The organism is Streptococcus caballi DSM 19004, assembly GCF_000379985.1.
In the GTDB taxonomy this organism is placed as follows: Bacteria; Bacillota; Bacilli; order Lactobacillales; family Streptococcaceae; genus Streptococcus; species Streptococcus caballi.
In genome coordinates this window covers 1-57,671 of sequence record NZ_KB904085.1, presented here as the reverse complement: position 1 = coordinate 57,671, position 57,671 = coordinate 1, and the positions used below count along the sequence as shown (strand labels likewise).

General features: G+C 39.8%; 52 protein-coding genes, 8 pseudogenes and 1 other annotated feature (1 of these 61 running past the window's edge). Of the genes and pseudogenes, 12 read left to right on the top strand and 48 right to left on the bottom strand.

The window, feature by feature from the left end:
* Nucleotides 1-1,335, bottom strand: the 5' portion of a protein-coding gene (locus tag A3GS_RS0106905) for a formate--tetrahydrofolate ligase (RefSeq protein WP_018364692.1). The gene continues 336 nt to the left of window position 1, outside the view; only the first 1,335 of its 1,671 coding nucleotides appear in the window; its start codon is at nucleotides 1,333-1,335; its stop codon lies off the left edge, out of view.
* A gap of 428 nt (nucleotides 1,336-1,763) precedes the next feature.
* Between A3GS_RS0106905 and A3GS_RS0106900 the strand changes: the two genes are divergently transcribed.
* From A3GS_RS0106900 to A3GS_RS0106885, 4 genes are all read left to right on the top strand, one after another.
* Entirely contained in the window at nucleotides 1,764-2,450 is a 687-nt protein-coding gene (locus tag A3GS_RS0106900) for a phosphopantothenate--cysteine ligase (protein ID WP_018364691.1), read from the top strand.
* Nucleotides 2,443-2,982, top strand: a complete 540-nt coding sequence (gene coaC, locus A3GS_RS0106895; RefSeq protein ID WP_018364690.1) for a phosphopantothenoylcysteine decarboxylase — start codon at nucleotides 2,443-2,445, stop codon at nucleotides 2,980-2,982. Before A3GS_RS0106900 ends, coaC begins: the two co-directional genes overlap by 8 nt.
* Before the next feature lie 121 nt (nucleotides 2,983-3,103).
* Nucleotides 3,104-3,673: an ECF transporter S component gene (locus A3GS_RS0106890; protein ID WP_018364689.1), complete on the top strand. Its 570-nt coding sequence runs from the start codon at nucleotides 3,104-3,106 to the stop codon at nucleotides 3,671-3,673.
* A gap of 138 nt (nucleotides 3,674-3,811) precedes the next feature.
* A complete protein-coding gene (locus A3GS_RS0106885) occupies nucleotides 3,812-5,527 on the top strand; it encodes a phospho-sugar mutase (protein ID WP_018364688.1) in 1,716 nt (571 codons plus the stop codon).
* Nucleotides 5,528-5,829: 302 nt separating this feature from the next.
* Here A3GS_RS0106885 and A3GS_RS12350 read toward each other — a convergent pair.
* From A3GS_RS12350 to A3GS_RS0106855, 6 genes and pseudogenes are all read right to left on the bottom strand, one after another.
* Nucleotides 5,830-6,056, bottom strand: a pseudogene (locus A3GS_RS12350) (IS110 family transposase); the annotation flags it as partial.
* A gap of 124 nt (nucleotides 6,057-6,180) precedes the next feature.
* Nucleotides 6,181-7,098 (bottom strand): annotated as a pseudogene (locus A3GS_RS11660) (ISL3 family transposase); the annotation flags it as partial.
* A 242-nt stretch (nucleotides 7,099-7,340) separates the two neighbouring features.
* Nucleotides 7,341-8,561 (bottom strand): L-lactate MFS transporter, encoded by a 1,221-nt coding sequence (locus A3GS_RS0106870; protein ID WP_018364685.1) that lies wholly within the window; start codon nucleotides 8,559-8,561, stop codon nucleotides 7,341-7,343.
* 175 nt (nucleotides 8,562-8,736) lie between these two features.
* Nucleotides 8,737-9,569, bottom strand: a pseudogene (locus A3GS_RS0106865) (helix-turn-helix domain-containing protein); the annotation flags it as partial.
* A 119-nt stretch (nucleotides 9,570-9,688) separates the two neighbouring features.
* The gene (locus tag A3GS_RS0106860; RefSeq protein ID WP_018364683.1) at nucleotides 9,689-9,922 is read right to left on the bottom strand and encodes a hypothetical protein; all 234 of its coding nucleotides are present in this window, start codon (nucleotides 9,920-9,922) and stop codon (nucleotides 9,689-9,691) included.
* Nucleotides 9,923-10,003: 81 nt separating this feature from the next.
* Nucleotides 10,004-11,263 carry an NRAMP family divalent metal transporter gene (locus tag A3GS_RS0106855; RefSeq protein WP_018364682.1) on the bottom strand — a complete coding sequence of 420 codons (1,260 nt, stop codon included), beginning with the start codon at nucleotides 11,261-11,263 and terminating at the stop codon, nucleotides 10,004-10,006.
* Nucleotides 11,264-11,502: 239 nt separating this feature from the next.
* Between A3GS_RS0106855 and A3GS_RS0106850 the strand changes: the two genes are divergently transcribed.
* The 4 genes and pseudogenes from A3GS_RS0106850 (at nucleotide 11,503) to A3GS_RS11655 (ending at nucleotide 15,269) form a co-directional block, all read left to right on the top strand.
* On the top strand, nucleotides 11,503-12,444 hold the full coding sequence (locus A3GS_RS0106850; RefSeq protein WP_026216312.1) for an FAD:protein FMN transferase: 942 nt from the start codon (nucleotides 11,503-11,505) through the stop codon (nucleotides 12,442-12,444).
* 16 nt (nucleotides 12,445-12,460) lie between these two features.
* Complete coding sequence (locus A3GS_RS0106845) at nucleotides 12,461-13,063, top strand: NADPH-dependent FMN reductase (protein WP_018364680.1); 603 nt, start codon at nucleotides 12,461-12,463, stop codon at nucleotides 13,061-13,063.
* Between the two features lie 21 nt (nucleotides 13,064-13,084).
* Nucleotides 13,085-14,341 carry an NAD(P)H-dependent oxidoreductase gene (locus A3GS_RS0106840; protein WP_018364679.1) on the top strand — a complete coding sequence of 419 codons (1,257 nt, stop codon included), beginning with the start codon at nucleotides 13,085-13,087 and terminating at the stop codon, nucleotides 14,339-14,341.
* 230 nt (nucleotides 14,342-14,571) lie between these two features.
* A pseudogene (locus tag A3GS_RS11655) lies at nucleotides 14,572-15,269 on the top strand (formate/nitrite transporter family protein).
* Between the two features lie 201 nt (nucleotides 15,270-15,470).
* On the opposite strand, the pseudogene A3GS_RS13065 reads toward A3GS_RS11655, so the two are convergent.
* Nucleotides 15,471-15,910: pseudogene (locus A3GS_RS13065) on the bottom strand (type I phosphoribosyltransferase); the annotation flags it as partial.
* A 229-nt stretch (nucleotides 15,911-16,139) separates the two neighbouring features.
* Between A3GS_RS13065 and A3GS_RS0106820 the strand changes: the two are divergent.
* A complete protein-coding gene (locus A3GS_RS0106820; RefSeq protein WP_018364678.1) occupies nucleotides 16,140-17,588 on the top strand; it encodes an alpha-amylase in 1,449 nt (482 codons plus the stop codon).
* A 111-nt stretch (nucleotides 17,589-17,699) separates the two neighbouring features.
* On the opposite strand, the gene A3GS_RS13060 is transcribed toward A3GS_RS0106820, so the two are convergent.
* The 6 genes from A3GS_RS13060 to gyrA form a co-directional block, all read right to left on the bottom strand.
* The gene (locus A3GS_RS13060; protein ID WP_018364677.1) at nucleotides 17,700-17,891 is read right to left on the bottom strand and encodes a hypothetical protein; all 192 of its coding nucleotides are present in this window, start codon (nucleotides 17,889-17,891) and stop codon (nucleotides 17,700-17,702) included.
* A 182-nt stretch (nucleotides 17,892-18,073) separates the two neighbouring features.
* On the bottom strand, nucleotides 18,074-18,208 hold the full coding sequence (locus A3GS_RS13175) for an NUDIX hydrolase (RefSeq protein ID WP_018364675.1): 135 nt from the start codon (nucleotides 18,206-18,208) through the stop codon (nucleotides 18,074-18,076).
* A 64-nt stretch (nucleotides 18,209-18,272) separates the two neighbouring features.
* Nucleotides 18,273-19,241, bottom strand: a complete 969-nt coding sequence (locus A3GS_RS0106800; RefSeq protein WP_018364674.1) for a DUF1002 domain-containing protein — start codon at nucleotides 19,239-19,241, stop codon at nucleotides 18,273-18,275.
* Nucleotides 19,242-19,330: 89 nt separating this feature from the next.
* Nucleotides 19,331-19,744, bottom strand: a complete 414-nt coding sequence (gene gloA2 / locus A3GS_RS0106795) for an SMU1112c/YaeR family gloxylase I-like metalloprotein (RefSeq protein WP_018364673.1) — start codon at nucleotides 19,742-19,744, stop codon at nucleotides 19,331-19,333.
* Nucleotides 19,745-19,814: 70 nt separating this feature from the next.
* Nucleotides 19,815-20,558 carry a class A sortase gene (locus A3GS_RS0106790; protein WP_018364672.1) on the bottom strand — a complete coding sequence of 248 codons (744 nt, stop codon included), beginning with the start codon at nucleotides 20,556-20,558 and terminating at the stop codon, nucleotides 19,815-19,817.
* A gap of 14 nt (nucleotides 20,559-20,572) precedes the next feature.
* Nucleotides 20,573-23,026 (bottom strand): DNA gyrase subunit A, encoded by a 2,454-nt coding sequence (gene gyrA / locus A3GS_RS11640; RefSeq protein WP_018364671.1) that lies wholly within the window; start codon nucleotides 23,024-23,026, stop codon nucleotides 20,573-20,575.
* 193 nt (nucleotides 23,027-23,219) lie between these two features.
* Between gyrA and A3GS_RS0106780 the strand changes: the two genes are divergently transcribed.
* A complete protein-coding gene (locus A3GS_RS0106780) occupies nucleotides 23,220-24,209 on the top strand; it encodes an L-lactate dehydrogenase (protein WP_018364670.1) in 990 nt (329 codons plus the stop codon).
* Between the two features lie 145 nt (nucleotides 24,210-24,354).
* On the opposite strand, the gene nox is transcribed toward A3GS_RS0106780, so the two are convergent.
* Entirely contained in the window at nucleotides 24,355-25,728 is a 1,374-nt protein-coding gene (nox, locus tag A3GS_RS0106775) for a H2O-forming NADH oxidase (protein ID WP_018364669.1), read from the bottom strand.
* Nucleotides 25,729-25,886: 158 nt separating this feature from the next.
* On the opposite strand from nox, the pseudogene A3GS_RS12340 reads away from it, so the two are divergent.
* A pseudogene (locus A3GS_RS12340) lies at nucleotides 25,887-26,154 on the top strand (ISL3 family transposase); the annotation flags it as partial.
* A 92-nt stretch (nucleotides 26,155-26,246) separates the two neighbouring features.
* Here the strand turns inward: A3GS_RS12340 and carB are convergent.
* From carB to A3GS_RS0106610, 32 genes are all read right to left on the bottom strand, one after another.
* Nucleotides 26,247-29,426, bottom strand: a complete 3,180-nt coding sequence (carB, locus tag A3GS_RS0106765; protein WP_018364667.1) for a carbamoyl-phosphate synthase large subunit — start codon at nucleotides 29,424-29,426, stop codon at nucleotides 26,247-26,249.
* Between the two features lie 188 nt (nucleotides 29,427-29,614).
* The gene (locus tag A3GS_RS0106760) at nucleotides 29,615-30,706 is read right to left on the bottom strand and encodes a carbamoyl phosphate synthase small subunit (RefSeq protein WP_018364666.1); all 1,092 of its coding nucleotides are present in this window, start codon (nucleotides 30,704-30,706) and stop codon (nucleotides 29,615-29,617) included.
* Between the two features lie 42 nt (nucleotides 30,707-30,748).
* Entirely contained in the window at nucleotides 30,749-31,675 is a 927-nt protein-coding gene (locus A3GS_RS0106755; protein WP_018364665.1) for an aspartate carbamoyltransferase catalytic subunit, read from the bottom strand.
* 3 nt (nucleotides 31,676-31,678) lie between these two features.
* Entirely contained in the window at nucleotides 31,679-32,941 is a 1,263-nt protein-coding gene (locus A3GS_RS0106750; protein ID WP_018364664.1) for a solute carrier family 23 protein, read from the bottom strand.
* A 19-nt stretch (nucleotides 32,942-32,960) separates the two neighbouring features.
* Nucleotides 32,961-33,482 carry a bifunctional pyr operon transcriptional regulator/uracil phosphoribosyltransferase PyrR gene (gene pyrR / locus A3GS_RS0106745; RefSeq protein ID WP_018364663.1) on the bottom strand — a complete coding sequence of 174 codons (522 nt, stop codon included), beginning with the start codon at nucleotides 33,480-33,482 and terminating at the stop codon, nucleotides 32,961-32,963.
* A 200-nt stretch (nucleotides 33,483-33,682) separates the two neighbouring features.
* Nucleotides 33,683-34,255, bottom strand: coding sequence for a TVP38/TMEM64 family protein (locus A3GS_RS0106740; protein WP_026216310.1), 573 nt, complete (start codon nucleotides 34,253-34,255; stop codon nucleotides 33,683-33,685).
* 346 nt (nucleotides 34,256-34,601) lie between these two features.
* Nucleotides 34,602-35,495 (bottom strand): RluA family pseudouridine synthase, encoded by an 894-nt coding sequence (locus A3GS_RS0106735; protein ID WP_018364661.1) that lies wholly within the window; start codon nucleotides 35,493-35,495, stop codon nucleotides 34,602-34,604.
* Nucleotides 35,479-35,943 carry a signal peptidase II gene (lspA, locus tag A3GS_RS0106730; protein ID WP_018364660.1) on the bottom strand — a complete coding sequence of 155 codons (465 nt, stop codon included), beginning with the start codon at nucleotides 35,941-35,943 and terminating at the stop codon, nucleotides 35,479-35,481. Before lspA ends, A3GS_RS0106735 begins: the two co-directional genes overlap by 17 nt.
* Nucleotides 35,940-36,857, bottom strand: a complete 918-nt coding sequence (locus tag A3GS_RS0106725; protein ID WP_018364659.1) for a LysR family transcriptional regulator — start codon at nucleotides 36,855-36,857, stop codon at nucleotides 35,940-35,942. Before A3GS_RS0106725 ends, lspA begins: the two co-directional genes overlap by 4 nt.
* Before the next feature lie 197 nt (nucleotides 36,858-37,054).
* Nucleotides 37,055-37,759 (bottom strand): GNAT family N-acetyltransferase, encoded by a 705-nt coding sequence (locus A3GS_RS0106720; RefSeq protein WP_018364658.1) that lies wholly within the window; start codon nucleotides 37,757-37,759, stop codon nucleotides 37,055-37,057.
* 65 nt (nucleotides 37,760-37,824) lie between these two features.
* On the bottom strand, nucleotides 37,825-38,118 hold the full coding sequence (rpmA, locus tag A3GS_RS0106715) for a 50S ribosomal protein L27 (protein ID WP_018364657.1): 294 nt from the start codon (nucleotides 38,116-38,118) through the stop codon (nucleotides 37,825-37,827).
* A gap of 21 nt (nucleotides 38,119-38,139) precedes the next feature.
* Nucleotides 38,140-38,478, bottom strand: coding sequence for a ribosomal-processing cysteine protease Prp (locus tag A3GS_RS0106710; protein WP_018364656.1), 339 nt, complete (start codon nucleotides 38,476-38,478; stop codon nucleotides 38,140-38,142).
* A gap of 12 nt (nucleotides 38,479-38,490) precedes the next feature.
* Complete coding sequence (gene rplU / locus A3GS_RS0106705) at nucleotides 38,491-38,805, bottom strand: 50S ribosomal protein L21 (protein WP_018364655.1); 315 nt, start codon at nucleotides 38,803-38,805, stop codon at nucleotides 38,491-38,493.
* Nucleotides 38,806-38,840: 35 nt separating this feature from the next.
* Nucleotides 38,841-38,915: a sequence feature (ribosomal protein L21 leader region), on the bottom strand.
* An 84-nt stretch (nucleotides 38,916-38,999) separates the two neighbouring features.
* Entirely contained in the window at nucleotides 39,000-39,545 is a 546-nt protein-coding gene (locus A3GS_RS0106700) for a GNAT family N-acetyltransferase (RefSeq protein WP_018364654.1), read from the bottom strand.
* Nucleotides 39,536-40,735, bottom strand: coding sequence for a CapA family protein (locus A3GS_RS0106695; protein WP_420805165.1), 1,200 nt, complete (start codon nucleotides 40,733-40,735; stop codon nucleotides 39,536-39,538). Before A3GS_RS0106695 ends, A3GS_RS0106700 begins: the two co-directional genes overlap by 10 nt.
* 181 nt (nucleotides 40,736-40,916) lie before the next feature.
* Entirely contained in the window at nucleotides 40,917-43,463 is a 2,547-nt protein-coding gene (locus tag A3GS_RS0106690; RefSeq protein ID WP_018364652.1) for a M1 family metallopeptidase, read from the bottom strand.
* A 45-nt stretch (nucleotides 43,464-43,508) separates the two neighbouring features.
* A complete protein-coding gene (gene phoU / locus A3GS_RS0106685; RefSeq protein ID WP_018364651.1) occupies nucleotides 43,509-44,162 on the bottom strand; it encodes a phosphate signaling complex protein PhoU in 654 nt (217 codons plus the stop codon).
* Between the two features lie 9 nt (nucleotides 44,163-44,171).
* Nucleotides 44,172-44,930, bottom strand: a complete 759-nt coding sequence (gene pstB, locus A3GS_RS0106680) for a phosphate ABC transporter ATP-binding protein PstB (RefSeq protein ID WP_018364650.1) — start codon at nucleotides 44,928-44,930, stop codon at nucleotides 44,172-44,174.
* A 12-nt stretch (nucleotides 44,931-44,942) separates the two neighbouring features.
* Nucleotides 44,943-45,746: a phosphate ABC transporter ATP-binding protein PstB gene (gene pstB / locus A3GS_RS0106675; protein WP_018364649.1), complete on the bottom strand. Its 804-nt coding sequence runs from the start codon at nucleotides 45,744-45,746 to the stop codon at nucleotides 44,943-44,945.
* A 13-nt stretch (nucleotides 45,747-45,759) separates the two neighbouring features.
* On the bottom strand, nucleotides 45,760-46,647 hold the full coding sequence (pstA, locus tag A3GS_RS0106670) for a phosphate ABC transporter permease PstA (protein WP_018364648.1): 888 nt from the start codon (nucleotides 46,645-46,647) through the stop codon (nucleotides 45,760-45,762).
* Nucleotides 46,637-47,575: a phosphate ABC transporter permease subunit PstC gene (gene pstC / locus A3GS_RS0106665; RefSeq protein WP_018364647.1), complete on the bottom strand. Its 939-nt coding sequence runs from the start codon at nucleotides 47,573-47,575 to the stop codon at nucleotides 46,637-46,639. The genes pstA and pstC overlap by 11 nt, the downstream gene beginning before the upstream one ends.
* Before the next feature lie 10 nt (nucleotides 47,576-47,585).
* Complete coding sequence (locus A3GS_RS0106660; protein ID WP_018364646.1) at nucleotides 47,586-48,452, bottom strand: phosphate ABC transporter substrate-binding protein PstS family protein; 867 nt, start codon at nucleotides 48,450-48,452, stop codon at nucleotides 47,586-47,588.
* A gap of 131 nt (nucleotides 48,453-48,583) precedes the next feature.
* Nucleotides 48,584-49,894, bottom strand: coding sequence for an RsmF rRNA methyltransferase first C-terminal domain-containing protein (locus tag A3GS_RS0106655; RefSeq protein ID WP_018364645.1), 1,311 nt, complete (start codon nucleotides 49,892-49,894; stop codon nucleotides 48,584-48,586).
* An 89-nt stretch (nucleotides 49,895-49,983) separates the two neighbouring features.
* Nucleotides 49,984-50,742, bottom strand: a complete 759-nt coding sequence (locus A3GS_RS0106650) for an inositol monophosphatase family protein (protein WP_018364644.1) — start codon at nucleotides 50,740-50,742, stop codon at nucleotides 49,984-49,986.
* Complete coding sequence (locus A3GS_RS0106645; protein ID WP_018364643.1) at nucleotides 50,732-51,010, bottom strand: UPF0223 family protein; 279 nt, start codon at nucleotides 51,008-51,010, stop codon at nucleotides 50,732-50,734. Before A3GS_RS0106645 ends, A3GS_RS0106650 begins: the two co-directional genes overlap by 11 nt.
* A complete protein-coding gene (locus A3GS_RS0106640) occupies nucleotides 51,003-51,416 on the bottom strand; it encodes a Spx/MgsR family RNA polymerase-binding regulatory protein (protein WP_026216308.1) in 414 nt (137 codons plus the stop codon). Before A3GS_RS0106640 ends, A3GS_RS0106645 begins: the two co-directional genes overlap by 8 nt.
* Before the next feature lie 48 nt (nucleotides 51,417-51,464).
* The gene (locus tag A3GS_RS0106635; protein WP_018364641.1) at nucleotides 51,465-52,394 is read right to left on the bottom strand and encodes a bifunctional riboflavin kinase/FAD synthetase; all 930 of its coding nucleotides are present in this window, start codon (nucleotides 52,392-52,394) and stop codon (nucleotides 51,465-51,467) included.
* 18 nt (nucleotides 52,395-52,412) lie between these two features.
* Nucleotides 52,413-53,297 carry a tRNA pseudouridine(55) synthase TruB gene (gene truB, locus A3GS_RS0106630; protein WP_026216307.1) on the bottom strand — a complete coding sequence of 295 codons (885 nt, stop codon included), beginning with the start codon at nucleotides 53,295-53,297 and terminating at the stop codon, nucleotides 52,413-52,415.
* 65 nt (nucleotides 53,298-53,362) lie between these two features.
* Nucleotides 53,363-54,718 (bottom strand): DUF438 domain-containing protein, encoded by a 1,356-nt coding sequence (locus A3GS_RS0106625; protein ID WP_018364639.1) that lies wholly within the window; start codon nucleotides 54,716-54,718, stop codon nucleotides 53,363-53,365.
* A complete protein-coding gene (locus tag A3GS_RS0106620; RefSeq protein ID WP_018364638.1) occupies nucleotides 54,711-54,950 on the bottom strand; it encodes a DUF1858 domain-containing protein in 240 nt (79 codons plus the stop codon). The genes A3GS_RS0106625 and A3GS_RS0106620 overlap by 8 nt, the downstream gene beginning before the upstream one ends.
* Nucleotides 54,951-55,032: 82 nt before the next feature.
* Nucleotides 55,033-55,464, bottom strand: a complete 432-nt coding sequence (locus tag A3GS_RS0106615; protein WP_018364637.1) for a GNAT family N-acetyltransferase — start codon at nucleotides 55,462-55,464, stop codon at nucleotides 55,033-55,035.
* Nucleotides 55,465-55,515: 51 nt separating this feature from the next.
* Nucleotides 55,516-56,856: a DUF2130 domain-containing protein gene (locus A3GS_RS0106610; RefSeq protein WP_018364636.1), complete on the bottom strand. Its 1,341-nt coding sequence runs from the start codon at nucleotides 56,854-56,856 to the stop codon at nucleotides 55,516-55,518.
* 101 nt (nucleotides 56,857-56,957) lie between these two features.
* On the opposite strand from A3GS_RS0106610, the pseudogene A3GS_RS13050 reads away from it, so the two are divergent.
* Nucleotides 56,958-57,143: pseudogene (locus tag A3GS_RS13050) on the top strand (IS4 family transposase); the annotation flags it as partial.
* On the opposite strand, the pseudogene A3GS_RS0106605 reads toward A3GS_RS13050, so the two are convergent.
* Nucleotides 57,132-57,515: pseudogene (locus A3GS_RS0106605) on the bottom strand (aromatic acid exporter family protein); the annotation flags it as partial. The pseudogenes A3GS_RS13050 and A3GS_RS0106605 overlap by 12 nt on opposite strands.
* Between the last annotated feature and the right edge of the window lie 156 nt (nucleotides 57,516-57,671).

Genomic DNA, 57,671 nt, shown 5'->3' with positions numbered 1-57,671 from the left:
TTCTAAAGTATCGTCATCTGAATAAAGACGTTTGTAGTTAGCTTCGCCATTTTCCACAGCATCAACGACAGCATGAGCGAGGTCAATACCACCGTCAGCACCGTTTGCCCAGACGCTAGCAAGCTCAACTGGAACATCAATCGCTTGGCAAAGCTCTTTGAGGGCAGCAATTTCAGCTTCCGTATCAGCGACAAATTCATTGATTGCGACCACGACTGGAATGTTGAATTTACGCATATTTTCCACGTGACGCTTAAGGTTGGCAAAACCAGCTTTAACTGCTTCAACATTTTCTTGCGCCAGATCAGCCTTAGCTACGCCCCCGTGCATTTTAAGGGCACGCAGCGTCGCCACGATAACCACAGCGTCAGGTGTCGTTGGAAGGTTCGGTGCTTTAATATCAAGGAATTTCTCAGCCCCAAGGTCAGCGCCAAATCCAGCTTCGGTGATGGTGTAGTCGGCCAATCGCAGAGCTGTTGAGGTTGCAAGAACTGAGTTACAGCCGTGGGCGATGTTGGCAAATGGACCGCCATGAACGAGGGCTGGTGTTCCGTAAATGGTTTGAACCAGATTAGGTTTGATGGCATCTTTAAGAATGAGCGTTAAAGCCCCCTCTACCTTCAAGTCACGAACATAAACTGGTGTGCGGTCATAGCGATAAGCTACGACAATGTTAGCCAAGCGCTCTTTCAAATCTTGAATATCTGTTGCCAAACAGAGGATAGCCATGATTTCAGAAGCAACAGTAATATCAAAGCCATCTTCACGAGGAATACCATTGACTGGGCTTCCCAAGCCGACAATCACATGACGAAGGGCGCGGTCATTGAGGTCAACGACACGTTTCCAAATGATGCGACGTTGGTCAATTTGAAGGGCATTTCCTTGGTGAATATGGTTGTCAATAAGAGCTGATAGGGCATTGTTAGCTGTTGTAATGGCATGCATATCACCAGTAAAGTGGAGGTTGATGTCTTCCATAGGCAGAACTTGGGCGTAGCCGCCGCCTGTTGCTCCTCCTTTAATCCCCATGACAGGACCAAGTGATGGCTCACGAAGGGCAATCATGGTTTTTTTACCAATTTTATTGAGTGCATCAGCTAGTCCGATAGACATGGTTGATTTTCCTTCACCAGCTGGCGTTGGGTTGATGGCAGTAACCAGAACAAGTTTCCCTGGTTTGTTTTTTTGGACAGCCTTAATCTTGTCAAATGACAACTTAGCTTTATATTTTCCATAAAGTTCAATATCATCAAAGGTAATGCCGACTTTTTCGACAATTTCAGTGATTGGTTTAAGTTCGACACTTTGAGCGATTTCGATATCAGATTTCATGGGAATCTCCTCTATTATTGAAAAATCTGAGGGGGTTCCCCCTCAAGTAAATGTGATAAAGTAATTATAACACACCTTGACAAAAAACGCACATTATTTGAATACATAAATGAAAATGTTCGTTTTTAGCTCTGCTATTTTTAACAATTAAAGTATTGCAAGTCAAAATTGGAAAAGATGAGATTTCAATATATTTGACGTCTGAAAGTGCAGATACAGTCTTCTAAATTTTAAATACTGCATGAGCCAAGTGAAGATAGAGACTTTAGATACTGAAAATGATCATCTGCAAAAGCAGACGATTGTTTATAAATTAAGACTAATTACTCAATAATAGGGAAAGCTAAAATCGCTTTATCAAAGGCTTGCTTGGTTATTCCCTTCGTCTGTCAGTTGCTTTTGTAAGCCTTTTTTTGTAAAATACAACTATGAAAATTTTGATTACATCCGGTGGGACAACAGAAAAGATTGATTCTGTTCGCGGTATTACCAACCATTCAACGGGAACTTTAGGAAAATACATTGCAGAGGCTTTCTTAGCTGGAGGGTATGAGGTGACCTTGGTGACGACAAAGGCAGCTGTCAAACCAGAAGCACACAAAAAAATGACTATTCACCTGGTGTCGGATGTGGCTAGTCTGATGGGAACTCTTAGACCTCTGGTCAAAACCCATGATGTGCTCATTCACAGCATGGCGGTGTCAGATTATACGCCTGTTTACATGACTGACCTTGATGAGGTGGAAGATAGCAGCAATATAGCTCAGCTATTGACCAAAAAGAATAGCGCAGCAAAGATCTCCTCTAAGTCGGACTACCAAGTGCTTTTTCTTAAGAAAACACCTAAAATCATTAGTCTAGTCAAGGAGTGGAATCCAACTATCCAGCTGATTGGTTTCAAACTGCTAGTGAGTGTGCCAAAAGAAGAACTTTTTGCTGTGGCGCGTGATAGCCTGATCAAAAATCATGCTAAGTTTATTTTAGCCAATGATTTGACAGAGATTACACCAACTCAGCACCACGCCTACTTACTGACAGAGACAAAGTCTTACGAGGCTTGGACCAAGGCTGATATCGCTCAATTGATTTACGAGAAGGTGACGACAGATGACTAAAACGATTTTATTAGCTGTTTCAGGCTCAATTTCAGCCTATAAGGCAGCAGATTTGACCAATCAACTCACAAAATTAGGCTATGATGTTCATGTGATGATGACTAAGGCTGCTACCAAGTTCATTACTCCGCTGACCTTACAGGTTTTGTCTAAAAACTCTGTGCACTTAGATGTCATGTTGGAAGAAAATCCCAAACTGATCAACCACATTGAACTCGCCAAGCAGGCTGATCTTTTTCTTTTGGCTCCTGCTTCTGCCAATACTCTGGCTCATCTGGCGCACGGCTTTGCTGACAACATGGTAACGGCTACAGCGCTTGCCCTGCCAGCTACAACACCCAAACTGATAGCGCCAGCCATGAACACTAGAATGTATGACAATCCTATCACTCAGTCTAATCTTGAGACATTAAGAAAGATAGGTTATCAAGAAATTGAGCCGCGTTCAAGCGTCCTGGCCTGCGGTGATGTTGGACGTGGTGCGCTGGCTGATTTGACCTTTATTTTGAACAAGGTAGAAGAAATCTTATAACCAGTTATAGTTATTTTCTATAATAAAAAGCTTGTCAAGACAGCTGTAAACTTGTATAATGAGCCTAGTTAACTATTACTCCAGTTAACCGTTAAATCTTATCTAATAACAGGAGAAAGTTATGAAAACTAGAAAATCGTCTGATGTCGCAACGATTGCTATCTTTTTTGCAGTCATGCTAGTCATTCATTTCCTGACTAGTATTGTCTTCAACCTATGGCCTGTGCCGATTAAGCCGACCTTAGTTCATCTTCCCGTTATTGTCGCTTCCATTGTATATGGCCCTCGCATTGGAGCTATTCTCGGCGGACTCATGGGAATTATCAGTGTAGTGACTAACACCGTTGTTCTACTTCCAACCAGCTATCTCTTTTCACCTTTTGTTGAAAATGGGACAATAGCTTCGCTGATTATCGCCATGGTGCCTCGTATTCTTATCGGAGTCACACCGTATTTCATCTATAAATGGCTGCGCAATAAAATAGGTTTGACTCTGGCTGGCGCTGTCGGGTCAATGACTAATACCATCTTCGTTCTGGGGGGAATTTTTCTTCTCTTTTCATCAGTTTATGATGGCAATATCAAGGCTCTTCTGGCAGTTGTTTTCGGTGCCAATGCACTTGTTGAAATGCTAATTTCGGCAATTGTTACTTTACTCATCGTTCCTAGCTTACTGAAAATCAAAAAATAATTTATGAAAATCACGGAAAAACCGTGATTTTTCACTTGCAAAATGATATAATGAAAGCGGTTATAAAAATATAATAAATTGAACGTTTCAGAGGGTTTTACCTTTGTTAGCGTTCCTTTTTAGGAGGAATTGCATTCTATGACTTATACTGAAAACTATCAAAAATGGCTCGATTTTGACCAACTTCCAGATTATCTCCGTGAAGAATTGGTAGCTATGGACGAAAAAACAAAAGAAGATGCCTTCTATACAAATCTTGAATTTGGTACTGCTGGTATGCGTGGTTATATCGGAGCTGGTACCAATCGCATCAACATTTACGTTGTCCGTCAAGCTACTGAAGGATTGGCAAAATTGATCGAAACTAAAGATGAAGCAACTAAGGCTCGCGGCGTTGCTATTGCCTACGATTCACGTCACTTCTCTCCAGAGTTTGCCTTTGAATCTGCTCAAGTTTTAGCAAAACATGGTATCAAATCTTACGTCTTTGAATCACTTCGCCCAACTCCAGAATTGTCATTTGCTGTGCGTCACCTTGGTGCTTTTGCTGGTATCATGGTAACAGCCAGCCACAATCCTGCACCATTCAACGGTTACAAGGTTTATGGTGAAGATGGTGGACAAATGCCACCTGCTGATGCCGATGCCTTGACTGAGTTCATCCGTGCTATTGAAGATCCATTTACTGTTGAATTGGCTGACCTTGAAGAAGCTAAAGCTGCTGGTCTTATTAATGTTATCGGTGAAGCTGTTGACGTTGAGTACCTCAAAGAAGTCAAAGACGTTAACATTAACCAAAAATTGATTGACGAATATGGTAAAGACATGAAGATTGTCTACACACCACTTCATGGTACTGGTGAAATGCTTGCCCGTCGCGCACTTGCTCAAGCTGGCTTTGAATCTGTTCAAGTTGTTGAAGCGCAAGCTGTTCCAGATCCAGACTTCTCAACAGTCAAATCACCAAACCCAGAAAACCAAGAAGCATTTACTCTTGCTGAAGAACTTGGACGCAAAGTAGACGCTGACGTTTTGGTTGCAACTGACCCTGATGCTGACCGTCTCGGTGTTGAAATTCGTCAAGCTGATGGTTCTTACAAGAACCTTTCAGGTAACCAAATTGGTGCAATCATTGCTAAATATATCCTTGAAGCACACAAAACCGCCGGTACTCTTCCTGAAAATGCTGCGCTTTGTAAATCAATTGTATCAACTGAATTGGTAACGAAGATTGCTGAAAGCTACGGCGCAACCATGTTCAACGTCTTGACTGGTTTCAAATTCATTGCTGAAAAAATTCAAGAATTCGAAGAAAAACACAACCACACTTACATGCTTGGTTTTGAGGAAAGCTTCGGCTACCTCATCAAACCATTCGTTCGTGATAAAGACGCTATTCAAGCTGTCCTTATCGTTGCTGAAATCGCAGCTTACTATCGTTCACGTGGCTTGACACTTGCTGACGGTATTGAAGAAATCTACAAGGAATACGGCTACTTTGCTGAAAAGACAATCTCTGTTACCCTTTCAGGTGTTGACGGTGCGGCTGAAATCCAGAAGATTATGGATAAATTCCGTGACAACGGTCCAAAACAATTTAACGCGACAGATATTGTTAAATTGGAAGACTTCCAAGCTCAAACCGCTACAACTGCTGCTGGCGTTGAAAAATTGACAACGCCACCAAGCAATGTGCTTAAATATACACTTGAAGATGATTCTTGGATTGCCGTTCGTCCTTCAGGAACAGAACCAAAAATCAAATTCTACATTGCAACAGTTGGCAAAGATATGGCTGATTCTCAGGCGAAAATCGCAAATATTGAAGCAGAAATCAATGCTTTCGTGAAATAATAAAGATAAGAAACATTCAGTCCATTGAACTGCACCCTGTCAAGTGGACAATGACATAATAAAAGATTAGGCAATGGCCTTGTTCCTCATTTCAAGAGGGGCAAGGCCATTGTTGCGCTCTTGAAAACGGGGTCTTTTTTTACCATTTGTCAAGTATATTAAGGTGCGAAGAAAAAATATTTTTAAGATAGTTGTCAATTTAAGGTAACTATCCTATTCTGATAGAAGAATATCTGTAAAAGGGCATTCATCATCTGGCTTTTTTTAAAACAAGGTGTTACAATGATATGACATAAACAACTTTACTGACTTTTGGTTGAAGTATAGTCGTAAAGTTTGTTATGCGTTATGAGGTAATACATTGTCCTGATGAGGCGATGCATAAAGGCAATCGTATGTGGCTTTGTTGAAGTCGTTTGCGATTGCCCTTTTCGTTTCTCATAGAAGTTTGCGATATGACATGGATTGGTGTGACTAGCTGAGGCGATATTGTGAATGCTCTTGAAAGAATCTTTCTGACATAAGAATTACTACAGTTGGTTTGCGGTTAAGGCTGAATTGTGATGAAGCTAGTTTTTCAGCGTCAATCTGATCAGTTTTTCAAATACGTAATCCATCTAGTTGCTTCTTAGCTTCTAGAGGATTCACAGTGGCAATTCTTGTTCAATGAGACCAAAGAAATGGTCTGAGTTCTTCTCTTGGAAATGGAATACGAGAAGCTGATAAAGTTCATAGTGCTGACGTAGTAGTTCCTCTGAGAATGATAAGAGTTTTTCTAGGATTTCTTTATTGGTCAAATGTATCCGAAATGTAGGGCGATAAAATCGTTTATCGCTAAGCTTACGATTATCTTGTTGAATCAATTTCCAGTAGCGTTTCAAGGCTTTCTATTCGTTAGATTTTCTTTAGATTTTCTATCGAATTGATTCATGATTTGAATGCGGACACGGTTCATAGCGCGACTAAGATGTTGCACAATGTGGAAGTGGTCGAGTATGATCTTGGCATTTGGAAATAGCTGTCTAGCTAATTTGTAGTATGGACTGAACATATCCATGGTAATGACTTTGACATGATTTCTGACCTGTCTAGGGATAGCGTAGGAAGTGGTTTTGAATAATTTCTTACGTTCTCCCGTCAAGAATAGTAATGACATTTAGGGAGTTGAAATCTTGGGCGATAAAGCTTATTTTCCGCTTATTGAAGGCACACTCATCCCAGGACAGGACTTCTGGAAGTTTGTTCCAATCCGTTTCAATTGTGAACTCATTGAGTTTTCTCATGACTGATGATGTTGAAATAGATAGCCTATGTGCAATATGTGTCATGGCTTGATTCTCAATAAGCAATTGGGCAATTTTCTGGTTAAAGACAACAGAGATTTAGTGGTTTTTCTTAATGAGAGGAGTTTCAGCGACAGCCATTTGTCTCTTACATAGTGGGCATTTAGGGGCGGTGTAATCTAAGTGACCGTGGAGTTCTATGTACGTTCCCATATAATATTCATCAGTGATAAGGATATTCTGGTTTTTAATTCTGAGAAAATTTGTAATAAGTTTTAGTTGTTCCATATGAGTCTTTCTGATGTGAGTTTGGTTGCTTTTCATTATAGGTCATATGGGACTTTTTTTACACTAAAAAAGGCTCCCTAATCCCCACAGTGGATTTACCAACTACAGAAATTATAGAGCCATAAAAGTAGGATGGAAATATCCTATCAATATCAGACAAGCTTTACTAGGAGTCAGCCCCTAGTAAAGCTTAACAAAAAATAACATTTATAGTCTCACATCATTGACAAAGGTACAGATTTTTATTCTTGACTTTTACTGTGGCTGTGACCTAGCCAAACTGAAATCACTAATCCAATCAAATATAGCCCAATGAACACTCCTAGAGTAACAAGATAGCTTCCCGTTTGTTCAAATGTGATTGATAACAACATTGGACCTACTAATGCAGCCATAGCCCAAGCCGTTAAGATATAACCATGAAGCGCCGCTAACTCTTTGGCTCCAAAAAAATCACTCAAATAAGGAGGAATTAGAGAAAATCCTGCACCATAACATGTCATCAAGATAGCCATTGCTGTAATAAAGAGTGTTGGCGTATGCGAAATCATGAGGAGACCTGACATTATAATGCTGACCGCGAAAAGTAGGATAAACGTCAAAGGACGCCCAATATAGTCGGATAAAACAGCCCATAATAAACGACCAAAACCGTTAAAAATCCCCATCATACCAACAACCACAGCTGCAGCAGTAGCTGACATATTAGCCATATCTTGAGCCATAGGAGCTACCACTGAAATCAATCCCAGACCACAAGCGATATTAATAAATAAAATGGCCCAAAGAAGGTAAAATTCTCTCGTTTTTAGAGCCTGGTTAGCAGTAATTCCTGTTGTTAAGTCAGAAACTTTATGGTCGCTACTTCTGCTTATTAAGTTGTCAATATCTTGCTGACTAGGACGTTTAATAAATTGTGAGACAGTCAACATCACCACAAAATAAATAGCCCCTAGAATATAAAACGTCGCTACTAGCCCACGGCTAAAAATTAACTGCTGAGCAATAGGACTTGTTAATAAGGAAGCAAAACCAAATCCCATAATAGCCATGCCCGTGGCCAATCCTCGTTTATCAGGAAACCACTTGATAATTGAAGAAACTGGCGTAATGTAACCAGCTCCTAAACCCAATCCACCTAAGATGCCATAGCCAAGATAAAGCAACCATAGCTCTTTTTGCTGGACAGCAACACCAGTTAAGACTGTCCCACTAGCATATAGCACAGCTGAAATGCTACCTGTTACACGAGGGCCGAACTTTTCTACCAAATGCCCCATAAAAGCCGCTGACATTCCTAGACAAAAAATTGCCAAAGAGAATGCAAACGCGACAGATGACTGATCCCAACCTGTTTCAGTCATAATCGGATTACGATAGACACTCCAAGCATATGTTGACCCCAGCATCAAGTGCAGAATAACCCCACAAGCAGCAACAAGATAACGATTGGTTTGTTTCACGACAGCCTCTTTTCTATTTTGACAGAACTTTAAAACGTTAGGGGTTTAGTGTAACAAACTTCAACTTCAACTGCAAAACATATGCTCATAAATAAAAAAACGAACTAAATATTGAACAGCTCCCTGTCAAGTGGGCAATGAGATAATAAAAGATTAGGCAACGGCCTTGTTCCTCTAATCTTGTGTTTTCCTGTTCAGAAGTTGTTTCCTGATGAAGTAACCACTTGTAGTAGCCTGAGCGAGANACCTTTAGAATACGGCACAAGTGGCTGATAGGAGCCTCTTCCTGTTCATCGGCGTATTCTTTAATATCTTGGAAGAAATCCAGGTGGCGACCGAGTCTTACCGTCGGTTTCGTCGCTTGATTTCTTCTAACTTTTTTAGCAGGCCATTCTCCATTTCAAGATACTTAATCCTCTCTTCCTGTTGCTTGATTTTGAGGCGTAACTCTTCTTCTGGAGTCAGATTAGGCTTACTTTCCAGNCCTTTNCCACGACGGTCGAGGAGACCGTTAGAACCCTCCTTTTCGAACTTTCTAACCCAAGAATAGACCTGTTGATAGGAAACACCATACTTCTCAACAGCCCCTTGGTAATCTTTTTCATGAGCAATGGTGTAATTGACAATCTCAACCCATTCTTCAAATGTTGTTTTCTGTCCTTGTTTCATGCGGCTCATTCCTCTACTAGTAGCTTTCAGTTTTTTACCACTAGTATAATCTTTTATCCATGATCTGAGAACATAATCACAAGAAATGCCATATTTTTCAGTCAAATCTTTGAGACTTCCCAAGCCATTGAGATAGTCAGATACATCCTGTTCTTTCAGTTCCTTACCATACTTCTTCCAGTGATAACTTTCCTCTAGCTCATCAACTACTTCCGAACCCTGTTTGTCTTTGGAGACACCATGGTTCCTAGCTAACCAACTAAGTGATTTCCCTTCTCCTAAGTGGATTAGAACGATTTCTAGCTTCTCAGATACAGGTTTTGAACTTCTTTTGGACATAGTAAAACTCCTCTTATAGTTTCTAATGAAAAATTTTTGTTTTTCATTAGAAACTATAAGGGAAGTATCTCAATTATTTAACGAACTGAATGTTTTTTACTTGTCAAAATTTCTATCTATCACAAATTATGCTTAGCCATACGTTCTTTGAAAATATCATTAACAATCAAAGTCAAGGTTTCTTTTGCCTCCTTTGATAATTCTCCTTCTTTTTCAGCTTCAGCATAGGCTTCTGGAAATTCTCTAGCAATTAATTGACAAGTTGCTTTCGTGGCATGTCCGCGTACCAATCGTGGAATGCGTTCCATGTATTCTGACTTAACTAGAGCAATAATTTTTTCATTTGCGGTCATTTCATCCTCCTTTTTCACTATATAACTATTTTCCTTTTAAGAATGAAAGTAACTAAAAAGTGCCACTGGCACTTTTTAGTTCTAAACAGCTCCCATAAAGATGGCTACTAAGAAGAAAATAGCAAAACCAAAAAGGTAAATTAAACCGACGATTGATAGACCTTTAAGCCAACCTTTTACCTGATGTTCCTTATTGTTTACCAAAGAATAATTTAGATAAGCAAAGAACGGTGTCGTCAAGAAGGAGGCAATCATGGCAAAGCGCAACATTGTTGCCACGTTACCAGCAAAAAGATAAACAATAACTAAGCCCGCTAGCGAGGTCAGGCTTGTCCATGCTATAAAGGCTTTAGGAGTTGACTCTTTTTTACCAAGCAATAGTCGTAGGGTCTCGTCATTAGCACGTGAATAACCATCAATAACTGTAATAACAGTCCCAAAGATGCAGAGAAATGCAATAAAAGTGATAAGTAAACGTGACCAGCCCCCCAAAACAGAGGCATACATACTTACAAACTGAGCGATATAAGCTGCTGATGCACTCTGTACTGCTTCGCCTGAGCCAAATTGGATGAGAGCTCCAAGAGCACAGAAGATAAGAGCCAAGATAGCTGTTCCGATATAACCAACGTTAAAGTCAAAAATGCCATCAGCTTCAGACATTTTAACTGTTTTTTGCTTTTCAACAGACCACATAGAGTTAATGGCTGAAATTTCGATTGGTGCTGGCATCCATCCCATGAGAGATACAATAAATGGTAGAGCTGCCATTCGCCATGGTGTTGGCGCTTCAAAATTTGGAGCATATTCACGGTGTTTGAAAAGAGCGATAACAACAGCTGCTACCGTTGCAATTGTCAGAGCTGTCATTACCCATTTTGCTAAACCATCCAGAAACTTATAACCACCAATGAGAATCATAGCCCAGATAATGACAATGATAATGGTTGTCAATTGAGAAATATTCAAACCAAAACCATCTGGAAAAATGTTGTACAAAATGGCCGCGCAGAGGATTCCGACACCTGCTGTATTAACAATAGCAGAGAAGATGTTCATAATAAAGAAGAGCCATAAATAACCTTTTCCCTTTTCACTATAACCCTCAATCAAACTTTTTCCATTCTCCATGGTATACTGTGAGCCAAATCGGAAAAAAGGATACTTGAAGACATTGATTAAAAGAATCAAACCTGCTAACTGCCAACCGTAGATAGCACCTGCCTGTGTTGATGAAACGATATGTGAACCACCAACAGCAGCCGAAGCCATCAAGATACCAGGTCCCATAGCTTTAAGCTTTGTTTGCCAAGTGGATACTTGCGTAGAATTTTCAGTCATCCTAAAAACCTCTTTCTAAAATAATCCCGTAATATTCAGATAATTCAGAATATATATTATATATTAACTCTTGCTAGTAAGTTTGTCAACCTCCTTTTCTGAAAATATTCAGTAGTATTTTCAGAACATCATCTCCATAAAAGCTTGACATAAGCCGTTTTCATTTCGTTTTTTAGACTTGATTTTTCTTTCAGAAAACGTTATCATGATATATATGACAATTTATGGGAGGTGACATTTTGCAACTTTCTCATAGCCTGAAAATGATGGGAACCACCATTGATATCCTGATTAATTCGGAAGATCCTGAACCTCAGATACAGACAGTCTGTCATTTACTTGAGCTTTATAAAAATCGCTTTAGTGCTAATGATGAAGATTCAGAACTGATGCAAATTAATCAGCATGCTGGTCTCACTCCTGTCAAAGTAGAACCCGAATTATTTGAGCTCATCGCTATTGGAAAAAAGCATAGCCTAGCCAAACCAAGCAATCTCAACATCGCTATCGGTCCTTTGGTTCAAAGCTGGCGCATCGGCTTTTCAGATGCCAGAGTGCCAAGCGATGAAGTTATCAAAGACATCATGCCTTTGACTAATCCTGAAAATATCATTCTGGATGAAGAAAAACAAACTGTTTTTCTGCAAGAAAAAGGGATGAAAATTGATTTGGGTGCTCTTGCTAAAGGTTATATTGCTGATAAAGTAATGGATTATCTCAAGAAGGAAAAAGTAACTTCTGCTCTGATTAATCTAGGTGGAAACGTCCTAGTCTTAGGAGACAATCCAAAACGTGAACAAGGATTTTGGAATATTGGTATTCAAAATCCACATAAAAAACGCGGTGAAAATCTAGGCATCGTGACCGTGAAAAATAAGTCCGTCGTGACTTCAGGTGTTTATGAAAGACATTTAAAAGTTGGTGACAAAGATTATCATCATATTTTTGATCGTCATACTGGCTATCCTATTAAGACTGAAATAGAGAGTCTTACAATTATTTCAGATCTATCAGTAGATTGTGAAATCTGGACAACTAGACTTTTTGGTCTTCCCATACTTGAAGCCTTTATGACCATTGAGAATACCCCAAATATTGAGGGCATTCTTATCACTACGGATAATCGGATCGCTGTGTCAAATGGTCTGAAAAAAGATTTTCACCTGCTGTACAATACCTAAGAAAAGAGGATTTAATATGAAACTTATTGGACTAGTTGGAACCAACTCAGCTAAATCAACTAACCGCCAGTTGCTCCAATACATGCAAAAACATTTTGCTGACAAAGCAGAAATTGAACTAATTGAAATTAAGGACATCCCAGTCTTTAATAAACCTGCCGACAAAAAAGTTCCAGAATTAGTACTTGAAATTGCTGATAAAATTGATGCTGCTGATGGTGTTATCATTGGAACACCTGAATACGATCATTCAATTCCAGCCGTCTTGATGAATGCCCTAGCTTGGTTGTCATACGGTATCTTCCCACTACTTAACAAACCAGTTATGATTACTGGGGCATCTTTCGGAACATTGGGCTCTTCACGCGCACAATTGCAATTGCGTCAAATTCTTAACGCACCAGAAATCAAAGCCAACGTTTTACCAGACGAATTTCTTCTTTCACATTCACTGCAAGCTTTCGACAAAGAAGGTAATCTCATCGATTTGGACACCTGCAACAAACTAGACGCCATCTTCGACGATTTCCGTATCTTCGTTAAAATGACTGAAAAATTGCAAAGTGCTCAAGAATTATTACGCAAAGAAGCTGAAAACTTCGATTGGGAAAGCTTATAGGATAAGAAGGAGAGTTAAACTATGAAATTTGTAGGACTTGTTGGCTCAAATGCCGACCAATCATATAATCGTATGCTTTTGGAGTACATCAGAAAACAATTCAAGCTCAAATTTGAATTGGAAGTTTTAGAAATTGATGAAGTTCCTATGTTCAATCAAGACCAAGATTGGAAAGAAAGTTTCCAACTTCGTCTACTCTACAACAAAATTACACGTGCTGACGGTGTTATCATTGCGACACCAGAACACAACCATACCATCACCGCTGCCCTTAAGAGCGTCCTTGAATGGTTGTCATACGAAGTGCATCCTTTTGAAAATAAGCCGGTCATGATTGTTGGTGCTTCTTATTATGACCAAGGAACATCTCGTGCTCAAGTACACCTACGTAAGATTTTGGATGCTCCCGGTGTTAATGCTTACACACTTCCTGGTAATGAATTCTTGCTTGGTAAAGCCAAAGAAGCCTTTGATGAAAATGGCAGTATTATCAATGAAGGCACTGTTAAATTCCTTGAAACTTGCTTAGATAATTTCATCTCTTACGTAGGAGTTGTATCAAAATTGAAAAAACCGAAACCAATTGAAACAGAAGATTTGGATTGTAATCACCCAATTTCAACAACAATTACCGAAGTTGATCCAGATGATCCTGACTGGGTTGAAAAAGTTGCTGAAATTACTGGAGCTGTTTCTGGCAACACCTATGTCAAGCTTGACCATGGTATTTTAACAGTTGATCAAATCAACATGTTCCTAAAATCAATGCCATTTGAATTAACTTACGCTGATGATAACAACCAATTCTTGTATTACAACAATGCTCACCAAGATCCTGATACCATGTTCGCTAAACGCATTCCATCACAATCAGGAAATCGTATGTCAACTGTTCACTCTTCTCTTCCTGCTGCCCGTATGAAAAATGTTGAGTGGGTTATTGGAACGCTCCGCAATGGTAATCAAGAATATGTCCGTACGTTAATTCCGAATCCAAACCCAGCAGTTCTCAATACTCACAACTATCAGGCAATGTACTACGACGATGGTTCTTACGCTGGTATTAATGAAATCGTCTTTAATTTTAAACCTTGGTTAGACTGGTATCTTGAAACAACTGGTCAACGTTTGGTAGGAGGGGGAACTGGTGCAAGTTCTGGTGCTTCTAATAATAGCAATCATGGTGCAAGTGATGCTACTTCTGGAGCTTCTGACAGTGCCCACACAGGGGGCTCTACTCCTGCTGCCGATGCAAGTTCTGGTGCTTCATCACATTAAGAGCTTAGAGGTGGGGGAAATGATTATCTCCCCCACCTTTAAATTTAAAAAATGGTTAAAAGGAATGCCATAAAATCTTTTTCATTTTTAGAGAAATAAGATAGATATCGTTGTAAATAAAATAACAAAGAGGTAAATTTATGACTCCATTTCAAGAAAAAATCGGTGCTGCTTGTTCCAAAAAAGAGGCACTTTTTGACGAAAGTTGAGGAAGATACGCTTTGCGTTCCATGTTTGCTGGTGCTTACTTAACCATGAGTACGGCAGTTAGAATTTTCGGAGCTGATATTATTTCATCACAATTCCCATCAATCGGTCGTTTTGTCTTTACTCTTCTATTTGCCATTGGTTTGGTGTACGCCCCGATCTTTAATGGAGAGTTAGCCACGTCTAACATGATGTACTTGACAACAGATGCCTACTACAAGCAAATTTCCTGAAAAAAGGCAACTATCATCTTGGTTTATTGTACTTTTTTAACTTGATGGGTGCAGTCATTCTAGCTTGGTTCTTTAACCAATCTTTCTCTTTCATTAATCTTAGAGATAAAAGTTTTGTCGTCTCATCCGTAGCAAAAAAACTTGGTAAGACTGACTGGAGTAACTTTATCGAAGGTATTACAGCCAATATGTTTGTCAATATTGCCATTCTTGGTTATATGCATCTGAAAGAAAAATCGGCTAAAATATCCATTGCTATCTCAGCTATTTTCATGTTTATTTTCCTAGTCAATGAAGATTTGATTGCTAACTTTGCATCCTTCATGCTTTTAGCTTTCAACCATGTTCGTGATCAAGTACCAAGCTTCACACTAGCAAACATCCTTCGTCAATGGATTGTTGTTTTCTTTGGTGACTGGCTAGGCGGTGGTCTTTTCATTGGTATTGCTTACGGTTGCATTAACAAAACAAAACACATAGAAAGTTAATCATCAGATCAGCTGGTGATTTTTTATCCTCAAAATTGACGGCAACAAAAAATAACTTGGAGTCCTCTCCAATGCTATCTATACAAACACGTTTTTTCAATTTTTCATTTAAAATAATGGCAAAAAATGTTATAGTGACACTACCATTTGTTAGAAATATTACAGTGTCATTGGTAGACTGGTAAAGATATTTGTGTCATTAAGTCCGACAACTGCAACCTTAGTACCTGCTTGACTGATGATTTCCAAAAGTCCCTTTGCAGGCTTGACCTTCTGTCAAAATATCATCAACAACCAGCACTAAATCATTTGACGACAGAAACTTGCTAGCGATAGAAGCAACGCTGACCACTTGCTTGGTAAATGAATAGACCTCTGCTCTCAAATGTCCCCTAACACGGCGATACTCCTTTGATTCTTAGCAAAATTCATGGGAACATTGAGTGCTTGGGCAGTGTAAACGCCGGTGCTATTCCGGATTCTTCAACCGTAACAACATTGGTAATGCCCGCACCTTTATAATTATCAGCCAAAACTTTCCCCATCTCCTGCATAAACTGGTGATAAACTTGGTGAGCCAAAAAGCTATCCATTTTCAAGGTGCTTTCAGTCAACACGACGCCGTCTTTTAAAAAAACGATTTTCCAATAATTACATGGTAACTTGTAGGAAGACTGCGCCCCTTCGCAGTATATATAAGCCTATGATGCTATCATTTTAACGTTTCAACTTGTATATTAAAGGTATTTTTAGAAATATCACTAGAATAAATTTAATAAAAAAGATACAAATCAAAACAGCGCAATCGATTGCATTATTTTTCTAATTTGGTAAAATGATAGAAAAGTGTAGAAAGATTGAGGAAACAAAATGGTAAACGAGACCCTAATGCAATATTTTGAATGGTATTTACCAAATGATGGTAACCACTGGAAACGATTAGCTGATGATGCACCTCACCTAGCTCAAAAAGGTATTTCTAAAATCTGGATGCCACCAGCTTTTAAAGGGACATCCTCTGCTGACGTGGGCTATGGTGTCTATGATCTCTTTGACTTGGGCGAATTTGATCAAAAGGGAACTGTTCGTACTAAATATGGTAGCAAGGAAGATTATTTGAAAGCCATTGCTACGCTTAAGGCAAATGGAATCATTCCAATGGCTGACATTATCCTCAACCATAAAGCATCAGCTGACCACACCGAGCGCTTTGAAGTGGTTGAGGTGGATCCGACGGACCGTACCAAGATTCTGACAGACCCTTTTGAAATAGAAGGTTGGACCAATTTTACTTTTGATGGTCGACAAAAAATTTATAATGACTTTGAGTGGCATTGGTACCACTTCACAGGAACTGATTTTGATGCCAAGACTGGGCAGACTGGTATTTTTCAAATTCAAGGCGATAATAAGGGTTGGGCTAATAATGATCTTGTCGATGATGAAAATGGAAACTATGATTACCTCATGTATGCCGACTTAGACTTTAAGCATCCCGAAGTCGTTCAAAATATCTACGATTGGTCGGACTGGTTTATCCAGACAACCGGAGTCGGCGGTTTCAGGCTAGACGCTGTGAAACATATTGATTCCTTTTTCATGAAAAATTTTATTCGTGATATTACTGAAAAATACGGTGAGGATTTTTACGTCTTTGGCGAATTCTGGAATGGAGATGAACAAGCTAATGATGATTATCTGGAAAATATTGACTACGGTTTTGACTTAGTTGATGTCAAACTGCATCAGAATCTTTTTGATGCTAGCCGTCAATCTGAAGCTTATGATTTGCGACAAATCTTTGACGGCAGCCTCGCTAGCAACCACCCTCAATCGGCAGTTACTTTTGTTGATAATCACGATACGCAACGTGGTCAAGCCCTAGAATCGACTATTGAAGAATGGTTTAAACCTGCTGCCTATGCCCTAATCTTACTGCGTGAAGCCGGGTTACCCTGTGTCTTCTATGGCGATTACTATGGTATTCAGGGTGATTTTGCACAGGAGAGTTTTCAAGACATCATTAATAATCTCTTAGATTTACGACAAAATTATGCCTATGGTAAACAAGAAGACTATCTAGACGATGCCAATTGTATTGGCTGGACAAGACTTGGCGACGATGAGCATAAAAAATCACTAGCTGTTATTCTGAGCAACAAAAATGCTAGTCATAAATTGATGTTTGTCGGAAAGAAATGGGCTGGTGCCATTTTCACTGATTATCTTGGACACTGTCAAGAAAGTGTCAGCATTGATCAGGAAGGTTGGGGAGATTTCCCTGTCGAAGCTAAGTCTGTCAGTGTCTGGACTTGCTAATAATTCTATGCTCTATAAAAGACTTAAAAAGGTGATTCTGAGAAAGAACCGCCTTTTTAAGTAGTAATTTTAGGATAATTAGCTTCTCAGGCGCAGAACAAGTCAAAATCACTATAATTTATCATCAGCTAAACGAAATAGTATTTCCAGTTCAGTGACTTGCGAAGGAATGACTTTAGACTCACTTAGGAAATCAGATAGCAAATTTGGTTCCACCCAAACATGCCCATCAGTGTCATTCTCCTGGTAAAGTTTGGTATCTTTACCTGCACCGGTCCAAGCTAAATATTTATCGAAATGCATGTGATTTTCCTTATCTGTTGCTTATAGAGCAAGAGAAACTGATCAACTTCTAACTCTTCCTTCGATTCACGTCTAGCTGCCCCCTCAGATGTTTCTCTACACAAGGCTGCTCCTCCTGCCGTTGCCTCGAAATAATCAGGAAAAGTAGCTTTATTTCTCGCGCGATGCATAAAAAGAACAGACTAATCTTTCCTGTGTAAAAGCAAGACCTGAACAACTAAGTGAAAGTCATCTGTTGATGAAAAAGTGTCGCAATTAATGATTTTCCCAGACAAAAGATGACGATTTTCATCGTAGGCATCCCAATATTCTGTCATCCCAAAACTTCCTGTTAACAGATAAAGCAAAATAGAGTTGGACTATTTCCAACTCTATTAAATCTTATGATACAAATGACTTAAAGAAATTGACAATTTGTTGCCAAATATTAGCAAAGAATCCCTTGCTAGATTCTACAGCCTTACTAGCATCAAAATTAAGGTTAATGCCTTTAAAACTAGAACCCGCTTTTGAAACGATACTGTCTTTTAGAGAATTAAGGGTTTGTTTAAAACTGGCGCTGTTGATGACACTGCTTTTTGACAGATTAAAAGCAAAATTAACAATCAATGTAATTTGATCGGATGTCATCGAATTGGTTAAGCCATAGTTTTTCAAAGTATCCTCAACAATTTTTTGGACATCCTCTTTACTAACGTTTGAACCCGCATCTGCAACTGCCGATTTAATATCTGTCAGGGCAACGTTCAATTTATCTGCATCATAACCATCCTTACCCGTATTTTCAGCATTAATATTAGACAGAGTGCTCAATTCTTCTTGAGCAAGTTGCTTGTTCTCATCTGAAACCTGAGCGCCATTTTCTTCCAGGGAGTAATAAATACCAGCTAGAGCACTCTCACCAGTCACAGGGAGTGGCGCGGCAACCGTGATTGTCGCATGCTCAATTCCTAAGGTAACGGCAGCGTTACGATACATATCTTGTGTTACCTTTGTGATGTTTTCTGGAGTAACAATATTAACTGTCAAAGTCTCTGATTTACCCAATTTTTGAATTTTGACAGATGAATATAATTGCAGGCTAGAATCATCAGCAACATTCATGATATTGGCATAGGCACTGGTTGTCAGCGTTTTGACATTAGTATCCTTGCTATTATTGTAATTTAAAAGTTGCAGGGTTTGAGACTTTTGTTCGTTTGATAGAGAATATCCCAAAACATAGTCTGGTTGAACATAAGATTCATCAATAACCTTTTGAACAGAGCTAGTTGCAGCATAGGCTGGAGAAATAACAAAGACACTCACTAATATAAGGCCTGCAGTCATTAACAATTTTTTTAACTTCATGATTTTACCTTTCTTATGATAAAATTTCCTATTTTCTTAATCAGGACTTTCATTATACCACTTCTCTCGGTCAGCGTCTTAGAAAAACTTTACTCATGAAGTTCCAAAGGAAGACCGTCTGGATCAAAGAAAAAGGTCATCTTTTTGCTTGTAAAATCATCAAAGCGAACAGGTTCGACAAAGATACCCAATGCTTCCAATTCTGCTTTACTTGCCTCCACATCTTCGACATAGAAGGCTAAGTGGCGCAGACCACAAGCTTCACGTGGCCAGTCTGGCAATCCAATTCGCTTCGGCGGAGTAGAATATGCAGGATCGCTCAGCTTATTGCCAAAAATTTCCAATTCAATAGTACCACAACGCAAATCAAGCTTGTAATCATGACGTTCTGGACGATGATTTTCTCGAATAATCTCAAATCCCAGCTTATCAACGTAAAATTCACGCGAACGATCGTAGTCTGAGACAATAATAGCAATATGGTGAACAGCCTTAAATATCATAATTTAACTCCTTTACTTCGAAAAAAGAAGCTGAAATATAATTTCCACTTCCTTTAACTCTATACACTGATTACGAATTCATTTGGTTATACTTTTTATTAAAGCTGTCTACAACATTTTTGTCAGCCTGATCAAAAGCAACCGACGATTCTAATTGACCATGCACAATGATGCGCTCTGTGGCTTCTAAATCAGTACAAGTAATTAAGGTTACCGTACTTTGACCCCAAACATTATCAATAACTTCAGAATGATCAGGAGTGACCGATTTAACATCCGTGATGGCGTAAGTATAAATGTATTCCTTGTCTGTCAGGTATATTTTCATTCCTATCTTAGCCTTATCAAGCGGTGAAAAGAGCATTTGGGATGAACCTGTCATTCCAAATACGTGATGGCTAGCCAAAGCATAGTTGTTCTGACCCCCCATCACTTGATTTTCTTTCATCGTACCTGCACCATAGTAGAGACCTGCATTTCCCAACCCCTTAAAGATAGGCAGATTAATCCCAACGTCTGGGATAGCAATACCTCCGATAACTGGTAATTTCTGAGCCTTCATTTGGGCATCAAGGACAGCTTCTGTACTTATAGGCTTGACAGCTGAAAAGTCAAAACTTGTTTTCGCTTTTTTATTTTTATCAATTGTTTTCTGACTAACTTTAGTGACTTGGTATTTATTGGAGTTCCAACCAATGATAAAGTTGCGAATGGTTTTATTGAAAATCAGAGCTAAACCAATGATAACCATCACTAGCAAGATGAAGGTACGAATGAATCCCCAAATTTTATGGACTTTTTTTCGTTTTGTCATGAAAAGTTGTTACCTTATTCTTCTGACTCAATTTCTGAAGCTTCTTCCTCAGAATCAACAAGGGCAAAGGTTACAATTTTAGTGTCTTGATCTAAACGCATGACTCTGACACCTAGTGTTGCGCGACCAGTTTGTGAAATATTAGCAACACTTGTTCGAATAATAACACCTTTGTCAGTAATAACCATCAAATCTTCATCTCCCTTGACTGTCACAAGACCAGCAAGTGAACCATTTTTCTCGGTGATATTGGCTGTTTTAATTCCTTTACCACCGCGCCCTTTAGTTGGGTATTCACTTGCAGCTGTTCGCTTACCATAGCCTTTTTCAGTGATAATCAGAACTTCCTGATCATCGGTCACGCGCGCTGCACCAATGACTTTATCATCAGGACGCAAGCTAACACCGCGCACACCTGTTGCAGTACGCCCCATTTGACGAACCACACTTTCATTGAAACGTACGGAATAACCTGAACGTGTACCAATAATGATATCATCAGTCCCATTAGTGAGGATTACGTTAATCAGTTCGTCACCTTCCTTAAGATTGAGAGCTTTAAGCCCATTCTGACGAATATGATTAAATTCCGAGACACTAGTCCGTTTGACCAGACCTTGCTTAGTTGTGAAGAAGAAATTGTTATCTTGAGCTTCTTCCTTACGTAGATTAATAATAGTCTGGATAGTTTCTCCTTCATCAAGTTTAAGTAAGTTGACGATTGGAAGACCCTTAGCCGTTCGACCATATTCAGGAATTTCATAAGCCTTCAAGCGGTAAACACGGCCTAGATTGGTAAAGAAGAGGACTGTATCATGCGTACTTGCTGAAACCAAGTCGCGTACAAAGTCATCATCATTTACGCCCGTTCCTTGAACACCACGACCACCACGTTTTTGAGCACGAAACTCATCTTGAGCCAAACGTTTAATATAGCCTTTGTTCGATAAAGTGATAAGGACATCTTCTTCTTCAATCAAGTCTTCATCTTCTAGAGACAGAACCTCACCAACCATCAACTCTGTACGGCGTGGATCAGCATATTTACGCTTGATTTCATCCATTTCATCTTTGATAATGGAAATAACACGCTCAGGATTAGCTAAAATATCCGCCAAATCAGCGATTAACGCAAGCAAAGCATCATATTCCGATTGAATCTTATCACGTTCCAAACCTGTCAAACGACGCAGACGCATATCTAAAATAGCTTGACTTTGACGCTCTGACAACTCAAAATGGCTCATTAATTCAGCCTGGGCGATTACGTCTGTTTCGCTATTACGAATAATAGAAATCACTTCATCAAGGTGGTCAAGGGCAATCAGTAAGCCTTCTAAAATATGAGCGCGTGCCTCTGCTTTGGCCTTATCAAACTGTGTCCTGCGGACGATGACTTCCTTTTGATGAGCGATATAGTTCTCAATGATTCGTTTCAAAGAGAGAATTTTAGGTACACCATTTTCAATAGCCAGCATATTGAAGCTAAAGTTGGTTTGCAAACTAGTCAACTTGAAAAGATTATTCAAAATAACGTTAGCTGAGGCATCTCGGCGCACTTCAATGATAAAACGTACACCTTCACGGCTGGATTCATCACGAACAGCTGTAATCCCTTCAATACGCTTCTCCTGTGCCAAACGAACAATATGTTCATGAACCTTGGTTTTGTTGACACCGTAAGGGAACTCAGTAACCACAATACGTTCACGACCTGATTTTGTCGTTTCAATCTCTGTGCGTGAGCGAAGAACAATTGAACCTCTCCCCGTATCATAAGCGCGGTGAATGCCTGATCGTCCCATGACCAGAGCTCCAGTTGGGAAGTCCGGTCCAGGCAGAACTTCCATTAATTCACGCGTTGTCACATCAGGATTGTCCATGACTAACTTAACTGCATCAATTGATTCAGCCAGATTATGTGGTGGGATATTAGTTGCCATACCAACAGCAATCCCTGTCGCCCCATTTACCAAGAGGTTAGGAAAACGAGAGGGCAAGACCAAGGGCTCACGTTCAGAACCATCATAGTTATCTTGAAAATCAACCGTATTTTTGTTGATGTCGCGCAGCATTTCCAATGCAATCTTACTCATACGAGCTTCTGTATAACGCTGCGCAGCGGCTCCATCACCATCCATAGAACCAAAGTTTCCGTGACCATCTACCAGCATATGACGATAAGACCACCACTGAGCCATACGAACCATAGCTTCATAGATAGATGAGTCTCCATGTGGGTGGTATTTACCCATGACATCCCCAGTGATACGAGCTGACTTCTTATGTGGCTTGTCTGGTGTAACACCTAGCTCATTCATTCCATACAAAATCCGACGATGAACAGGTTTCAAGCCATCTCTGACATCTGGCAATGCACGAGCAACGATGACAGACATGGCATAGTCAATGAAACTTGTTTTCATTTCACTCGTCAGATTGACATCTACTAAATTTTTATCTTGCATTAAAAAATGCCCCTTTTCTAGTCTAAAACTCTATTATATTATAGCATAAATTAGTCTAAAAAGCCTTAATTTTCCTAAATATCAAGCCCATTTTCAAAGATTTTCATAATTAGTCCGTGACATCTTTCACTTAAAGTGTTAGAATATAAGTGTATGGACATAAGTCCGAATAAAATTAAGGAGATGTTTAGAAATGACTGCAACTAAACAACACAAAAAAGTCATCCTTGTCGGTGACGGTGCCGTAGGTTCATCTTACGCATTTGCTCTTGTGAACCAAGGAATCGCCCAAGAACTTGGTATCATCGAAATCCCACAATTGTTTGAAAAAGCTGTTGGGGATGCTGAAGATCTTAGCCACGCCCTCGCCTTTACTTCACCTAAGAAAATTTATGCTGCTAAATATGAAGACTGTGCAGATGCTGACCTTGTTGTTATCACTGCTGGTGCTCCTCAAAAACCAGGTGAAACTCGTCTTGATCTCGTCGGTAAAAACCTTGCCATCAATAAATCAATCGTTACTGAAGTTGTTAAATCAGGATTTAAAGGTATCTTCCTTGTTGCTGCTAACCCAGTGGATATCTTGACTTATTCAACTTGGAAGTTCTCAGGTTTCCCTAAAGAACGCGTTATCGGTTCAGGTACATCTCTTGACTCAGCACGTTTCCGCCAAGCACTTGCTGCTAAACTTGGTGTTGATGCTCGTTCTGTCCATGCCTACATCATGGGTGAACATGGAGACTCTGAGTTCGCCGTTTGGTCACACGCTAACGTTGCCGGTGTTAACCTTGAGAACTACCTTCAAGACATTCAAAACTTCAACGCTGCTGAATTGGTTGAATTGTTCGAAGGTGTTCGTGATGCTGCTTACTCAATCATCAACAAGAAAGGGGCTACTTTCTACGGTATCGCAGTTGCACTCGCTCGTATCACTAAAGCTATTCTTGATGATGAAAATGCTGTACTTCCACTTTCAGTATTCCAAGAAGGTCAATATCCTGGCGTAACTGACTGCTTCATCGGTCAACCAGCTATCGTTGGTGCACACGGTATCGTTCGACCAGTTAATATTCCATTAAATGATGCTGAAAAACAAAAAATGCAAGCTTCTGCTGCTGAGTTGAAAGCTATCATCGAAAAAGCATGGGAAAATCCAGACTTCCAAGCTGCTTCTAAAAACTAATATCAAAAAAGGTTGAGATATTTTATCTCTGCCTTTTTTGATTACCTGACTTTCAGTCCACTACAGCGAAGCGGACTGAAAGTCACATAAATATAAAAACGGGCTTCTAAGTCACCAATGAATGACTTAGGAGTCCGTTATTTTATTATTTTGCAGCAAGGGCTGCTTTAGCAATATAGCTAAGTGGTTGATTGAAATGTGGCAAGAAGAATAAATCCAGTAGAGCAAGGCGATCAATTGTTACGTGCTCTTGGATAGCTAAGGAGAACATGTGAATTCCCATCGAAATATCTCCATGAGAAGCCATTTGAGCACCTAAAACAACTCTCGTATCCCTGTCATAGACGATTTTAAGGACAACTTCATAGTTACCGTGTTCAATAAAAGCTGCTTTTTGGATATCTTTGATTTCCGTTACTGCTGGATTGTAGCCAAAACGTTTCGCTTTTTCTTCGGTCAAACCAGTAGATACCATATTTAAACCAAAGATTGAAATACCATTAGAGCCCTGTACACCTAAAGATTCCAATTCATGACCAGCTGCATTGTGGCCTGCTACCATACCTGAACGAAGGGCATTTGAAGCAAGGGCAATGTAGTTTATATCATTTATAGCATTGTCATAAACGGTTGCACAGTCCCCAATCGCATAAACATCAGGAATGCTTGTTTCTTGCTTCTTATTAACAAGGAAAGCACCATTTCTGAAAGTTTCAAGTTTTCCATTTCCAAGGGCCGTATTAGGACGGAAACCAACAGCTAAAACAACCATGTCAACTTCACGACTAGACTTATCTGTCACAATACGTTCTACTTTTCCATCGCCTTCAATTGCCTTCACAGTTTCACCAAAAGCTAACTCTATACCATGGTCAACAAGATTTTGGCGCATCATATCTGATAAATCACGATCATAATAACCTGCTAAGCATGTATCAACAACATCAATAAGAACAACTTCTTTTCCAAGACGCTTAAATGCTTCTGCTAGTTCAACGCCAATATAGCCCGCTCCCACAACAGCTACTTTATTGATATTCTGTGCTTTATCTTGTAATTTATCAATAACTTGTTGCGCATTTTGGAAAAGCTTAACAAATTGAAGGTTTTCAAGGGTCGCTTCAAATTCAAGACTTCCTTCTTTGATAGCTGCTCCTTCAATTGGTGGCAAGATTGGCTGTGAACCAGTTGCTAAGATTAACTTATCATAACTTTCAACGTGTTCTTGACCATTAACTAAAGCAGTCACTGTCTTAGTATCGTAATCAATGGATGTGACAGGAGAGTTCATGTAAACCTTAGCCCCCTTAGATTCTAGCAAGTCTTTATTTGCATAGAAAAGACCATTTGGCCCTGAGATTTGCTTACCAATCCAAAGTGCCATACCACAACCTAGAAAGGAAATATTTGAGTTTTGATCAAAAACCACTACTTCATTATCAGAAGCATAGTTATCAAGAATAGTATTGACACTTGAAGTACCTGCATGGTTTGCACCAACAACAACAATTTTACTCATAAGAAAATCCTCTTTTCAATATAATCTAATATGTCACTATATTAGTATAGCATTGAATTGAAACGCTTACAAATAATATGCTCATCAGATCACAAAAGGCCCTATAATTTCTGTCTAGTTTAGGTTAACTGATTCACAAGCGGTCAAAGTCACATTAGAAAGATTCTAGAATCACCTACCTTGAATCTGCTGGCTTACCCTCTGCTTGTCCACCTTAGAAAGCGCCATTTCAAGTGTAAAGAATGCAGGAAAATGACTATCACAGAAACTTCTTCATTAAAAATGAATCATCAAATCTCTGTCGCTGTCAACCAGAAAATCACCCAATTACTCATTGAAAAGCAAGCTATGACACATATCGTACACAGACTTTCTATTTCAACTTCGACAGTTAATCGAAAGCTAAATGAGTTCAAGTTTGAAACGAAAAGGACAAGGATTTGATTGCCTTAAACCTCAAAAAAGAGAAGACCCTGTCGGTCCTCTCTAAAGCATAGCTTTCACAGTTGACAATGAGTCTAGATAGCCTGTGTCAAGAAACCACGGCTTTCCAGTACGCGCACCATAGCATCAGCTGTATCAAGTGCTGTAAAGAGCGGAATACCATGTTCAATGGCAGAACTACGAATAGCTGCACCATCTTCGTCAAAGGTTCTCTTAGTCCCAACTGTGTTAATAATAACTTGAACTTTTCCTGCACGTACAAGAGCTGGAATAGTATTATCTTCATTTTCACCTAACTTATTAACCAAGATACTTTCCAAACCATGTTCCGCAAAGTAATTGGCTGTTCCTTCCGTCGCCAAAATGCTGTAGCCGATAGCTGAGAAACGTTTGGCTAAGCCTAATGCTTCTTCTTTAGTATCATCAGCGATAGTAAAGATAACATTACCAAAGGCTGGCAAATGGAAGTAAGAGGCTTCAAAGGCTTTGTAGAGGGCTTTCTCAAGTGTCAAGTCAGACCCCATGACTTCACCAGTTGACTTCATTTCTGGCCCCAAGAGACTATCTACCTTAGCCAGTTTTGTGAAAGAGAAGACAGGTGCTTTGACATGTACTTGATTACTTTCAGGGTAAAGACCATCTGAATAACCAAGCTCTGCTAAGTTTGAACCCAAAATCAACTTTGTTGCTACCTGCGCCATAGGAATATCTGTTACTTTAGACAAAAATGGTACGGTGCGGCTTGCACGTGGATTAACTTCAATGACATAAACGGTATCATCTTTGATAACAAATTGGATATTCATCATGCCGATACAGTTAAGTCCTATAGCCAAACGTTTAGTGTAATCTGCAATAGTGGCTTGAAGTTCTTTAGACAAGGTTTGTGGTGGATAAACCGCCATTGAGTCACCTGAGTGAACACCAGCACGTTCAATATGCTCCATGATACCAGGAATAAGCACATCTTTACCATCAGAGATAGCATCCACTTCACACTCACGTCCAACGATGTAAGAGTCAACAAGGACTGGATGGTCAGGGCTGGCTTTTACAGCCGTACGCATGTAAGAGCGAAGGTCAGTTTCGTTTTCAACGATTTCCATGGCACGTCCACCAAGAACGTAGGATGGACGAACAAGAACTGGGAAACCAATCTTACGAGCAGCTTCAACAGCTTCTTCTTCGTTAGTAGCTGTTTGTCCTGGTGGTTGTGGGATAGCCAAGTCTTTAAGAGCCCTTTCAAAAAGATCACGGTCTTCGGCACGATCCAGATCAGCAACCTGAGTGCCTAAGATTTTAATACCAGCTTTTGAAAGTGGTTCCGCCAAGTTAATAGCTGTTTGACCACCAAACTGAACAATGACACCTTTTGGCTGTTCCAATTCAATAACGTTCATAACGTCTTCAAAGGTTAACGGTTCAAAGTAGAGCTTATCAGATACAGAGAAGTCTGTTGAGACAGTCTCGGGGTTTGAATTCATGATGATTGCTTCATAACCAGCAGCTTGAATAGCTTTAACGGAGTGGACTGTTGCATAGTCAAATTCGACCCCTTGTCCGATACGGATTGGACCTGAGCCAAGTACAATGACCGATTCCTTATCAGACTTAACTGATTCATTTTCCCACTCATATGTTGAATAGAAATATGGCGTTGCTGATTCAAATTCAGCTGCGCAGGTATCCACCATCTTGTAAACTGGGATAATCTTATTTTCAGTGCGGATAGCACGAATCTCATCTGCTGTCTTATTCCAAAGATCAGCGATTTTACGATCTGCAAAACCATTTCGTTTAGCTTCTTTGAGAACCTCTAGATTACCAATGTTAGATCTAAGTGCTTCTTCAATTTCAAAGATGTGAAGAAGTTTGTCCAAGAAGAAAATATCAATCTTAGTCAGCTCAGCCAATTCTTCAATAGTATAACCACGACGGATAGCTTCTGACAGATAGAAGAGACGATCATCCTGAGCTTTGACGATTTTTTCAATCAAAGCGTCATCAGTTACCTGAGTTAACTCAGGTATTTCGTTATGGAAAACACCGATTTCAAGCGAACGACAAGCCTTAAGAAGACTCTCCTCAATGTTGCGACCTATAGCCATGACTTCACCGGTTGCTTTCATCTGCGTGCCTAGACGACGCTCACCGTGCTCAAATTTATCAAATGGGAATCGAGGAATTTTAGCAACCACATAGTCAAGGGCTGGTTCAAACATGGCGTAGGTCGTACCAGTGACAGGGTTAATCATCTCATCCAGCGTTAGACCGACAGCGATTTTGGCAGCCAATTTAGCAATTGGGTAACCAGTCGCTTTGGAGGCGAGGGCTGATGAACGAGACACGCGCGGGTTAACCTCGATGACATAATATTTAAAGCTGTTCGGATCAAGGGCAAGTTGAACATTACAGCCACCTTCAATTTTTAGTGCACGGATAATGCTAAGGCTGGCGTCACGCAACATTTGATTTTCAATATCAGAAAGAGTTTGCGTTGGTGCAAAAACGATGGAGTCTCCAGTATGGATACCAACTGGGTCAAAGTTTTCCATATTACAAACCACAAGAGCATTGTCGGCTGCATCTCGCATAACTTCGTATTCAATTTCCTTGAAACCAGCGATAGAGCGTTCAATCAAACACTGTGTTACAGGAGATAGCTTCAATCCATTTTCAGCGATTTCGCGCAGTTCATCTTCATTAGCACACATGCCGCCACCAGTACCACCCAAGGTAAAAGCTGGACGAACAATCACGGGATAGCCGATAGATTTGGCAAAAGCTAGTGCTTCATCAACAGTATTGACAATTTCAGATTCAGGAATAGGCTGGTCCAAGTCTTCCATAAGTTGTTTAAAGAGGTCACGGTCTTCAGCCTGATCAATGGCTGACAGTTTTGTGCCCAAAAGTTCAACGCCAAGAGCATCTAAAATTCCAGCTTTAGACAATTCCATGGCCATATTTAGTCCAGTTTGACCACCCAAGGTAGGTAAAAGAGCATCTGGACGTTCCTTACGCAGAATACGGGTCACAAATTCCAGCGTAATCGGCTCAATATAAACCTTATCAGCAATTTCTTTATCAGTCATGATAGTGGCAGGGTTTGAATTGACAAGAACTACACTGTAACCTTCTTCCTTGAGCGCAAGACAGGCCTGTGTCCCTGCGTAATCAAACTCAGCAGCTTGTCCGATAATGATTGGACCAGAACCAATCACCATAATTTTTTTAATATCAGTACGTTTAGGCATTATAAGATATTAAGGGCGTGAAGCGGACACCGCCAAAAAGAAGTTGCGACGAAGAACTCAGTGAAGTTCTAAGAAAAACTCTCTTTTTGGCAAAGTTCGTACCCTGTATTCAGTTCCACCAAATACAGAGTAAGCCCTTTCTCCTTTCTTTCTATTCGCCGACTCTCAGGGCGGCATTAAATTGAAAATTAGTGACTATTGGCACGTTCAGCTTGGAAAGCATCAATCAGTTCCAAAAATTCATCAAAGAGGTAGCTAGCATCGTGTGGACCAGGTGCTGCATCTGGGTGGAATTGCACCGAAAAAGCTGGAAAATGGCGGTGACGAACGCCTTCCACTGACTTGTCATTGATTTCTTCATGAGTTACCATGAGACACTCTGGAAGAGTATCACGGTCAACCGCATAGCCATGGTTCTGGCTAGTGAAATCAATACGCCCAGTCGCAATTTCACGAACAGCGTGGTTGAAACCACGGTGACCGAACTTCATTTTGTAGGTCGTCGCACCATTTGCCAAACTGAACAGTTGATGTCCCATACAGATACCGAAAATTGGAATTTTCCCCTGCACACCACGAATCATATCTAAGGCTTCAGGAACATCTTCTGGATTACCAGGACCGTTTGACAGCATGACTCCATCTGGATTGAGATGTAAAATCTCCTCAGCAGTCGTACTATAAGGAACAACCGTCACATTGCAGTTTCGTTTTGAAAATTCGCGCAAAATAGAATGTTTAAGGCCAAAGTCAACCAAAACGATGTTCTTGCCAATACCTGGAGCAGGGTAGGCTGTTTTGGTAGAAACTTGCTCAATATTATTGGTTGGTAAAACAGTCGCGCGCAACTGGTCTTGTAAGTGTTCAATGGTATCACCCTCATTGGCCAAGGTTGCTTTCATAGTACCATGCTGACGAATGATTTTAGTTAGAGCACGCGTATCAATACTTGAAATACCTGGAATGTTCTTTGCTTTGAGAAACTCATCCAAGGTCATCTGATTGCGCCAGTTACTAGCACGGCGAGCATTTTCAGAGACCACGACACCCTTACAAGTTGGTGTGATAGATTCATAGTCATCACGGTTGATGCCGTAGTTCCCTACCAGAGGATAGGTGAAAGTCAAAATTTGGCCATTATAAGATTGGTCAGTGATAGACTCTTGATAGCCTGTCATCCCCGTATTGAAAACAATTTCACCAGTCACATCGAGGTCAGCACCAAAGGCTGTTCCTTCAAAAATTGTTCCGTCTTCTAAAATTAAAAGTCTTTTTCCCATTTTTATACCTTTCGTTGACTTCTCACAGGAAGCCTTTTAACGTTAAACTTTACCATTCAAGATAGCCTCGATAATTGCCATTCGAACAAAGACGCCATTTTGCATTTGAGCAACAATCCGAGATTTAGGAGCTTCTACCAATTGGTCAGCAATTTCTACATCACGGTTGACGGGCGCAGGGTGCATGATAATAGCAGAGCTTTTCAGATGATCGTAACGTTCCTGATTGAGACCGTGTAAAGTATGATAGCTTTCTTTAGAAAAGCCACCAACACCATCGTGACGTTCGTGCTGTACGCGAAGCAACATGAGAACATCCACCTCATCCACAATCTCATCAATGGTTACATACTTACCATAAACGTCAAAATCTTCTGAATACCATTCCCTTGGACCAGCAAAATAAAGCTCGGCTCCCAAACGTTTGAGGATCTGCATATTGGACTTAGCTACCCGCGAATGAGTAATGTCACCCGCAATGGCAACCCTGAGGTTATCAAAATGACCAAATTCTTCATAGATGGTCATGAGGTCCAGCAGACACTGACTTGGGTGCTGACCAGAACCATCTCCGCCATTAACAATAGCTGTTTGAATGGTCCTGCTATCGATAAGTTGTTTGTAATAATCTTCTTGCGAATGTCGAACAACACAGATGTCAACTCCCAAGGCACTCATAGTCAAAATCGTGTCGTAGAGCGTCTCACCTTTGTTGACTGAGCTGGTCTTGGCATCAAATTCAATAACATCCAAGCCCAACTTTTTCTCAGCAACTTCAAAAGATTTGTGTGTTCTAGTTGAAGACTCGAAGAAGAGATTTGCTGCGAAATACTGACGATCCGAGGCGAAATTAGCTGAGCTATTTTTAAAAGCAATCCCTCGCTTAATCAACCCCATAACTTCTTCATTGGATAAAGTTTCCATGGTCACCAGATGCTTCAGTGACACGACTCCATCTACTACTGCCATAATTTAATCCTTTTCTGGAAGAATTTGATACAAAATAATACCAAGGAGTGTTGATAAGGCAACACCCGTGATTTGTAGTCCCGCTACTTGCAAGGTCAGGCCACCGATTCCTGATACCAGAATAACACTGGTAATCAGAAGGTTTTTCTTGTTATCAAAATTAACCTTGTTTTCTACTAAAATTTTAAGACCGCTGGATGCGATAACTCCAAAGAGAGCGATGGAAATCCCACCAATAACAGGTGTTGGAATGGATGAAAGCAAAGCTGATATTTTTCCGACAAAGCTCATCACCACCGCAATCACTGCCGCTCCCGCAATCACATAAACCGAATAGATTTTATTGAGTGCCATGACACCGATATTTTCACCATAAGAAGTTACTGGTGGTGCTCCGAAGAAGCCAGCGATAATCTGTGCCAAACCATCACCAGTCAGGGTACGGTCAAGTCCAGGATCCTTAAAGAAATCACGTCCAGTCAAGCTATTTAGCACCATAACATGACCAAAATGCTCTGTCATGGTCACAAAAGCAATGGGCGCCATGGTTAAAATCGCACTAGGATACAATTTGAAGGAATAATCAAAGAATAAAATATCAAAGTCAGGTACTTGGAACCATGCTGAACTAGCAATCCCAGAGAAATTCACAATTTCTTGACCTGTCACTGTTCCAACAAAAAGAGCAAAGAGGTAACCGACAATCAAACCAAGCAAAATTGGGATGACACCGATGATTTTCTTACCGTACATGTTGAAAAGAATAACAGCAAGCAAGGTCACCATACCAATCAGAAGATAGGTAAAATTATACTTGCCATCCTTAAGCATGACATCGTTAACAGCTGTCGTCGCAAGACTGAGGCCAATCACAATGATAATAGGACCAACTACAATAGGTGGTAAAACCTTGTCAATCCAAGCATTGCCTGCGAACTTAACAATCAAGGCAACGATGAGATAGACCAGACCGCCTGCGATAGCACCCTGTGCTACTGCTGCAATACCATCAGACTTCATCAGCATCTGCATGGTAGCAATATAAGCAAAGCTTGAGCCCATGTAGGCTGGAATTTTATACTTGGTCACAGTCAAGTGTGCCAAAGTACCTAGACCACTCGAGAAGAGAGCGATGGCTGGGTCAATACCAACCAAGATAGGAACCAGAACAGTTGAGCCAAACATAGCAAAGAGATGTTGGAAAGATAGGCCCAAGAGCATTCCAGCCTTTGGCCTGTCATGAACATCGTATTTTATTGATTCCACTTGTAAAAGCTCCTCCTTCTTAGCTAGGATCAATCAGACTGACACGATCTCGGCCATCAAATTCAGTGACTTCAACAATGATTTCTTCGCTAGCACTTGTTGGAATATTTTTCCCAACATAGTCAGCACGAATGGGCAACTCGCGGTGACCGCGGTCAACCAACACAGCCAAGCTAACACGAGATGGACGGCCTAGGCTGATAAGATTTTCGATGGCTGCACGGATCGTGCGTCCTGTATATAAGACATCGTCAACCAAGATGACATCACGTCCAGTGATATCTACTGGTATATCAGTGGTGTCTTCCTTGACTTTAACATCATCACGGAAAGGTTTTGTGTCCAACTCTCCAACAGGAATATCCAAGCCTTCAAGCTGCTTGAGGCGTTCTTGGATACGACGAGCAATAAAAACACCGCGCGTCTTAATACCTGCCAGAACGATATTATCAAGATTCTTATTGCGCTCAATAATCTCATAAGTGATACGTGTAATGGCACGCTTCATGGTGACGTCATCAACGATTTCTTTTGTTTTCATAAAAGAACCTTTCTAAAATACAAAAAATCTCCTCTTTTTACAAGGAGATTGCACAAAATATGGGCACAGCCTGACAAACTGTACTCTTTTATCGTTCTCTCCTTGCCTGCCTCACGGGACAGTATTAAAGGATATATTTACTCCATTTATTATAACATACCGCCATGAATTTTCAAGCATTCTCAGTATTTTTATCAAATCTATCCGATACCTAAAAATTTGGTCAAAAGCGTCGTTAAGCCTAAGCTGTAAGCAAGTAAAGAAGCTGGTTTACCAAGAACGATAATGGTTGTAAATTGTTTGTAGGACATACTGGTAGTCCCTGCTAAATAACAGAGCATATCATCAGGTGCAATGGGGAAAAAGATGGCTAGAGAAAAATATTTGGCAAACTTACTGTCTGAGTTGGTATGTTTTTCGTAAGTCGCAAGCGTTTTAGGGCTAAAGAAGGCCTGCAAAATGGGACGACCAAATGTCTTAGCAATGTGAAAGCCAATCACAGAACCTACACAAATACTAATATAATTATAAACAAAGCCCCAGAAAGGTCCAAAAATAACCGTTCCAGCCAAAGTCGTCACCCCTCCTGGTAAAATGGGAATGGCAACCTCGACAATGTGCAAAACGACAAAGAAAAGCACCCCCCAATCGCCCCAAGCCTTAACCGCTGCCCGCAAGCGTTTAATATCTGTCAGATAGCCCTGCCAATAAAGATAAATAATAAAGGCAATCATACCAAGCATAATCAACCAAGACAAAGTACGAAGAAACAAACGCAGACGATTGAGCCGCTCCTCTGTTTTTAAAACGTTCACTGATTTCATACTCTCATTCTAACACTTTTTCTCAGCCAATTAATCCGTCTAAAGTCCTAATAGAGATCAAAATCTTAATCATTCAACCTTGATAATCTTTTACCCCCACCATACACATTCAACGAGCATTTTCAGACTAGATGAAGCCACTTGTCACTGTGCGACAGATATTTTCATCCCGACCAGGCTCATCACAATTTGTGGAAAGATTTTCAACTCAGATAAAGTTCGCTGCACCTTGTTAAAAGGCAGATTAGCATTGACAGCAAAAAAGGAAGAACTTACCTCCCTTTTGCCTACTTTATTAATTTTCTTGTCTTAATTGCTCCAGTGTCTCTTGAAAAATTGCTGGCACTGGGGCTGAGAAGGTCATGGTTTCACCTGTTTTAGGATGGGTGAAGCCTAGCGTTTGCGCATGCAAGAATTGTCCGTGACCTTTAAGGGTCTTGCGCGGTCCGTAAAGAGGATCTCCCGCTACGGGATGACCAATGTAGGCCATGTGCACACGAATTTGATGGGTGCGGCCTGTTTCCAAGGTAAGTTCCACCAGAGTGTAATCGCCAAAACGTTCCAGAACTTGGAAACGAGTCAGAGCTGGCTTGCCTTTAGCAGTAACTGCCTGCTTTTTACGGTCCTTATCAGAGCGACCAATAGGGGCCTCAATGACCCCGCGGTCATTGGGCAGGTTACCATGGACAATCGCCAAGTATTTACGAAGGGATTTTTTGTCCTTGAGCTCGGCAGCAAGAGCATTATGAGCCTTATCATTCTTGGCGATCATGAGGAGACCTGAAGTATCCTTGTCAATTCGATGAACAATGCCTGGTCGTACGACACCATTAATGCTAGACAAATCTTTGATGTGATACATGAGGGCATTGACCAGTGTTCCTGAACTATGACCAGCTGAAGGATGGACCACCATGCCTTGCGGCTTATTAACAACAGCAACGTCGTCATCTTGGTAAACAATATCCAAAGGGATATTTTCAGCCTGATATTCCAAGACCTCTTCTTCGGGCAATTCATAGCTAATCAGGTCATCTACTTGAACAGTGTATTTAGCTTTTTTAGCTTGGCCATTGACCAAAATCCTACCATTTTTGATAGCGTCATTGGCCTGACTGCGTGATAGGTCTGTCAAATCTGCAAGAGCCTTATCCAGACGATTGCCAGCTTCCTTAATTCTTAGTTCCATTCTTCTCTTCTTTCCATAAAGCAATCGTTAAGAGGACAACACCCACCGTCAGATAGGAATCAGCCATATTAAAAATCGCAAAATTCATAAAATCTAAGTGCACCATGTCCACGACATAGCCCAAGCGTAAACGGTCAATAAAGTTACCCAGTCCGCCTGTCATAACCAGCAAAAGCCCTGTCAGTAACCAAAGATCACCCTTGATATTTTTAATAAAATAATAAAGGGCAGAGCCAACAACAACGATGGTCATCAAACTAAAAAGCCACTGCTGGTTTTGTAGTATAGAAAAGGCTGCGCCATAATTACGCAAATAGGTTAAACTGAAAACGCCTGGAAGAAAAATCTTGACCTGACCAAGCTCTATATGGTTGACAATCCAGAATTTGGACAGCTGATCTAAAATAATCAAGAAGATACCAACTGTGGGAAGAATAACTTTTCTCATTTGATCTCCTTAGGGCTAAATTTAGCAAAGTAATCTTTCATGACCGAGACAAATTTGAGAGCACAAGATGTTAGATTCTTATCACGTCGTTTGACATAAACCATTTTATTGTCCAAATTGTCTTCTAAAGGGATAACGGTTATTCCATTAACACTGCGATTATCAAGGAAGCCCGAACCTGTCGCATAGGCATCTGTACGTTCCAAAATACCATTCAGGGTTGCACGATCGGTCACATTGTACATGAGCGAACTGTCAGTGGTATCTACAAAATTCTCAGAATAATAGAGGTATTCATCTTTTTCCTGAGTAAAACGAACCGTTGGTAGGTTGAGGAGATCATCCATCACCAAACTTTTCTTGACTGCCAGCGGATGCTCCTTGTTGATGTAAATATGAGTCTTGAAAGGAATCAATTCTACGTATTCGAGTCCTAATTTTTCCAGACGTTGCAAGAGTCCCTTGCGATTTTGGTTATTCATGTAGATGATACCAATCTCGCTGTCGCCCTGAGCCACTTCATCTAGGATTTGAATCGTCGTTGACTCAAAAATACGAAAATTTTTATAGTCAGGATGCGCCTTTGAAAAGGAGGTAATCAGAGGCGGCAAAAAATCGTAGTGCTGACTGGCGATGGAAAACTCGTTGTCAGCTGAGCCAGATTGCGAAAATTGCTTTTCAAAAGAATCAAAACTCTTTACTACTTCCAACGCCTTCTCATAAAAAGACATCCCTTGGCTAGTCAGAACAGTCCCCGTTGTTGTTCGGGTAAAAATTTGAAATTCTAGCTCAGCCTCTAAATCACGCACAGCCACAGATAGACTGGGTTGACTGACAAATAGCTTGGCGGCTGCTTCACGAAAAGTGCCACTATTGGCAATCGCCACCACATACCTTAATTGTTGTATATTCATTTGCTACTCTCTTTTTTTATTGCTTCTACTATTATACAAAAAAATCACACAACGCGCGTAATTTTCTTCTGATTAGCACTCAAAGAAAATAAATATAGACCAGGCAAGAAAGCACAGAAGGTTCAAAAGATTTGTGAGATCTTTTGAGTTTGGAAATAAAGAAAAAAGATGAAGTCAACTATGTATAGTTTTGGCTCTCAAAGAGTAGAGATATCACTTAAGGATTTGACTTGATTCCCTTCTTGGTCAAAATTAGTTGGCTCTAACCACTTCTCAAGTTTTACCTTGCTAAGCTGCCAATCCTCTTCAATCATGGACAGCCACAGAGTATCACGACTTCTTCCCTTGTAAACGGCATGACGACGAAAAAGTCCTTCATCTTTAAAACCTAGTCGTCTGGCTGCATTGGCTGAGGAACGATTGAGACTGTCGCATTTCCATTCGTAGCGGCGATAGCCTAGCTCCTCAAACACATATTTCATCAGCAAGTATTGCGCTTCCGTACCCGCCCTCGTTTTCTGTAAAGTCGGCGCATAGATAACGCGTCCCACTTCCACCGAACGATTCTGTGGATTAATAGCCATCAAAGAAAATGTTCCTAGAACCTTGTTTGATACTTTTTCACGGATGGCGAAAAAGTAAGGATTCTTAGATTTTTCATAATCCTTTAGACGCTGTTCAACAGCTTCCTTGCTGTCAAAGGGTTCATCATACATATAGGTCCAATCACTGGGTACAATAGATTTCCAGTAAAAATCGGCAATATCATCCAGATGCTCTTTCGCCTTGATATGTTCCAAGCAACAATACCGTCCCTCCAGAGTTTCAACATCAGGCATGGGACCAGCTATATAGTCAGTTAAAATCTGACCCACTTCTTGATGAAAGGTGTTAAATGGCATAGAATCCTCCAAATTTTTAACAGATTAACAATAAGAAAAAGCCTGTCAAAGCAGACTTTTCATCATTATTTTGCGATAGGGTAAACAGAAACTTGTCGTTTATCGCGTCCTTTACGTTCGAAACGTACAACACCTTCAACTTTAGCGAAAAGCGTATCATCTCCACCACGACCTACATTAGCTCCTGGGTAGATATGAGTTCCGCGTTGACGGTAAAGGATTGATCCACCTGTTACTGTTTGTCCATCAGCTGCTTTAGCACCAAGACGTTTAGCTTGTGAATCACGCCCATTAGAAGTTGAACCTCCACCTTTTTTGTGGGCAAAAAGTTGCAAGTTAGCAAGATTCATTTTTAACATAATGTTGTTTCCTCTTTTCAATTAGTTTATGATGACCTCGGTTGAAACAAACTCTACGGAATTCTCAGCCAAATTAGTCATCGCGAGAAGAAAGCTTTCAAACAATAGCTGCGCTTTCTCATCCGTGTTATGAGCTACATGGGAAATATCAATTTTCATGTAGCCGCCGTCAATGTCATCTATCTCTAAATCTGCTTGACAATTTGCTAAAATCTCTAAGGAATTAACAAGGCTAATAGATAAAGCCGAAACTGCCGCGCAGACGACGTCAAAGCCATACTCACCACTACCAGCATGTCCAGTCAGTACAACACTTTCCAGAATGCTACTCTTTTGACGAGTAAACGTTGCTTTAATCATTGAATCTAGAAATTATGCGTTGATAGCGTTGATAACAACTTTTGTATAAGGTTGACGGTGACCTTGTTTACGGTGGCTACCTTTTTTAGGTTTGTATTTGAAAGTAACAACTTTCTTTTGTTTTCCTTGCTTTTCAACAGTTCCAACAACAGTAGCTCCTTCAACAACTGGAGTACCAACTTTAGTTGTTTCTCCACCGACAAGAACAACTTCGTTAAATGTAACTTCTGCTCCAGCTTCAGCATCAAGTTTTTCAACGTAGATTGCTTGACCTACTTCAACTTTAACTTGCTTTCCGCCAGTTTTAATGATTGCGTATGTGCTCATTATGCACCTCCTATAAGATTTTAGTTTGAGGAAATCCTCGTGTGAAGACTCGCCTAGTGCCGTGGGGACAAACCCTCTTAATAACAGCAGTCGTGCGGTTGCACAGGATGTGCATTTAGTCAACGTTCATATTTTAACATGATAAAGTGATTAAATCAAGGAATATGCTATGTTTTTTTAGCAATATTACGTTTTCATTCTGCTTTTTTCTCAAATGAAATAGCAATTAAGCCTAGCACCGCTTTTTTCATTAATTTTTCCACTACTTGAATGTCAAGTGAGGCATCTGTTGCCATGGCTTGATACACTTCTTTTCCTTCATGATAATAATAATCCGTGATATTAAAGCCGTTCTTTTCATAAAAAGCAACTCGTTTAACACGTTGATGATAATTTTCAGCAGTTTTATCTAATGGTTCCATGGCAAGAATAATCGGACGTTTTCCTGCTAAATTTCTAATGTCTTGTAAAATGGCAGAGCCATAGCCACGTGAACGAATATTTGGATTAACCGCAAGAAAGAAAAGATAGATAACTTCTTCATTCTCCAACAAATACACTAAACCAACAAAGTCATCCTTATCATAGTAGGCATAAAAATTCGCTAAACGCCGATAAGCATTCAAAACTAATGGAAAATAGGGTAACCGTTCTACTGCTGGAAAAGCAGTTAGGTATAATTTTTTAACATCTTCATAACTCTTTGAAAATAGGTTAACTTTTTGACGACTTAATCCCATTGTAAATTCACCAATTCATTCATTTCTTGGTAGGCAGTATCCACTTTTTCTTGCATAGTTGAATCAAGAATATCACGATACTTTCCACCTTCAATAAAATCTTCCAAAACAAGCGTTCGATAATCGCGGCATTCATATCCTTCTTGAGCATATTTTCCATTTGCCCAAGACCAAACCATAGTTGGGTGAGCTTTGACCGTTTTAATAATGGTCTTCTTACCAGTCTTTTCAAAAGTCACGTCCATAAGCAGACCACGTTCTGTCCAAATGTCCTCCACCGTTTCCAAACGCTGATTGGAGATGAAATTTCCCATAGAGTAAATGATAAACTTCTTCTGCCCCTCTTTTTCAACAATCTCTGATGGCTCAATCACATGAGGGTGACCGCCCAAAATAACGTCCGCACCCCAGTCAATCATCTTATGGTAGAGGGTGACCTGTTCTGTTGTTGGCTCAAGCTGGTATTCGATACCCATCTGTGGCATGACAATAGTAACATCAGCCTTTTTCTCTGCTTCTTCAATCTCAGCTTTCATCTTATATTTATTTAAATCCGACAAATGTGCCTCATAAGCCGCTTGGCTGAGACTAGCTTCTTGTCCATTATAGCCATAAGCATAACCTAAAATAGCAATTTTAATGCCATTAACCTCCTTGATAAGAAAATCTTCCTCAGCACGATTTTTCTTGTAAACACCAATCGTGTCGATTCCCAAGCCATTAAAGGTCTTAACGGTATTCAAAGCGCCTGAAAGTTGTGAATCCAAGATATGATTGTGAGCCAGATCCACAACATCATAGCCTGTATCCTTGATGGCCTGAGCAATCTCAGCTGGCGCATTAAAGAGGGGATAACCTGCCAAAGGAAAATCTGAACTAATGGTACCCTCGTAATCACCAATAGCCAGATCTGCTCCCTCTATCCAAGGCTTGACATATTGGAAATAAGGTGCAAAATCATAACCGCCATCTTCTTTCCGAGCACTGGCATAGAGAATATCGTGAATCAATATATCGCCATTAGCCACTACGCGAGCTGTTCGCTTTTGAGATTTAGCAACCTTTACGCTAGTTCCCTGTGAAGAGTAATCTCCTAAAAAGCCAAAATCATGAAGAGTGCCTAGCAGCAAAGACAATAAAATTATAATCAAACAAATTAAACTCACTCTAGGGTATGTTATCTTTCTCATCATTTGTACCTCCACTACTATTATAACATTTAATGAGAACAGAGAATAATCTTTCAAGTAATATTACTAACAGACATTTTTAAAGCATATAGAATAGTCGAATATGTAAAAAAATCTAGGAGCTCTGATTACTCAGCTCCTAGATTTTTGAATATAAATTCAAATATAATTAGGGAAAATGTTAAAGATTAACTGACTTGATAGCCGCTTCAACTGCTGATTTTTCACTTTCAATCAGAGAAACGCGAGCAGCAATCTCTTTGATTCCCATAGCAATATTACGGCTAATAGCCATATCATCAAGTTGAGGTTCAAAGAAAGCCTTGTATTCTGCCAATCTTTCTGCTGTCTTAAAGACATTTGCAGGATAAATGACGAACTTGTCAAAACTCATATCTCCACCAAGGATAGATTTGATCCAAGCCCAGTTTTCACGCGCCCAAGTCCAAAACTGACCTTGAGTGAATGATTTATTCAAAAATGGATAGTACCAGCTCATGGCCAAGTCTTGAGGCTTAACTATATCCTTATTCTTCAATTCAGCTAATAAACGTTCAACAGTTGCTTCGGAATTTGTATTGGAAAGAGCAGCTGCCAGTTGTCGGCGGAAATTGCCGTCATTGGTTTTAACATAGGCTCTTAAATAAAGATCAACCAAATCTGGACTTTCAGCGTGTTTAACTTGATTTGACAAAATAGACTGACGAATTGAAGCTGGAATTCCTTCAATATCTTCATTGTGTGCTTCAAAAATTTGATTGGCTTTTGCGATAGCATCTGCATTGTCTGCATACAAAACTGCACTAATAGTTGATTGGCGAACCAATTCATCCTCGTCAGATTCACCAGCCACTGGTTCAAAACCAAGTCTAGCATAATTAGCTTGGAAAATCTTAGCCAACAAAGCTTTGAACTCAACTTCTGTCTCAGAATGCTCATCAACAAAGCGCATTAGGCCAGAAGTTACTTGATTAATTGCTGAAACAACAAGATAAGACGTCTCTTCCGTCAATCCAGCGATAACTGGCACTAGATCAGCATAGGAAATTTCTCTACTTTCAGCAAGTAAACGACGTTCTTGGATAACCTGCAGTTTAGAGGTTGCATCAAGATTAACCAAGTCAGCTAGGATAGCATCAAGCAAACCACCTTTATAGTTTGTGATATAGTGAGCTGTATTTTCAGTATTAAAACGAAGCGCCCCTTGATTTTGCTCAGCCAATTGACTAAAATTTGGAATTTCCAATCGTTCTCCAACTAGGGTATCAGGGATACCTGCCCAATTACTGTTCAAAGGAACTGGCCAAATGCGTCCTTTTGATTCATTTTCACCAATAAAGAACTGCTTCTGACTGATGATTAAAGTATCGTCAACTACTTCTGCTGAAACCATCGGATAACCAGGCTGTTCAAGCCAAGCATCCATAAAGCCAGCAACATCCTTACCAGAAGTTTCCGTTAGAGCATTCCAGAGGTCACGACCAATCGTATTGCTATACTGGTGTTTTTCAAAATAAAGCTTCAATCCAGCTCGGAAGTCACTGTCCCCTAGCCAGCGACGAAGCATATGCATCAAACGACTACCTTTAGCGTAGACAATAGCAGGATCAAAAAGCGTATTGATTTCGTCGGGATGGTTGACTGCCACGTGAACAGACTGAACACCATCAGTTGCATCACGTCCAAGCGCCAACGGAACTCCCGTTGTTTGGAAATCTTCAAAAATATGCCAACTTGGCTCAATAGCATCGACAGATACATATTCCATCATGTTAGCAAAACTTTCATTAAGCCATAAATCATCCCACCATTTCATGGTTACCAGATTTCCAAACCATTGGTGAGCAATTTCATGAGCCACTACAAGCGCTACATTTTGACGACTCTTAACAGTCGAATTGTCATCAACAAGCAAGTAAACTTCACGATAGGTAACCAATCCCCAATTTTCCATTGCACCTGCGGAAAAATCCGGTAAGGCGACATGATAGGAGTGGGGAATAGGGTATTTTACGCCAAAATAATCTTCGTAAAAGTTAATCACACGTACTGCAATATCCAGAGCAAAGTCCATTGATTTAACAGGATGAGCTTTGGTTGCAAAAATACCCACTTCAGTACCATTTTGAGTTGTGGCTGTTTTTCCTTGTAAATCACCCAAGGCAAAAGCCAATAGATAAGATGACATGCGTGGAGTTGTCGCAAAAGTCCATAAGCCAGTTTCTTGACGACGCTCTGCATCAACCTCTGGCATATTAGAAAGAACAACTTCGCCATCTTCTTGGTCAAATTTGACGCTTAAATCAAAAGTTGCTTTAGCTTCTGGTTCGTCAACACTTGGAAAAGCTTCGCGAGCAAAATGGCTTTCAAACTGTGTTGAAATAACCTCTTTCTTCTGACCGTCAACAGTGTAGTAAGACGGATAAATACCTGTCATATTGTCTGTAATGTGACCAGAAAATTCCAAAACAAGAGTCATGCTCCCCGTTTCAGGTAAATCAATATGAATAGCTTCATTAGCATCATCTGTTTTAAAAGTGAGCTCTTGATTGTCCAAAAGAACAGAGATAATCTCCAAATCTTTTTGGTGTAAAGAAATCTTATTATCAAAAGCCTCACCACTGATAGCAACATTACCAGTAAATGTCTTTTCTTGACGATTGATATCGAGGAAAAGATTGTAATTCTCAGGTGCGAACTTTTCTACAAAATGTTCTACAGTTTTCATATAGCTCCTTTAAACTAATTAGTTTATTCAAACTATGTTATTATATCATAATTCAATAATTTTACCAGTTTTGAGGTAAACGATCCATTCACAAATGTTTCTTGCATAGTCACCGATGCGTTCAAGATACATGAGAACTTGGAAATATTCCTTCCCAGCAAAGACTGCATCCGGTCGCTTACGGATTTCCTCAACGGCATAATTTTGAATATCAACAAAATACTGGTCAATGATCTCATCTGAGGCCGCAATTTCATACGCTTTTCCTTCATCGGAATTAATATAGGCATTAAGAGCATCTTCAACCATGCGTTTAACAGCCTTGCCCATCTCACTGATTTGTTTCTCAACTTCTGGAATGCGTTCTTCACCTTTCATACGAATAGTTGCTTTTGCAATTGAGGAAGCATGATCCCCCATTCGCTCAACATCGCTTGAAGCCTTCAAGACGGTAATAACAGTACGTAAATCTTGAGAAACAGGCTGTTGCAATGCGATGATTTCTAGTGATTTTTTTTCGAGTTTTGCTTCAAAAGTATTGACCACTTCATCGTCTTCAATAACTTCCTTGGCCAATTCACGATCGTGACTGACAAAAGCACGAACCGTTTTGTTAATCTGACCTAGCACTTCTGTTCCCATTGAGTAGAACTGGTTGTGCAATTTATCTAATTCTTCTTCAAATTTCGTTCTTAACATATCGGACTCCTATCCAAATTTACCTGTAATATAATCTTCTGTCTCTTTATGCTGCGGGTTGAGGAACATTTCTTTGGTCTTACCATATTCAATCAAATCACCATCTAAGAAAAATCCAGTTCGATTAGAAATGCGCGACGCTTGCTGCATCGAACGCGTCACAATAATCATTGTATATTTTTCTTTCAGACCATAAAGTGTATCTTCAATTTTACCTGCTGAGATAGGATCTAAAGCTGAAGTTGGCTCATCCAGTAAGATAACTTTAGGACTTGTCGCCAAAACGCGGGCTATGCAAACGCGCTGTTGCTGACCGCCAGATAATCCGATTGCTGAATCATGTAAACGATCTTTAACCTCATCCCAAATTGAGGCACCTTTTAAAGAACTCTCAACAGCTTCCTCTAAAATAGCTTTATCCTTAATTCCTTTCAGACGTAAGCCGTAGACAACATTCTCATAGATTGTCATCGGGAAAGGATTAGGTTGTTGAAAAACCATACCAATTTCCTTACGCAAATCAACCGTGTCAGTTCGTGGACTATAAATATTATGGCCATTGTAATTGATGGCTCCTGTCAAGGTAATTTCTGGATTAAGATCATTCATACGATTGATGGAACGCAAGAGAGTTGATTTTCCCGACCCTGACGGACCAATCAAGGCCGTAATTTCATTTGGATAAAAATCAATAGAAACGTTTTTAAGCGCCTTTTTCTTGCCGTAATATACAGACAAGTCTTTGACTTGTAAAATAGGTTCTGTCATTACTTATCCTTTCTAACCAAAGTGACCTGAAACATAGTCGCTGGTTGATTGCAATTTGGCATTTTGGAAAATATTATTGGTCTTATCATACTCAATTAAGTCACCTAAGTAGAAAAATGCCGTGTAGTCACTTGCGCGAGCAGCTTGTTGCATATTGTGTGTAACAATGATAATTGAATAATTTTTCTTAAGTTCGAACATAGTCTCTTCTAGCTGCATAGTTGCGATTGGGTCAAGGGCAGACGCTGGCTCATCCATGAGAAGAATATCAGGTTTAACAGCGATGGCTCTAGCAATACAAAGACGTTGTTGTTGACCACCTGATAAGGTGAAAGCTGATTTATGCAAGTCATCTTTAACTTGATTCCAAAGCGCTGCTTGCTTCAAAGAAGTCTCAACGATTTCATCCAAAAACTCTTTATCTTTAACGCCCGCACGTTCATAGGCAAAGGTAATATTTTTGTAGATAGATTTAGCAAATGGATTAGGCCGTTGAAAAACCATGCCAATATGCTTACGCATTTCATAAACATTGATATTTGACGCATTGACATCAATGCCTTCGTACAAAATTTGACCAGTAACTTTGGCAATATCAATGGTGTCATTCATGCGGTTAAGACTCCGTAGAAAAGTTGACTTTCCGCAACCCGATGGACCAATCAGAGCAGTAATTTTATTTTTTTTAAATTGCATATCAATCCCTTTGATAGCCTCTTTTTGTCCATAATAAACATGAAGGTCTTTGGTAGCCAGAGCTAAATTATCTTCGGGGAAAGTAATGATATGCCTTTCATTCCAATTATATTCAGTCATTAACTTATCTCCTTTATGACGCTGATGTCATTTTTTGATGGATTTTCTTGCCGAGGTAGCGAGCAGACAGGTTGAAAATTAGAATAAAAATCAAGAGTACTGCTGCACTTCCTTGAGAAACTTGAGTGGCATCAGGAATAGTTCCTTCACTGTTGACCTTCCAAATATGAACAGCCAATGTTTCAGCTTGACGAAAAATAGAAACTGGGCTGGTAACACTAAGCGGATTCCAATTGCCCCAATCTAAGGATGGTGCTGACTGCCCAGCTGTATAGATAAGCGCTGCAGCCTCGCCAAAAATACGACCAGAAGTTAAGACAATCCCTGTAACAATCCCTGGTAATGCTTCGGGAATAACTACATGAATCACTGTTTCCCAGCGTGAAATACCGAGGGCAAGCCCTGCCTCACGCTGCGTATGGTGAACTTGACGAAGGCTGTCTTCCACCGTACGTGTCATTTGCGGCAAGTTAAAGACCGTTAACGCCAATGCTCCTGAGATAATAGAGAAACCGTATTGGAATTGGACAACAAAAATCAAATATCCAAAAAGTCCAACAACGACTGATGGCAGTGATGATAAAATCTCAATACAGGTTCGAATAAAATTGGTCACACGACCTTTTTTAGCATATTCGGATAGGTAAATACCTGCGCCCATTGACAGCGGAACTGATATAATCAAAGTGATAATCAGCAAGAAGAGTGAATTGTATAGCTGGATACCAATCCCTCCACCAGCTTCATAAGATGAGGAGCGACCAGTCAAGAAATGCCAGTTAATGTGCGGCAACCCCTTGACTAAAATGAAAAGTAACAAGGAGGCCAAAATAGCAATGATAATCCCCGCAATGGTATAGAGAATACCTGTTGCTAATTTATCAATTTTTTTAGCGTGCATAGTTTTTCTTCCCTTTCTCTCTTGTTATAAATCTCATCAGCATGTTGAAAGCTAAACTCATAACAAGCAAAACTAAAGCCAATGACCAGAGAACATTATTTTGGACGGTTCCCATGACAGTATTTCCAATCCCCATGGTTAGAACAGAAGTCAACGTTGCAGCTGGTGTTGTCAGTGATGTTGGTATAACAGCAGAGTTCCCAACGACCATCTGAATAGCCAACGCTTCACCAAAAGCACGTGCCATGCCAAAGACAACTGCGGTAAAAATACCAGGTTTAGCTGCATTTAAGATAACACGCCAGATTGTTTGCCAGCGAGTGGCCCCCATAGCAAGACTGGCTTCCTTGTAATGACGAGGCACAGCACGCAGGCTGTCAACTGTCATGAAGGTAACCGTCGGCAAAATCATAACAAAAAGGACAAAAACCCCTGACAAGATACCAAAACCAGTACCTCCAAAGATGGAACGGACAAATGGTACAACGACTTGGAGACCAATAAATCCATATACAACAGATGGAATGCCGACCAGCAATTCGACCGTTGGCTGCAAAATCTTAGCACCATATTTCGGTGAAATTTCTGTCATAAAGACGGCAGCTCCAATAGCAAAAGGTGTTGCAATAATAGCCGAAAGAATGGTTACGATAAACGAGCCCAGAATCATTGGCAAGGCTCCTAGAAGTGGTTTACCATCCGCTCCTTTTACAGTTGGCTGCCATTCGGTCCCAAAAAGGAATTTCAAGGGATTGATTTTATCAACGAAGAACGTTGACAAACCTTTTTGAGCAACAAAGAGCAAAATCATTGCAACAATGAAGACAATTAAACCTAAGCAAATGAATGTGATAGTTTTACCAAATTTCTCCAACCGCGAATTTTTTGACGGTGAAGTCAATTGTTTTGCGAGTTCTTGTTTAGTCATGATAGCTCCTTTATTTAGTTGTGACCGTACCATCGGCACTTTTTACAACTTTCATATCATTGATTGAAATATATCCCATCCCAGCAACAACTCCATTTTGAACCTCATCACTCATCATATAGTCCAGAAATTCTTTGGTTAGACCAGTTACTTCTCCCTTGGTGTACATATGTTCGTAAGACCAGAGTGGCCAATTATTTGTTGTCACATTCTTAACAGTTGGTTTATATCCATTTAGTTGCAACGTCTTAACTGAATTATCTACATAAGCAAACGCCAAATAAGAGATGGCGCCAGGTGTCTGCGATACGATAGATTTGACCATTCCATTTGAATCTTGTTCTTGGCTTTGTTTAGCACTTTTGCCATCCATGACAACGGCATCAAAAGTTGCTCGAGAACCTGAGCTAGCGGCGCGATTAATAATTGAAATATCCAAGTCTTGACCACCTAACTGTTTCCAGTTAGTGTATTCACCAGTGAAAATCTTTTGCAGTTGGTCGATGGTCAAGTTAGAGACTTTTACTTTTTTATTAGTAATAACTGCCAACCCTGCAACAGCGACCTGATGATCAACTAGTTTGCTAGCATCAATTCCGTCCTTTTCTTCGGCAAACAAATCGCTATTACCAATTTGAACCGCACCAGACTGAACTTGAGACAGACCTGTTCCTGAACCACCACCTTGAACATTGACAATCTTACCAACATTGTTATGTCCAAATTCATCTGCAGCTGCTTCTACAAGTGGCTGCAAGGCTGTCGAGCCAACACTGGTAATGGATTGTCCCTTATCAATCCACTTAGCACAGGCCGTCAGTGGCAGGCAAAGGAAGATTAGACAAGTAAGCAAAAAAACTTTTTGTTTCTTTTTCATTTTTCTTTTTCCTATTCATTTTTGAAAATAAAAGTAAAATTTGAAAACCTTACTTTCAAATAGTAACACATCATTTATTAAATTGAAAAGCCTTTTTCTTCTAATTGATTTTAAAATGTATTCAATAACAGTTAAGGATTAAAACGAAGCCCCTTAGGAAAGTAATTTTTCAAAGTATTTCCAACAACCTTGGCAAACCCTATGCCGTTACCGTTTACCAGCACTTGATACCAGCCATTTGGCACCGACTCTGTCAGAGGAACTACATTTCCCGAGACATATAGTTTAAACTGTTCTATATCAATTTCCAGCGATTGTTCTATATCATCGCTAGTCAAAGCCAGACCAAGCGCAAATGAAGGTTCAAAGCGCTTCTTTTTGAAAGTCCCTAAATGGAGGCCATTCCTAGCAATTTTTAATTTGGACAAATCTGGCAAATCATTTGGGAGCAAGTAAAGTTGATCACCAAAAGTTTGCAAAAGACCATCTAACTGAATTTTCAAATGTTTGCTAGCAAAATCCTGCCACAATCCCAATTGTTCCTTGGTTAGATTGGATTTACCAGATTTAACTTTGATATCTTTTCTCAATCGCTTATCTTTCAACTTAGCCACAAATTGACCTTCACCCTTGAAATGATGTGGGTACATTCTGGCGACTTCTGGCATATTTATTCCTTCTACCATGCCATTGATTTTAGGAATATCAATTAGTTCTAGATCATCAAACTCTTCTAAGAGCCACTGGATAACTTCTTCGTTTTCCTCAGGTGCCCATGTGCAAGTCGAATAGACCAAGATTCCACCAGGCGCTAACATTTTCATCGCATCTAGTAAAATTTCCCTTTGCAGCGCAGCGCACTTAGCTGGATAGTCCCGCTCCCAATACTGAATAGCTGCAGGATCCTTTCTGAACATTCCTTCTCCGGAGCAAGGGGCATCAAAAATGATTAGATCAAAATAATTTTTGAAAACCTTAGCCAGTCGATCAGCACTCTCATTGGTCACAACAACGTTACGTGCCCCAAAGCGTTCAATATTCTCTACCAAAATCTTGCTACGTTTATTTGAAATTTCATTGCTGACGAGGACGCCAGTGTTGGATAAATAGCTGAGCAGATGAGTCGATTTTCCTCCCGGTGCAGCAGCCAAGTCCAGTACCTTCATACCTTTTTCGGGCTTAGCTGCTTGTGCAACCATCTGAGCCGCAGGCTCTTGTGAATAAACAAGACCTGAGACATGCTCTGCTGATTTTCCAGAAACTTTGCCATAATATCCCCATATCGTATTAGGAATGGGGGTCGGGAAACTGTGCTGCACTTTTTTCAGTGGATTAATACGAAAACCTGCAACAGCCTCTTGATCAAAGCTAATCAAAAAATCTTCAGCTTCAGAGCCTAGTATCTGATGGTACTTGTCTGTAAATTTTTCAGGTAATAACATATCTCTATTATACTATATCTTTTCTTGCATAGGCAGCTAAAAAACCTAAATTGAGCCCTCAAATTAGGTTTTTGTGACTTATGAGCTCCTTAATGGACAAATTTTTGAATCTCTGCTAACTTGATCCTTGGAACAAACATGACCATTTGACGCGTCTTAAAATCAGGTTTAGCCCCTTCAAGCGTCAATAAAGTGTAACCAAGCTTCTCTCCCATGACTAAGGCGGCAGCATAATCCCAAGGTTGAATATAAGAAAAATATCCTAAGAGATGACCAGACAGCACATGTGACATACTAATGCCAGCTCCGCCATAAACCCTAACCCCCAAGGTCTGGGCTGCTAAATCGCGAATACCGTGCACATTATCAGAACTCATGGCAAAGTTAGCCCCAATCAGAGAGCGATTAAAAGGGCGGTCTTTGTAGATCGGTAATCGTTTATTATTCGCATAAACATCAAACTGACCACCACCATGGTAAAGCACATCGTTCATGACATCATAAATCAAACCGAACTGACCGATGCCATCTTCAAAATAAGCGATCATCACCGCAAAATTATCACCTTGTACGATAAAGTTAACCGTTCCGTCAATAGGATCCAAAACCCAGACCTTGCCTTGGTCAATTGGATGACGGACGCCATTTTCTTCTGCCATAACCTTGTCATCTGGACAGGTGGCCTGAATCTGAGCAATGAGAAAATCTTGCGTACTCTTGTCCAGATTAGTCACTAAGTCATCAAAACGTGTCTTTTCCTCAATTTCCAGATGTTTAGCCATTTCTGACTTGATGAGTTGACCAGCTTGACGAATGATTTTTTGTGCAAAAAGATATTTATTTTCCAAGAGAAATGAATCCTTTCCCCTTTTTTTTAGCAGCCTGAACGGCACGATATGTTGAATAACCACTACTTTTCTCAAATTCACGATCAATTTGCTTTTCTTGGGACTTGCTTGTGACGACGCTTTTGAAAATAACGTAGCTATCCAAAAGACTTTTGACAGAAGCTTTGGTCTCATAAGCGTTTTCAACTTGATTCAAAAAATGAAGCACTGAAGAAATCTCATCAGTGCTCCAAGTCAAATCAAGTGGATAAGAGTAATTCTTAGGCATTGGTCCCCTCAATTTCTGCTCTTATAGTAGCTTGTCTCAGCTCCTGCTTGCGATAATCACGCGACAAGAAAGCACGAATTTCATCTTCGTTAAATCCGATCTGCATTCTCTTTTTGTCCAAAATAATAGGACGTCGCAAAAGCGTTGGGTTTTCTGAAATGAGCTGAATTAACTCAGAAATAGATAATTCGTCGACATCTATATTTAGTTTTTGAAAAACTTTTGAACGGGTCGAAATAATATCCTCAGTTCCGTTTTCAGTAAATGACAGGATAGCCATTAACTCCTCGGTAGTCAGAGGACTTGTAATAATATTGTGTTCTTGAAAAGCAACATCGTGTTTAGTAAACCAAGCACGCGCTTTTCGACAGCTGGTACAGCTGGGAGATAAAAATAAGGTAATCATGTGTTGGCCTCTTATCAAACAAACTTACTCTTATTATACAAAAAATTACTAGTTTTGGCTATCCTTTTTCCAATTTAAAGCGATGGATTTGTCACTTTTCAATTGAGCCACTAGATCATCAATCCCGTTAAATTTGACCATATCACGGATTTTATCAAGCCAAATGATTTCAATTGATTCACCATAAATGTCGCCTTCAAAGGCAAATATATTAGCTTCCAAACGTAAATCAGTCCCGCCAAAGGTAACATTTTTTCCGATTGACGTCATGGCTCGGTAGCGCTTCCCATCAACAAGTACGTCTGAAACATAAACACCATCAGCAGGTAAAAAAGTGCGGTCAATCGGCGCTAGATTAGCCGTTGGAAAACCAATAGTTCGCCCACGCGCATCACCATGTACGACAATACCACGCGTGCTAAAATTGTAACCTAATAAACGATTAACTTCTTTAATATTGCCATCAAAAATCAACTGACGAATCCGTGTTGAACTAATTTTTTCACCATTATCTTGAACTTCTGGCACAACGACAACGTCACCATTGAATTGCTGCGCTAAATCAGTAACGTCTTTACGGTCGTGTCCAAATTTATAATCAAATCCGACAACAATTGTCTTGGCACTCAGACTATCAATATAATATTTGATAAAATCATCTGAACTTGTTTTGGAAAAAGTTGTTGTAAAATCAGCCAGATAAAGCCTGTCTACGCCATATTCCGCAAACTTCGCATAACGTTTTTCTGGGTAGGTAAGGTGCAAAAGTAAATCTGGCGTGAATTTGACAAAGGCAAGGCGAGGAGACTCCTTAAAAGTAAGAACAACCACTTGCAAATTGTCCCGATCAGCTATTTCCTTAGCCTTATCAAATAAGGCCTTGTGGCCTCGGTGGAGGCCATCAAAATAGCCCAAAACCAAAACACTGTCCTGACTGACTTTGATATCCTTGTAATTTTTTATTTCTTGTATTTCCATCTAGTACCTATATTCTAATTATAAAAGAACCTTACGAGGCTTGTATTCTTGATCTCTTTTTTCCAAAATGGCAACTAACTTATTTGCGTCAAAGCCCGCTAACAAAGATTCATCACTGTCTAAAGTCACTCGACGCCCGAATGAAATTTCTCTGACCTGTTCTTGAGTCAGCTCAGCTTTTGGTAAATCCAAAACACCATATTCAATTGGAAGCATAAACGTCCAGTCGTTCTGGGCAACTTTTTCAGCAATCTCTGCTAGAGTCAAAGCATTTTCTAACTCCAAGCCTGCTGATGCTGTTCGCGCCAAAAATGACATGTGACTAGCATAGCCCAATTTAGCTCCCAAATCAACAGCCAAGGTTCTAACATAAGTTCCCTTGCTGCAAGCCACTCGAAAATTAAAGCGGCAGCAGCCATCAAAAAAAGTCAAATCACTGGTTCGTTTGAAGCTAAAAATTGTCACTTGACGCTCAGGACGTTCAACTTCTTGACCTACACGTGCATACTCATAAAGTTTCTTGCCATTAACCTTAACTGCCGAATACATTGGCGGAATCTGAATGATATTTCCCACAAAAGATTCCATGGCCTGATCAATAGCTTGCGCTGTTACTTGATTTTCATTGACAACAGTCTGTTCAATCATTTCACCACTAGCATCCTCAGTTGTCGTTGAAAAGCCAAGAGTTACTTGTCCTTCATAAACTTTACCGGCCTCTGTCATGTACTCAATGACACGGGTGGCTTTCCCAACAGCAATGGGCAAGACTCCGACTACATCAGGGTCAAGTGTCCCACCATGACCAATTTTCTTTTCTTTTAAAACCTTACGTAATTTAAAAACTGCATCATGGCTGGTCATTCCAGCCTCTTTTTTTAAGTTTATAATACCACTAATCATAAATTTTATTATACCTGTTTTCAACCTAAAAAGACAAGAATAAAAACTCCACTAAGGAGCATTTATTAGATATCACGATTAAAGTCACTGTCCAATTCAAAGAATGGTTTGATGTCCTGAACATATTCGAGCACACCTTGAAATTCACCGTTTTCATCACGAACAGCAGCGTAGGTGACATGGACAAATTTGCCGAGTTTTTCTGACTTGAACCACATCACAACTTTATCTCGTTCGCCAGAGCGCAAAAGCGTAAAAATTTTCTTGACTTTATCCAAAACTTTCGGTGGATGACAAAGCTCAACATGGCGTCCAATCTGACTTGGTGTCCGTTTAAAAATCATTTCATCTGGTGCTTTGCTATCGTTGTAATATTGGAAAATATCATCTTTATTGACGAAAGTGATTTCTAATGGTAAATGATTGAGAATAAGATTAGCTTGCTCAACGGATAGATAACCGTTACCGAATGATTGTTGACTCGTACGGTCAAAACTTTGATTTTCCTTTTTGGGTGTAAAGCTAATGGTGAACTGCCCTTCTGGCGTATCAATGACTTTGGTCAATTGATTATCAGTTATTGAATTTTCTTGACTATCTTCTGTTTGTTTTGTCGAATGCGCAAGGTCTTGTTTTGTATCCCAAAAATTTTCACGATGCGGTTGCCATTTAGCTGTTGGTTTAACAATTGCATAGCCATAAGCATCACTTTCTTCGGCAATCGACAGCCAATCATCTTGAGTTAATGTTTCCAATAAAATCATCAAGAGAATAGCTTCTTCCTTGAAAATCATTTCTTCGAATTCTTTTGCGAATGCTTCAAAGGCTAAAGAGACTTCCTCAATTGTTAGGTCAGGTAACTGCTCCACAGCAGCTTGCGCTTTTTCAAAAAGCGATCTAATATCATCATCAACACCCCACATGACTTTTGGCGGTGCATCATGCCCATATCGTTCCATAACTGGGAAAAAGAGGTTTTCTTTACGATTATAATGATTCTGGAATTGCCCTAAAAGACTCATCTGATGCTTCAATCCACGAATCAAATCTGGACGAAATTCCTCGTTTTCAGCCTTTTCATAATTTTCGATAATACGACGAATGCGTAACATGGCAGCACGTAAAGTAAGATTTTCTTGTTTAAAAACATAGACTGGATGCCCTTCTTGCTCCGCATCTGGCACATCAACATCTGAGATAGCACCTTTAAAAAGATTAGCATGAACATTACACAGGCTCATGACATCCTCAAAAGTAATGCCAGTATCAGTCCCCATTAGCTCATGTTCCATCATTGAGATTTCCAGGGCTGACACACCTGCAAAATGCTGATCAAAATCCTCTTGAACAGACTTAGCATCAGCGCCATGATGCAAACGTAACAGAATATCTTTTAGTATTTCGATACGATTTTCAGTCATAACTGCCTCCAATCACTTCATAACCATTAAATTCAAGTGTTCGTTGAATTTTTTTAAGTGAAATATTAGCTAACTTTGCACCAGCTTTTAGAGACGTTACTTTCCCAACTGTGTTTAGCAGGGCAGGTTTTGACAATGGCTTAAACCCCAAATCTACCAAAATCTCTTTCACTTCTGGGTGTTCCTTAATCGTCTCAGCGACTGGCTTCGATAAATCTATACTATTGTTCATAATAATTACCTCAATATTTGATAGCTTTATTATAACACATCAGAAAAGTGACAATGATTTTGAAACTATTAACAAATTAACATTATTTTAGATAGAGAGAATAACCACGACTAGCTTGCTTGAAACCATAATTTTCATAAAAACGATGAGCTATTTGCCGTTCTAAAGTATCCCCACTATTTAGCGCTAAAGCGTGAATATTTTCAGACAGTGCACGATTTTTGACAGCATCTGTCAAGGCTGTCGCAACACCTTTACGGCGATAGTTTTGTAATACTACCAGAATAAGAATACGATAGTAGGCGCCGTCATTTTCAAAAAATAACATTTTAGCATAACCAATCATCCCAATGATTTCATTGTCATCAACTGCGACTAAAAGATGGTAATCAGGATGAGAAAGAACTGTTTTTAATCGTCTAACCAATTCAGCTTCCTTGACAGGATAGCCAAGTTCAGCATAAAGAGGGGATAACTTTTCAATATCTAATAGTTGAGCAGGTCTAATAATCATTTTCAGTCCTCACACATTTCAGGAAAAGAAACAACACCACATTGAAAGGTCCTATTCTTCTTTTAACGCTTCAAATTTGGCACGCATGGTTGGATTTTTTCGTGTTAATTTTTTGACGGAAACATCGTCTAATTTATTGTTAGCAAGGCGGAGCTGATTTTCACTAGTTGTCAAAAAGCGCTTGACTTCTTCCATGCGGCGGATTGATTTATCAATTTCATCAATGGCTTTTTTGAAGTTATTACTTGCTGAAGTATAGTTCTTAGCAAAAGCGTTTTTGAAGGTTTCAAGGTCATCTTCAAAGTGTGTGATGTCAATATTTTGTTCACGTACCAAAGCTAACTCTTGCTTATATTTGAGTGAGTTGAGCGCAGCATTTCGCAAAATACCAATCAATTGAATGAATAACTGTGGACGGACAACGTACATTTTTTCATACTCATGACTAACATCAACAATACCAGTATTGAAGTAATCATTGTCTGCCTCTAGCATGGTTACTAAAACGGCATACTCACAATTTTTCTCGCGACGGTCTTTGTCTAATTCTTTATAGAAATCTCTATTTTTGTGCTTCGTTTTTGTTTCATCAGCTTCATTTTTCATCTCAAACATGATGGATAGTATTTCAATACCATTTTCGTCCGTTTCACGATAAATGAAATCCCCTTTTGAACCACGGCTTGACACTTCATTGTCTTTACCGAAAGTGGCATTTGGAAAAGCGTAAGCACGAACCTTGTTAAACTCCGTTTCAGCATAGACTTCTAAGCTTTCTCCGATAGCTTTTGTCGATTGTTGCGCTTTGAAATTTTTGTAAAATTCCACCTGCTCGTTAGCCGCTTTTAGTTGTGCTTCATAGTCACTCTTGACAGAAGCTAAGAATAATTCTGCCTCTTTTTCTTGAATAGCTAATTTTGATTTGGCATCATCACGTTCTTTTTCAACAGCCGCAACGGCTTCAATTAGACTGTTTTTATTTTCAAGAGATAAACGTTCCAGTTGATTTTGAACCTCAACTAATTCCTTATCTTTCTTAGATAACGCTTGATTTAGTTCTAGTTCTTTTACGGAAGTTAGATTTTCCAATTGCGATTTCAACTCAGTAATTTCTTGCTCTTTTTGACTTAAAAGGCGTTGGTTTTCTAAGGCTAGTGTCTGTTTTAGCTGTTCCAGCTGCGTGGTTAAGTCGCTGATTTCTTTATCTTTAGCGCTAGCTTGAGTTTGCAAATCGTTTTTTGATTTTTCTTCTAGCAATGCCTTTTCTTTTTCAAGACGGTCGTGGATTTCTTTGTCAAACTCATTGCTACGAACTTGTGCTAAAAGCTGACTGTATTCCGTTTCATTGATTGTAAAAACAGTTCCGCAATGCGGGCATTTAATATTATTCATAAATTCCTCATTTGAATCTTCTAATGCTACCATTATAGCAAAAAAAGCCTAGAAATGCTGCAATGTCATTAAGTTAAAGAACTTATGACAGTACCACTATCCAAAAGGAAGGCATTCTCCAAGAAATCTTTACGCGCTTTATCAACTTTAACTTCAGTAAATGGATAACTTCACAGGTTGCCATTAAAAAATCAAAGACTAAATGGTGCTATCAGATTTGTTTTTCAGACGTAGCCTATACTTGTCTAACATTCATGAGAAGAGAACTGACTTCCTTATTCCAAATGATAATCCCTGTAAAAGTCAACTTTGAGTCGAATCAAACGTTCTAAATCCTGAAAAATCTGAAATAAGATAGCCCTCATTTCAAACTCTTCACGACTCTTAGGCAGTTCTCTCTGACGAAATTGCTTTAGCACCTCTTCAATCTGTTCAATCAAAGCAAAACCAGAATTTTTCTCACTCAGTTGCAAAGCCGTTTTCCTAAATAAATCAGCTAAAATAAGACTTTCATCACTTTCTAACTGACAACGATTGATATTAGTTGCCATTTGTCTGAGCAAACGACTCTGCGATTGCCGCATTTCGAAATAGTGAACTTGATAATTAGTCTGATGAAAGAGGTGATTTTTCTGATCAAGATAGACCAAGTCCAAAGCCCAATGTCATTAAGTTAACTAACCTATCACGTTTTGTGGTAGGTTAGTTTTTTATGTTACACTAAAAATAAAAGGGGAAAAATCATGCTAGACCAGATTAAAGCTCATTTACTTGATAGTATTAACGACATCGTTTCCACCGCAAACCAGTTTGTG

What these genes read in the sequence shown, in the direction of transcription:
- A3GS_RS0106845 (WP_018364680.1), top strand. Translation starts at nt 12,461, where the DNA reads ATGAAACTTATTGGACTAGTTGGAACCAACTCAGCTAAATCAACTAAC.
- gyrA (WP_018364671.1), bottom strand. Translation starts at nt 23,026, where the DNA reads ATGCAAGATAAAAATTTAGTAGATGTCAATCTGACGAGTGAAATGAAA.
- A3GS_RS0106725 (WP_018364659.1), bottom strand. Translation starts at nt 36,857, where the DNA reads ATGAATATACAACAATTAAGGTATGTGGTGGCGATTGCCAATAGTGGC.
- A3GS_RS0106645 (WP_018364643.1), bottom strand. Translation starts at nt 51,010, where the DNA reads ATGCCTAAGAATTACTCTTATCCACTTGATTTGACTTGGAGCACTGAT.
- A3GS_RS0106635 (WP_018364641.1), bottom strand. Translation starts at nt 52,394, where the DNA reads ATGGAAATACAAGAAATAAAAAATTACAAGGATATCAAAGTCAGTCAG.
- rplU (WP_018364655.1), bottom strand. Translation starts at nt 38,805, where the DNA reads ATGAGCACATACGCAATCATTAAAACTGGCGGAAAGCAAGTTAAAGTT.
- lspA (WP_018364660.1), bottom strand. Translation starts at nt 35,943, where the DNA reads ATGAGAAAAGTTATTCTTCCCACAGTTGGTATCTTCTTGATTATTTTA.
- A3GS_RS0106710 (WP_018364656.1), bottom strand. Translation starts at nt 38,478, where the DNA reads ATGATTAAAGCAACGTTTACTCGTCAAAAGAGTAGCATTCTGGAAAGT.
- A3GS_RS0106610 (WP_018364636.1), bottom strand. Translation starts at nt 56,856, where the DNA reads ATGAATAATATTAAATGCCCGCATTGCGGAACTGTTTTTACAATCAAT.
- A3GS_RS0106840 (WP_018364679.1), top strand. Translation starts at nt 13,085, where the DNA reads ATGAAATTTGTAGGACTTGTTGGCTCAAATGCCGACCAATCATATAAT.
- A3GS_RS13175 (WP_018364675.1), bottom strand. Translation starts at nt 18,208, where the DNA reads ATGACAGAATATTGGGATGCCTACGATGAAAATCGTCATCTTTTGTCT.
- A3GS_RS0106780 (WP_018364670.1), top strand. Translation starts at nt 23,220, where the DNA reads ATGACTGCAACTAAACAACACAAAAAAGTCATCCTTGTCGGTGACGGT.
- pstC (WP_018364647.1), bottom strand. Translation starts at nt 47,575, where the DNA reads ATGACTAAACAAGAACTCGCAAAACAATTGACTTCACCGTCAAAAAAT.
- A3GS_RS0106615 (WP_018364637.1), bottom strand. Translation starts at nt 55,464, where the DNA reads ATGATTATTAGACCTGCTCAACTATTAGATATTGAAAAGTTATCCCCT.
- A3GS_RS0106720 (WP_018364658.1), bottom strand. Translation starts at nt 37,759, where the DNA reads ATGCCATTTAACACCTTTCATCAAGAAGTGGGTCAGATTTTAACTGAC.
- A3GS_RS0106790 (WP_018364672.1), bottom strand. Translation starts at nt 20,558, where the DNA reads ATGACAAAACGAAAAAAAGTCCATAAAATTTGGGGATTCATTCGTACC.
- A3GS_RS0106885 (WP_018364688.1), top strand. Translation starts at nt 3,812, where the DNA reads ATGACTTATACTGAAAACTATCAAAAATGGCTCGATTTTGACCAACTT.
- pstA (WP_018364648.1), bottom strand. Translation starts at nt 46,647, where the DNA reads ATGCACGCTAAAAAAATTGATAAATTAGCAACAGGTATTCTCTATACC.
- coaC (WP_018364690.1), top strand. Translation starts at nt 2,443, where the DNA reads ATGACTAAAACGATTTTATTAGCTGTTTCAGGCTCAATTTCAGCCTAT.
- A3GS_RS0106700 (WP_018364654.1), bottom strand. Translation starts at nt 39,545, where the DNA reads ATGGGATTAAGTCGTCAAAAAGTTAACCTATTTTCAAAGAGTTATGAA.
- A3GS_RS0106625 (WP_018364639.1), bottom strand. Translation starts at nt 54,718, where the DNA reads ATGACTGAAAATCGTATCGAAATACTAAAAGATATTCTGTTACGTTTG.
- gloA2 (WP_018364673.1), bottom strand. Translation starts at nt 19,744, where the DNA reads ATGATATTTAAGGCTGTTCACCATATTGCTATTATTGTCTCAGACTAC.
- pstB (WP_018364650.1), bottom strand. Translation starts at nt 44,930, where the DNA reads ATGACAGAACCTATTTTACAAGTCAAAGACTTGTCTGTATATTACGGC.
- A3GS_RS0106860 (WP_018364683.1), bottom strand. Translation starts at nt 9,922, where the DNA reads ATGACCGCAAATGAAAAAATTATTGCTCTAGTTAAGTCAGAATACATG.
- carB (WP_018364667.1), bottom strand. Translation starts at nt 29,426, where the DNA reads ATGCCTAAACGTACTGATATTAAAAAAATTATGGTGATTGGTTCTGGT.
- rpmA (WP_018364657.1), bottom strand. Translation starts at nt 38,118, where the DNA reads ATGTTAAAAATGAATCTTGCTAACTTGCAACTTTTTGCCCACAAAAAA.
- A3GS_RS0106655 (WP_018364645.1), bottom strand. Translation starts at nt 49,894, where the DNA reads ATGTTATTACCTGAAAAATTTACAGACAAGTACCATCAGATACTAGGC.
- pstB (WP_018364649.1), bottom strand. Translation starts at nt 45,746, where the DNA reads ATGACTGAATATAATTGGAATGAAAGGCATATCATTACTTTCCCCGAA.
- A3GS_RS0106760 (WP_018364666.1), bottom strand. Translation starts at nt 30,706, where the DNA reads ATGGGAAAAAGACTTTTAATTTTAGAAGACGGAACAATTTTTGAAGGA.
- A3GS_RS13060 (WP_018364677.1), bottom strand. Translation starts at nt 17,891, where the DNA reads ATGCATTTCGATAAATATTTAGCTTGGACCGGTGCAGGTAAAGATACC.
- A3GS_RS0106620 (WP_018364638.1), bottom strand. Translation starts at nt 54,950, where the DNA reads ATGAACAATAGTATAGATTTATCGAAGCCAGTCGCTGAGACGATTAAG.
- A3GS_RS0106735 (WP_018364661.1), bottom strand. Translation starts at nt 35,495, where the DNA reads ATGGAACTAAGAATTAAGGAAGCTGGCAATCGTCTGGATAAGGCTCTT.
- nox (WP_018364669.1), bottom strand. Translation starts at nt 25,728, where the DNA reads ATGAGTAAAATTGTTGTTGTTGGTGCAAACCATGCAGGTACTTCAAGT.
- A3GS_RS0106890 (WP_018364689.1), top strand. Translation starts at nt 3,104, where the DNA reads ATGAAAACTAGAAAATCGTCTGATGTCGCAACGATTGCTATCTTTTTT.
- A3GS_RS0106660 (WP_018364646.1), bottom strand. Translation starts at nt 48,452, where the DNA reads ATGAAAAAGAAACAAAAAGTTTTTTTGCTTACTTGTCTAATCTTCCTT.
- A3GS_RS0106690 (WP_018364652.1), bottom strand. Translation starts at nt 43,463, where the DNA reads ATGAAAACTGTAGAACATTTTGTAGAAAAGTTCGCACCTGAGAATTAC.
- pyrR (WP_018364663.1), bottom strand. Translation starts at nt 33,482, where the DNA reads ATGAAAACAAAAGAAATCGTTGATGACGTCACCATGAAGCGTGCCATT.
- A3GS_RS0106900 (WP_018364691.1), top strand. Translation starts at nt 1,764, where the DNA reads ATGAAAATTTTGATTACATCCGGTGGGACAACAGAAAAGATTGATTCT.
- A3GS_RS0106755 (WP_018364665.1), bottom strand. Translation starts at nt 31,675, where the DNA reads ATGGCAGTAGTAGATGGAGTCGTGTCACTGAAGCATCTGGTGACCATG.
- phoU (WP_018364651.1), bottom strand. Translation starts at nt 44,162, where the DNA reads ATGTTAAGAACGAAATTTGAAGAAGAATTAGATAAATTGCACAACCAG.
- A3GS_RS0106800 (WP_018364674.1), bottom strand. Translation starts at nt 19,241, where the DNA reads ATGAAGTTAAAAAAATTGTTAATGACTGCAGGCCTTATATTAGTGAGT.
- A3GS_RS0106855 (WP_018364682.1), bottom strand. Translation starts at nt 11,263, where the DNA reads ATGACTGAAAATTCTACGCAAGTATCCACTTGGCAAACAAAGCTTAAA.
- A3GS_RS0106640 (WP_026216308.1), bottom strand. Translation starts at nt 51,416, where the DNA reads ATGATTACCTTATTTTTATCTCCCAGCTGTACCAGCTGTCGAAAAGCG.
- A3GS_RS0106695 (WP_420805165.1), bottom strand. Translation starts at nt 40,735, where the DNA reads ATGAGAAAGATAACATACCCTAGAGTGAGTTTAATTTGTTTGATTATA.
- truB (WP_026216307.1), bottom strand. Translation starts at nt 53,297, where the DNA reads ATGATTAGTGGTATTATAAACTTAAAAAAAGAGGCTGGAATGACCAGC.
- A3GS_RS0106820 (WP_018364678.1), top strand. Translation starts at nt 16,140, where the DNA reads ATGGTAAACGAGACCCTAATGCAATATTTTGAATGGTATTTACCAAAT.